The organism is Cellulomonas fimi, from assembly GCF_028527925.1.
Lineage (GTDB): Bacteria > Actinomycetota > Actinomycetes > Actinomycetales > Cellulomonadaceae > Cellulomonas > Cellulomonas fimi_C.
In genome coordinates, this window is record NZ_JAPESW010000003.1 from 113705 (window position 1) to 170489 (window position 56785).

Annotated in this window: 55 protein-coding genes and 1 pseudogene (2 of these 56 cut by a window edge); 34 read left to right on the forward strand and 22 right to left on the reverse strand. The window is 75.0% G+C overall.

Going from position 1 to position 56785, the window contains the following annotated elements; translation table 11 throughout:
- Window positions 1–894: the 5' portion of an alpha/beta fold hydrolase gene (locus tag OMK64_RS02520; RefSeq protein ID WP_272726397.1), read on the reverse strand. It extends 72 nt beyond the left edge of the window; the window shows 894 of its 966 coding nt (coding positions 1–894); it begins with the start codon at window positions 892–894; its stop codon lies beyond the left edge, outside the window.
- Window positions 895–957: 63 nt separating this feature from the next.
- Here OMK64_RS02520 and OMK64_RS02525 point away from each other — a divergent pair, with 63 nt between their 5' ends.
- Window positions 958–1905 (forward strand): helix-turn-helix transcriptional regulator, encoded by a 948-nt coding sequence (locus OMK64_RS02525; protein WP_272726398.1) that lies wholly within the window; start codon window positions 958–960, stop codon window positions 1903–1905.
- A gap of 9 nt (window positions 1906–1914) precedes the next feature.
- Here the strand turns inward: OMK64_RS02525 and OMK64_RS02530 are convergent, their stop codons facing one another.
- The 8 genes from OMK64_RS02530 to OMK64_RS02565 form a co-directional block, all read right to left on the reverse strand.
- Window positions 1915–2601, reverse strand: a complete 687-nt coding sequence (locus tag OMK64_RS02530) for a response regulator (RefSeq protein ID WP_272726399.1) — start codon at window positions 2599–2601, stop codon at window positions 1915–1917.
- On the reverse strand, window positions 2598–4109 hold the full coding sequence (locus tag OMK64_RS02535) for a sensor histidine kinase (protein WP_272726400.1): 1512 nt from the start codon (window positions 4107–4109) through the stop codon (window positions 2598–2600). The genes OMK64_RS02530 and OMK64_RS02535 overlap by 4 nt, the downstream gene beginning before the upstream one ends.
- Window positions 4096–4869: a hypothetical protein gene (locus tag OMK64_RS02540; protein ID WP_272726401.1), complete on the reverse strand. Its 774-nt coding sequence runs from the start codon at window positions 4867–4869 to the stop codon at window positions 4096–4098. The genes OMK64_RS02535 and OMK64_RS02540 overlap by 14 nt, the downstream gene beginning before the upstream one ends.
- A gap of 59 nt (window positions 4870–4928) precedes the next feature.
- Window positions 4929–5810, reverse strand: coding sequence for a hypothetical protein (locus OMK64_RS02545; RefSeq protein WP_272726402.1), 882 nt, complete (start codon window positions 5808–5810; stop codon window positions 4929–4931).
- Window positions 5807–6550 carry an ABC transporter ATP-binding protein gene (locus tag OMK64_RS02550; protein ID WP_272726403.1) on the reverse strand — a complete coding sequence of 248 codons (744 nt, stop codon included), beginning with the start codon at window positions 6548–6550 and terminating at the stop codon, window positions 5807–5809. The genes OMK64_RS02545 and OMK64_RS02550 overlap by 4 nt, the downstream gene beginning before the upstream one ends.
- 170 nt (window positions 6551–6720) lie before the next feature.
- Window positions 6721–7026, reverse strand: a complete 306-nt coding sequence (locus OMK64_RS02555) for a DUF427 domain-containing protein (RefSeq protein WP_272726404.1) — start codon at window positions 7024–7026, stop codon at window positions 6721–6723.
- A gap of 111 nt (window positions 7027–7137) precedes the next feature.
- Entirely contained in the window at window positions 7138–8061 is a 924-nt protein-coding gene (locus tag OMK64_RS02560; RefSeq protein WP_272726405.1) for an RNA polymerase sigma-70 factor, read from the reverse strand.
- Complete coding sequence (locus OMK64_RS02565) at window positions 8058–9245, reverse strand: NAD(P)/FAD-dependent oxidoreductase (protein ID WP_272726406.1); 1188 nt, start codon at window positions 9243–9245, stop codon at window positions 8058–8060. Before OMK64_RS02565 ends, OMK64_RS02560 begins: the two co-directional genes overlap by 4 nt.
- Window positions 9246–9390: 145 nt before the next feature.
- Here OMK64_RS02565 and OMK64_RS02570 point away from each other — a divergent pair, with 145 nt between their 5' ends.
- From OMK64_RS02570 to OMK64_RS02590, 5 genes and pseudogenes are all read left to right on the forward strand, one after another.
- Window positions 9391–10563 (forward strand): VOC family protein, encoded by a 1173-nt coding sequence (locus tag OMK64_RS02570; RefSeq protein WP_272726407.1) that lies wholly within the window; start codon window positions 9391–9393, stop codon window positions 10561–10563.
- Between the two features lie 221 nt (window positions 10564–10784).
- A complete protein-coding gene (locus tag OMK64_RS02575; RefSeq protein ID WP_272726408.1) occupies window positions 10785–12032 on the forward strand; it encodes a TerD family protein in 1248 nt (415 codons plus the stop codon).
- Window positions 12033–12133: 101 nt separating this feature from the next.
- Window positions 12134–12451 (forward strand): annotated as a pseudogene (locus OMK64_RS20985) (TerD family protein); the annotation flags it as partial.
- A 394-nt stretch (window positions 12452–12845) separates the two neighbouring features.
- Window positions 12846–13775 carry a hypothetical protein gene (locus OMK64_RS02585; RefSeq protein WP_272726489.1) on the forward strand — a complete coding sequence of 310 codons (930 nt, stop codon included), beginning with the start codon at window positions 12846–12848 and terminating at the stop codon, window positions 13773–13775.
- Between the two features lie 54 nt (window positions 13776–13829).
- The gene (locus OMK64_RS02590) at window positions 13830–14093 is read left to right on the forward strand and encodes a hypothetical protein (RefSeq protein WP_272726409.1); all 264 of its coding nucleotides are present in this window, start codon (window positions 13830–13832) and stop codon (window positions 14091–14093) included.
- Window positions 14094–14126: 33 nt separating this feature from the next.
- On the opposite strand, the gene OMK64_RS02595 is transcribed toward OMK64_RS02590, so the two are convergent.
- Window positions 14127–14936 (reverse strand): SGNH/GDSL hydrolase family protein, encoded by an 810-nt coding sequence (locus OMK64_RS02595; RefSeq protein WP_272726410.1) that lies wholly within the window; start codon window positions 14934–14936, stop codon window positions 14127–14129.
- Window positions 14937–14988: 52 nt separating this feature from the next.
- Window positions 14989–15555, reverse strand: coding sequence for a dihydrofolate reductase family protein (locus OMK64_RS02600; RefSeq protein WP_272726411.1), 567 nt, complete (start codon window positions 15553–15555; stop codon window positions 14989–14991).
- Between the two features lie 64 nt (window positions 15556–15619).
- Here OMK64_RS02600 and OMK64_RS02605 point away from each other — a divergent pair, with 64 nt between their 5' ends.
- Window positions 15620–16219 (forward strand): ArsR/SmtB family transcription factor, encoded by a 600-nt coding sequence (locus OMK64_RS02605; protein ID WP_272726412.1) that lies wholly within the window; start codon window positions 15620–15622, stop codon window positions 16217–16219.
- Window positions 16216–17010 (forward strand): SRPBCC family protein, encoded by a 795-nt coding sequence (locus tag OMK64_RS02610; protein WP_272726413.1) that lies wholly within the window; start codon window positions 16216–16218, stop codon window positions 17008–17010. Before OMK64_RS02605 ends, OMK64_RS02610 begins: the two co-directional genes overlap by 4 nt.
- A gap of 72 nt (window positions 17011–17082) precedes the next feature.
- Here OMK64_RS02610 and OMK64_RS02615 read toward each other — a convergent pair whose 3' ends face one another.
- Window positions 17083–18003, reverse strand: coding sequence for a S1C family serine protease (locus OMK64_RS02615; protein WP_272726414.1), 921 nt, complete (start codon window positions 18001–18003; stop codon window positions 17083–17085).
- A 233-nt stretch (window positions 18004–18236) separates the two neighbouring features.
- Between OMK64_RS02615 and OMK64_RS02620 the strand changes: the two genes are divergently transcribed.
- Window positions 18237–19547: a CE1 family esterase gene (locus tag OMK64_RS02620; protein WP_272726415.1), complete on the forward strand. Its 1311-nt coding sequence runs from the start codon at window positions 18237–18239 to the stop codon at window positions 19545–19547.
- A gap of 22 nt (window positions 19548–19569) precedes the next feature.
- Here OMK64_RS02620 and OMK64_RS02625 read toward each other — a convergent pair whose 3' ends face one another.
- The 3 genes from OMK64_RS02625 to OMK64_RS02635 all read right to left on the reverse strand — a co-directional run bounded on the left by OMK64_RS02625 (window position 19570) and on the right by OMK64_RS02635 (window position 21764).
- Window positions 19570–19977, reverse strand: coding sequence for a nitroreductase family deazaflavin-dependent oxidoreductase (locus OMK64_RS02625; protein WP_272726416.1), 408 nt, complete (start codon window positions 19975–19977; stop codon window positions 19570–19572).
- Window positions 19978–20065: 88 nt separating this feature from the next.
- A complete protein-coding gene (locus OMK64_RS02630; RefSeq protein ID WP_272726417.1) occupies window positions 20066–20935 on the reverse strand; it encodes an AraC family transcriptional regulator in 870 nt (289 codons plus the stop codon).
- Window positions 20936–20987: 52 nt separating this feature from the next.
- On the reverse strand, window positions 20988–21764 hold the full coding sequence (locus OMK64_RS02635; RefSeq protein WP_272726418.1) for a dienelactone hydrolase family protein: 777 nt from the start codon (window positions 21762–21764) through the stop codon (window positions 20988–20990).
- 243 nt (window positions 21765–22007) lie between these two features.
- On the opposite strand from OMK64_RS02635, the gene OMK64_RS02640 reads away from it, so the two are divergent.
- From OMK64_RS02640 to OMK64_RS02650, 3 genes are all read left to right on the forward strand, one after another.
- A complete protein-coding gene (locus OMK64_RS02640) occupies window positions 22008–22835 on the forward strand; it encodes a nucleotidyltransferase family protein (protein ID WP_272726419.1) in 828 nt (275 codons plus the stop codon).
- Entirely contained in the window at window positions 22832–23131 is a 300-nt protein-coding gene (locus tag OMK64_RS02645; protein WP_272726420.1) for a GNAT family N-acetyltransferase, read from the forward strand. The genes OMK64_RS02640 and OMK64_RS02645 overlap by 4 nt, the downstream gene beginning before the upstream one ends.
- 149 nt (window positions 23132–23280) lie before the next feature.
- The gene (locus OMK64_RS02650) at window positions 23281–26301 is read left to right on the forward strand and encodes a hypothetical protein (protein WP_272726421.1); all 3021 of its coding nucleotides are present in this window, start codon (window positions 23281–23283) and stop codon (window positions 26299–26301) included.
- Between the two features lie 31 nt (window positions 26302–26332).
- On the opposite strand, the gene OMK64_RS02655 is transcribed toward OMK64_RS02650, so the two are convergent.
- Window positions 26333–27640: an MFS transporter gene (locus tag OMK64_RS02655; RefSeq protein ID WP_272726422.1), complete on the reverse strand. Its 1308-nt coding sequence runs from the start codon at window positions 27638–27640 to the stop codon at window positions 26333–26335.
- A gap of 242 nt (window positions 27641–27882) precedes the next feature.
- Here OMK64_RS02655 and OMK64_RS02660 point away from each other — a divergent pair, with 242 nt between their 5' ends.
- The 4 genes from OMK64_RS02660 to OMK64_RS02675 all read left to right on the forward strand — a co-directional run bounded on the left by OMK64_RS02660 (window position 27883) and on the right by OMK64_RS02675 (window position 33450).
- Window positions 27883–29685, forward strand: coding sequence for a thiamine pyrophosphate-requiring protein (locus OMK64_RS02660; RefSeq protein ID WP_272726423.1), 1803 nt, complete (start codon window positions 27883–27885; stop codon window positions 29683–29685).
- Between the two features lie 347 nt (window positions 29686–30032).
- Entirely contained in the window at window positions 30033–32258 is a 2226-nt protein-coding gene (locus OMK64_RS02665; RefSeq protein ID WP_272726424.1) for a hypothetical protein, read from the forward strand.
- Between the two features lie 110 nt (window positions 32259–32368).
- Entirely contained in the window at window positions 32369–32803 is a 435-nt protein-coding gene (locus OMK64_RS02670) for a VOC family protein (RefSeq protein ID WP_272726425.1), read from the forward strand.
- 5 nt (window positions 32804–32808) lie between these two features.
- The gene (locus tag OMK64_RS02675) at window positions 32809–33450 is read left to right on the forward strand and encodes a winged helix-turn-helix transcriptional regulator (RefSeq protein WP_272726426.1); all 642 of its coding nucleotides are present in this window, start codon (window positions 32809–32811) and stop codon (window positions 33448–33450) included.
- Between the two features lie 79 nt (window positions 33451–33529).
- Here the strand turns inward: OMK64_RS02675 and OMK64_RS02680 are convergent, their stop codons facing one another.
- Both OMK64_RS02680 and OMK64_RS02685 read right to left on the reverse strand, forming a co-directional pair.
- On the reverse strand, window positions 33530–34096 hold the full coding sequence (locus OMK64_RS02680; RefSeq protein WP_272726427.1) for a TetR/AcrR family transcriptional regulator: 567 nt from the start codon (window positions 34094–34096) through the stop codon (window positions 33530–33532).
- Window positions 34093–34698, reverse strand: a complete 606-nt coding sequence (locus OMK64_RS02685; protein WP_272726428.1) for a sugar O-acetyltransferase — start codon at window positions 34696–34698, stop codon at window positions 34093–34095. Before OMK64_RS02685 ends, OMK64_RS02680 begins: the two co-directional genes overlap by 4 nt.
- A 111-nt stretch (window positions 34699–34809) precedes the next feature.
- Between OMK64_RS02685 and OMK64_RS02690 the strand changes: the two genes are divergently transcribed.
- The 3 genes from OMK64_RS02690 to OMK64_RS02700 all read left to right on the forward strand — a co-directional run bounded on the left by OMK64_RS02690 (window position 34810) and on the right by OMK64_RS02700 (window position 37798).
- Window positions 34810–35505, forward strand: a complete 696-nt coding sequence (locus OMK64_RS02690; protein ID WP_272726429.1) for an NAD(P)H-dependent oxidoreductase — start codon at window positions 34810–34812, stop codon at window positions 35503–35505.
- Window positions 35506–35593: 88 nt separating this feature from the next.
- Window positions 35594–36373, forward strand: a complete 780-nt coding sequence (locus OMK64_RS02695) for a methyltransferase domain-containing protein (protein WP_272726430.1) — start codon at window positions 35594–35596, stop codon at window positions 36371–36373.
- Window positions 36374–36556: 183 nt separating this feature from the next.
- The gene (locus tag OMK64_RS02700; protein ID WP_272726431.1) at window positions 36557–37798 is read left to right on the forward strand and encodes a cellulose binding domain-containing protein; all 1242 of its coding nucleotides are present in this window, start codon (window positions 36557–36559) and stop codon (window positions 37796–37798) included.
- A gap of 107 nt (window positions 37799–37905) precedes the next feature.
- On the opposite strand, the gene OMK64_RS02705 is transcribed toward OMK64_RS02700, so the two are convergent.
- Window positions 37906–38742: an alpha/beta fold hydrolase gene (locus OMK64_RS02705; RefSeq protein ID WP_272726432.1), complete on the reverse strand. Its 837-nt coding sequence runs from the start codon at window positions 38740–38742 to the stop codon at window positions 37906–37908.
- A 132-nt stretch (window positions 38743–38874) separates the two neighbouring features.
- Here OMK64_RS02705 and OMK64_RS02710 point away from each other — a divergent pair, with 132 nt between their 5' ends.
- From OMK64_RS02710 to OMK64_RS02720, 3 genes are read left to right on the forward strand one after another with little or no spacing between them, the layout of a single operon-like run.
- The gene (locus OMK64_RS02710; RefSeq protein WP_272726433.1) at window positions 38875–39459 is read left to right on the forward strand and encodes a TetR/AcrR family transcriptional regulator; all 585 of its coding nucleotides are present in this window, start codon (window positions 38875–38877) and stop codon (window positions 39457–39459) included.
- 13 nt (window positions 39460–39472) lie between these two features.
- Window positions 39473–40081 carry a GNAT family N-acetyltransferase gene (locus OMK64_RS02715; protein WP_272726434.1) on the forward strand — a complete coding sequence of 203 codons (609 nt, stop codon included), beginning with the start codon at window positions 39473–39475 and terminating at the stop codon, window positions 40079–40081.
- Entirely contained in the window at window positions 40078–40569 is a 492-nt protein-coding gene (locus OMK64_RS02720) for a DUF4334 domain-containing protein (protein ID WP_272726435.1), read from the forward strand. Before OMK64_RS02715 ends, OMK64_RS02720 begins: the two co-directional genes overlap by 4 nt.
- A 123-nt stretch (window positions 40570–40692) precedes the next feature.
- Here the strand turns inward: OMK64_RS02720 and OMK64_RS02725 are convergent, their stop codons facing one another.
- The gene (locus OMK64_RS02725) at window positions 40693–41094 is read right to left on the reverse strand and encodes a RidA family protein (RefSeq protein ID WP_272726436.1); all 402 of its coding nucleotides are present in this window, start codon (window positions 41092–41094) and stop codon (window positions 40693–40695) included.
- A gap of 93 nt (window positions 41095–41187) precedes the next feature.
- Here OMK64_RS02725 and OMK64_RS02730 point away from each other — a divergent pair, with 93 nt between their 5' ends.
- The 8 genes from OMK64_RS02730 to OMK64_RS02765 all read left to right on the forward strand — a co-directional run bounded on the left by OMK64_RS02730 (window position 41188) and on the right by OMK64_RS02765 (window position 52039).
- Complete coding sequence (locus OMK64_RS02730; RefSeq protein WP_272726437.1) at window positions 41188–42189, forward strand: helix-turn-helix transcriptional regulator; 1002 nt, start codon at window positions 41188–41190, stop codon at window positions 42187–42189.
- Window positions 42190–42385: 196 nt separating this feature from the next.
- Entirely contained in the window at window positions 42386–42847 is a 462-nt protein-coding gene (locus OMK64_RS02735) for an SRPBCC domain-containing protein (protein WP_272726438.1), read from the forward strand.
- Complete coding sequence (locus tag OMK64_RS02740; RefSeq protein ID WP_272726439.1) at window positions 42844–43182, forward strand: ArsR/SmtB family transcription factor; 339 nt, start codon at window positions 42844–42846, stop codon at window positions 43180–43182. The genes OMK64_RS02735 and OMK64_RS02740 overlap by 4 nt, the downstream gene beginning before the upstream one ends.
- Window positions 43179–43655, forward strand: a complete 477-nt coding sequence (locus OMK64_RS02745; RefSeq protein ID WP_272726440.1) for an SRPBCC family protein — start codon at window positions 43179–43181, stop codon at window positions 43653–43655. The genes OMK64_RS02740 and OMK64_RS02745 overlap by 4 nt, the downstream gene beginning before the upstream one ends.
- A 203-nt stretch (window positions 43656–43858) precedes the next feature.
- Window positions 43859–45325 (forward strand): calcium-binding protein, encoded by a 1467-nt coding sequence (locus OMK64_RS02750; RefSeq protein WP_272726441.1) that lies wholly within the window; start codon window positions 43859–43861, stop codon window positions 45323–45325.
- A gap of 134 nt (window positions 45326–45459) precedes the next feature.
- Window positions 45460–46890 carry a cellulase family glycosylhydrolase gene (locus OMK64_RS02755; protein WP_272726442.1) on the forward strand — a complete coding sequence of 477 codons (1431 nt, stop codon included), beginning with the start codon at window positions 45460–45462 and terminating at the stop codon, window positions 46888–46890.
- A gap of 128 nt (window positions 46891–47018) precedes the next feature.
- Window positions 47019–48239, forward strand: coding sequence for an MFS transporter (locus tag OMK64_RS02760; RefSeq protein ID WP_272726443.1), 1221 nt, complete (start codon window positions 47019–47021; stop codon window positions 48237–48239).
- A 446-nt stretch (window positions 48240–48685) separates the two neighbouring features.
- Window positions 48686–52039 carry a discoidin domain-containing protein gene (locus tag OMK64_RS02765; protein WP_272726444.1) on the forward strand — a complete coding sequence of 1118 codons (3354 nt, stop codon included), beginning with the start codon at window positions 48686–48688 and terminating at the stop codon, window positions 52037–52039.
- A 69-nt stretch (window positions 52040–52108) separates the two neighbouring features.
- On the opposite strand, the gene yidD is transcribed toward OMK64_RS02765, so the two are convergent.
- Together yidD and OMK64_RS02775 are read right to left on the reverse strand one after the other, a co-directional pair.
- Entirely contained in the window at window positions 52109–52396 is a 288-nt protein-coding gene (yidD, locus tag OMK64_RS02770; RefSeq protein WP_272726445.1) for a membrane protein insertion efficiency factor YidD, read from the reverse strand.
- 99 nt (window positions 52397–52495) lie between these two features.
- Window positions 52496–52924, reverse strand: a complete 429-nt coding sequence (locus OMK64_RS02775) for a DUF6314 family protein (protein WP_272726446.1) — start codon at window positions 52922–52924, stop codon at window positions 52496–52498.
- A gap of 126 nt (window positions 52925–53050) precedes the next feature.
- Here OMK64_RS02775 and OMK64_RS02780 point away from each other — a divergent pair, with 126 nt between their 5' ends.
- The 4 genes from OMK64_RS02780 to OMK64_RS02795 form a co-directional block, all read left to right on the forward strand.
- Window positions 53051–55303, forward strand: a complete 2253-nt coding sequence (locus OMK64_RS02780; RefSeq protein ID WP_272726447.1) for a carbon starvation CstA family protein — start codon at window positions 53051–53053, stop codon at window positions 55301–55303.
- Window positions 55300–55539 (forward strand): YbdD/YjiX family protein, encoded by a 240-nt coding sequence (locus tag OMK64_RS02785; protein WP_272726448.1) that lies wholly within the window; start codon window positions 55300–55302, stop codon window positions 55537–55539. Before OMK64_RS02780 ends, OMK64_RS02785 begins: the two co-directional genes overlap by 4 nt.
- Before the next feature lie 50 nt (window positions 55540–55589).
- Window positions 55590–56219, forward strand: coding sequence for a DinB family protein (locus OMK64_RS02790; protein WP_272726449.1), 630 nt, complete (start codon window positions 55590–55592; stop codon window positions 56217–56219).
- A gap of 203 nt (window positions 56220–56422) precedes the next feature.
- Window positions 56423–56785 carry the 5' portion of a hypothetical protein gene (locus OMK64_RS02795; RefSeq protein ID WP_272726450.1) on the forward strand. It continues 93 nt past the right edge of the window, so the window shows 363 of its 456 coding nt (coding positions 1–363); its start codon is at window positions 56423–56425; its stop codon lies off the right edge, out of view.

Here is a 56785-nt window from a genome sequence, read left to right on the forward strand (position 1 = left end):
GATCCAGTGGCCGGTGTCGAGCGTGAGGACCTCCACCCGCGGCACGAACGTCGTCAGGTGCGGTGCCGGCGCGATCGTGTCCCGGGCCCCGTAGACCATGAGCGCGGGCTGCCGGACGACGGGGTCGACGTCGGCGAGCAGGTGCCAGTTGCGGTCGAGGTTGCGGTACCAGTTGACGCTGCCGGTGAACCCCGTGCGCTCGAAGGACCGTACGAAGACGGCGAGGTCGTCGTCGCTCAGGAGCGGCGCGCCGGGCGGTGCGTCCGCGCGGGCGAGGTCGACGAGGGCCATGCCCGGCCCGGGCGGTGCCGGTGGCACGTCCGTCCGGAAGAGGTTGCCGAGGAAGCGCGCCGGGTCCTCGTCGAAGACCGCGTCGGCGACGCCCGGGCGACGGTTGAAGTGGACGAAGTAGAAGTCGTCGCCGAGCACCTCCGCCATGGCCTCGACCCACGGCCGCTCGCCGCGCTCCTGGTACGGCAGGCTCAGCGCGACGACGCCGTTCACGCGCTCGGGATGCAGCAGCGCCAGGCCCCACACCACGAACGCGCCCCAGTCGTGGCCCACGAACGTCGCGTCGTCGTGGCCGTAGTGGTCGAGGAGCGCGACGAGGTCGCCCGTGAGGTGCGCGAGGTCGTAGTCGGTGACCTCGGTGGGGCACGACGAGCGGCCGTAGCCGCGCTGGTTCGGGACGATCACGTGGTAGCCCGCCGCCGCGAGGGCCGGGACCTGGTGCCGCCACGACCAGGCGTGCTCGGGCCAGCCGTGGCAGAGGACGACCGCGCGCCCTCCGCGCGGGCCGGCCTCGAACACCTCCAGCTCGACGCCGTCGACGGCGACGAGCGTGGGCTCGGGGAAGTCGGTCGGGACGGTCGGTGCACCTGTCTGTGTGGTCATGGGCGTCATGCTGACCGGCAGAACCGGCCATCTCGTGACCGGTTTCCCTGGCAGTCTCGCGACGTGCGCGCCGACCGGCTGATGGCCCTCCTCCTGCTGCTGCAGCGCCGCGAGCACGTGACGGCGGCGGAGGTCGCGCGCGAGCTCGAGGTGTCCGAGCGCACCGCGCGCCGCGACCTCGACGCGCTCGGCACGGCCGGCGTCCCCGTCTACTCGGTGCAGGGGCGAGGCGGCGGCTGGCGGCTGGTCGGCGGGGCAAGGACCGACCTGACCGGGCTGACCGCGCCCGAGGTGCGGGCGCTGTTCCTCGTCGCCGGGCCGGCGTCGGCGGCGACGCCGGCCGTGCGGAGCGCGCTGCGCAAGCTCGTCCGCGCCCTGCCCGAGCCGTTCCGCGACCAGGCCGAGGCGGCGTCCTCGTCGGTCGTCGTCGACCCGCGCGGGTGGGGGTCGACGCACGTCGAGCACCGAGCACCGCGCCACCTCGACGCGGTGCAGGACGCGGTGGTCCGCGGCGTGCAGGTGCGGCTCGGCTACGTCGACGCCGCGGGCGCCGCGAGCACGCGGACCGTCCACCCGCTCGGCGTCGTCGCGCAGGGCGCGTCCTGGTACCTGGTCGGCGACACCGCCGCCGGGCGGCGCACGTTCCGGGTCGACCGGGTGTCGACGGTCGAGCCGACCGACGACCCCGTGCAGCGGCCCGCGGACTTCGACCTGGCCACCGCGTGGCGCGCGATCGCCGACGACGTGGACCGCCGGCGCACGCCGCTCGCGGTACGGGCGCTGTGCACGCCCGACGGTCTCGACGTGCTGCGGATCGGGTTCGGCGGACGCCTCGACGTGGGCCGTGCCGTGGCCGACGGGCGCGTCGAGGTCGTGGTCCGCGGTCGCGACGCGCGCACGGTCGCGGGCGAGCTCGCGGGGCTGGTCGGGTGGGTCGAGGTCGTCGACCCGCCGGAGGTGCGCGAGCACCTGGCCGCGACGGGCGCGGCGCTCGTCGCCCGCTACCGCTGACGCGACCGGTCAGCGACGCCCCGCGCCGCTCCCCGCGAGGCCGCACTCGTACGCGAGGATCACCGCCTGCACGCGGTCGCGCGCGCCGAGCTTGGCGAACACGTTCCCGACGTGCGTCTTGACGGTCGCCTCGGAGACGAACAGCTCGGCCGCGATCTCGGTGTTCGACGCGCCCTCCGCGATGAGCCGCAGCACGTCGAGCTCCCGCGGGGTCAGCGCGCGCAGGCGCGGGTCGACCACGTCACGGGTCGACGCCTGGTCAGGCGCGGCCGGCAGGTGCGGGGCGAACAGGTCGAGCATCCGGCGCAGCACGCGCGGCGCGACGACCGAGGTGCCGGCGGCGACCGTGCGGATCGCGTCGACGAGCTCGTCGGGGCGGGCCGTCTTGAGCAGGAACCCCGACGCCCCGGCGCGCAGCGCGGCGAACGCGAGGTCGTCGACGTCGAACGTCGTGAGGACGAGCACGCGCGACGCCGGGTGCTCGGCGACGACCCGTCGCGTCGCCTCGATGCCGTCCATGCCGGGCATCCGGATGTCCATGAGCACGACGTCGGGCGCCAGCGCGGCGACCTGGTCGAGCGCGACGTGCCCGTCGGCGGCCTCGCCGACGACCTCGAGGTCGGGCTCGGACTCGATGACCAGCCGGAAGCCGCTGCGCAGCAGGGCCTGGTCGTCGACGAGCAGGACCGTCGTCATCGGGCGTCTCCCTCGTCGTCGGACCACGGCAGCACCGCGTGGACGCGCCAGCCGCCGTCCGGCCGTGGACCGGCCTCGACGTGACCGCCGAGCAGGGCCGCGCGCTCGCGCATCCCGACGATGCCACGTCCCGTCCCGCCGCCGCTCCCGGCGCGCGTGCCGCCGCCGTCGAGCACGTCGACCTCGACGGTCGTCGGGGTGCGCCGGACCGCGACCTCGACGGACGTCGCGCCGGGTGCGTGCCGCAGGACGTTCGTGAGGGCCTCGCCCAGGATCCGCAGGACCGCGAGGCGCACCGCGGTGTCCTGCGGGAGCGTCGTGTCGAGGCCCGTCGCCGTGACGGGGACGCCGGTCACCGCGAAGCGCTCGACGACTGTCGACAGGTCCACCTCGGTCGGCTCGGTGCCGTCACCCGGCGCGGGCGACAGCGCGCCGAGGACCCGCTGCATGTCGGCCAGCGCGGACCGGCCCGTGCGCGCGACCTGACGCAGCGCCTCGCGCGACCGGTCGGGCGCGCGCTCGAACGCGGCGTCGGCGCCGTCGGCCAGCGCGACCATGACCGTGAGGTTGTGCGCGACGACGTCGTGCATCTCGCGCGCGATGTGCTGCCGCTCGGCGGCCCGCGCGAGGGCGGCGCTCTGGTCGCGCTCGCGGGCCAGCGCGCGGTACCGCTCGACGAGGTCCGCGGCGTGCAGGCGGCGGGCGCGGGCCGCGGAGCCCACCGCGACGCCGAGCACGAGCAGCGCGAGCAGCAGCAGCACCGAGCCCGCGCGGCGTCCCGGCGAGAACGACGGCTCCGACAGGTTCGGCGACCACTCCCCCGGCGCCATGACGGGCGTGCCGGACCACGCGAGGATCTCGACGATCCCGATGTCCTGCCACTGCCACAGGGCGACGGTCACGGTCGTGAGCACGACGCCGCACGCCGTCCAGGCGACCGTCGCGGACCGCTCGGCGGCGACGCTGTACAGCGCGCACGCCAGGCAGGCACCCAGCACGCCCAGCACGCCGTCGACCCGGAGCGACACGAGCGCGGCGACCGTCAGCAGCGCGGTCACGGTGAGCGGTCGCGCGCGCCGCATGAGCAGCAGCGCCGACCCGACGGCCGTCCCCACCAGCCAGGTGGTCACGACCGACTCCTCGACACCCGCGTCGAGCGGGTAGAGACCGAGCGCGACGGCACCGCCGACGGTCTCCCACGCGAACCCCGCACCGACCAGCCCGACGAGCACCATGACGCCCGCGACCGCGGCGTCCATGACCCACGGCCGGGCGGTGACGAGCCGCGCGACCGGGCTCGCGCCGCGCACCTGCTCCTCGGTGAGCGGCTCGTCGTCCTCGCGGACCGCACGGACCGCGAGCGCGCGTCGGATCACCACGGGCCCACTCTCCCACCGGTCGTCGTCGTGCCCGTGCTGGTGCGGGCTGGGCCGGTCCGCCGTCGGCTCCGGCCGGTCCTGCGGCGCACCGGACGGCGCGAGCGCGCCGGACCCGTCAGCGGACGTCATGCCGTCCGAGCCGGTACGCGGCCGCCGCGAGCACGACGACGACCCACACCGCGACGACGAGCCCGCCGCCCCCCGTGCCGAGCTGCGGGCCGCGGGTCGCGTCGTCGAGCGCCGCGAGCGCGGCGTCGTCCTGCAGCAGCCGGGCCCCCGCCGAGGGCAGGAGCGCACGGACGGTGTCGGTGACCGGGCCGGGGTTCGCGGCCAGGAGGTGGTCGCCGACGACCGCGAGGACGATCCCGCCGACGATCGCGTCGGCAGGGCGACGCAGCAGCGCGCCGAGGCCCAGACCGAGGAGCGCGACCGCGACGGACGCGAGGACGAACCCGGCGAGCGCCCGGGCCGTGCCCGGGACCGCGAGGTCGACGGCCGGCCCCCCACCCGCGCGCACGCCGGCCGTGGCGACCCACGACGCGCCGAGGCCGGCCGCAGCGGTCACGAGCGCCGCGGCCGCGACGACCACCGTCTGGGCGCCCAGGACGGGCAGGCGTCGCGGCACCGCGGTGAACGTCGCTCGCGCCGTGCCCGTCGTGTGCTCTCCCGACCCGACGACCGCCCCGAGCACGAGGAAGCCGACCTGCGCGAGCACGAAGCCCGACGTCACGACCCAGGACCCGGACCGGGCGTCGCCGGGCCGCACGAACAGGCCGAGCCCGTACGCGGTGACCGCGGCGACGACGACGGTGCCCAGCGCGAGCCAGACGTGCGCCGGGACGCTGACGAGCTTGGTCGACTCGGCGCTCAGCACGCGGCCGGCGGTCACGCCCCGACGCGCGGGAGCACCACGCACGGTCCGCTCCCGCGTCGTCGGCGCCGCGGGCGTCACCGCACGTCCCGGGTCCGCAGCCGCACGGCCGCGGCGGCCAGGAGCACGACGATCCAGGCCGCGAGCACGAGCCCGCCGCCCACCGGTCCGAGGTCGGGCGAGCCGTCCATCGGACCCGACGACGCGGACGTCGTCAGGAGACCGCCCGCGGTGCCGGGCAGGAGCACGTTCAGGGTCCCGACGACGGTCGGCGCAGCGGCCGGGTCGGGCGCCGCGAGCGACGCGGGGTCACCGCCGGCCACGAGCGGGTCGCTCGCCATCAGGAGCGCGATCGGCAGGATCATCACGAGGATCAGCGCCGTGACCAGCGCCGGGACGGTCCGACGGAGCAGCGCGCCGAGCGCGTGCCCGAGCAGCGCGAGCCCGACGAGGAACAGCACCATGCCGAGCACGAGCGCGGGGGCGTCGCCGGCGGTGAGGTCGACCGGGAGGTCGCGCGACGCGGCGGCCGGCAGGATCCCGACGACGCTCGCGACCGTCGTGAGCACCGCGGTGCCGAGCGCGAACCCGGCCACGGCGAGGCTCTGCGCGACGAGCACGGGCCACCGGCGCGGCACGGTCGTGTACGTCGAGCGGAACGCGCCCGTGCGGAACTCACCGGCGCCGACCAGGACGCCGAGCACGAGCGGTCCGAGCTGCGCGAGCATCAGGCCGGACGACAGCGAGTCGACCGGCTCGAAGCCGGGGTCGCCCGACGACGCCTGCGCGCTCAGGAAGGTGATGACGCCCCCGACGACGACGGTCACGGCCGCGGTCCACCACGGCGAGCGCAGCGACACGAGCTTCGTCCACTCCGACGCGAGGACGCGGGCGAACGCGGGGCGGCGCGTGGCCGACAGCCCTTCGACGGCACGCGGCGTCGCGGTCGTGGCGGTCATCGCGCACCGCCCGAGGCCGCGTCGGTGCGGTACTCGACGGCGTCCGTCGTGAGCTGGAGGTACGCCTCCTCGAGCGAGCCCGACCCGGTGCGGTCGACGATCTCCTGCACGGGCGCGTCGGCGAGCAGGCGGCCGCGGCCGATGATGACGACGCGGTCGGCGCACAGCGCGAGCTCGTGCATGAGGTGCGACGACAGCAGCACGGTGCGCCCCTCGGCGGCGAGCTCGCGCACCAGCCGACGCACCCAGAGCACGCCGTCGGGGTCGAGCCCGTTGACCGGCTCGTCGAGGATCAAGGTCGCCGGGTCGCCGAGCAGCGCCCCCGCGATGCCGAGCCGCTGCCCCATGCCGAGCGAGAACGTGCCCGCGCGGCGGCGCGCGGCCGACTCCAGGCCGGTCTGCGCGAGCACCTCGCGCACGCGGGCCTTGCCGATGCCGTGCGTGCGCGCCATCGCGAGCAGGTGCGCGTACGCGGTCCGGCCCGGGTGGACCGACCGCGCGTCGAGCATCACGCCGACCGCGTGCAGCGGCGCGGGCAGGTCGGCGAACCGCCGACCGTCGACCGTCGCGCGGCCCGACGTCGCGCGCTCGAGGCCGACCACGACGCGCATCGTCGTCGACTTGCCCGCGCCGTTCGGCCCGAGGAAGCCCGTGACCGTCCCGGGCCGGGCCGTGAACGTCAGGCCGTCCACCGCGGTCGTGCTGCCGTAGCGCTTGCTCAGCGCCTCCACCTCGATCATCGCGTCTCCTCGTCGTCGGGCCCTCGCGGGCGTCCGTCGACGACGCTACGAACGCGGTGCGGCGACCAGCACCGACCGGTGGAGGAGATCGGCGGGACGCGCGGCTCCGACCACGGGATGAGGGCGTCCCTCCGGGCGACCGGGCGCACGCCCGGCCCGGAGAGCGCGCGTCAGGCCACGTCGACCTCCTTCCAGAACGCGACGTAGCCGCTGAAGTCCGTCCCGACGCGGTCGACCGCGGACGCGTACGGCTCGGGGTAGCTCCACGCGCGGTCCTGGAGCGCCGCGCCGCCGCCGTCACGCACCGAGTAGTACTGGCACGCCCCCTTCCACGGGCACGTGTACGGGGTCGGCGACTCCTCCAGCAGCTCGTGGCGCACCGCGGACGGCGGGAAGTACACGTTGCCCTCGATGCGCACGACGTCGCTCTCGGGGGCCTCCGCGAGCACGGTGCCGTGCAGCGTGGCTGTGGGCATGGGTTCCTCCAGGCGGGGGGACGGGTGCGGCGGACGCACGCACGCGCTCGACGCTAGGCGGGCGACGCCCGGAGCGCGCGCGGACCCCGCGCCGGTCCCCAGGGGGCACGGTCAGCCGCGACGCCGCTCCCGCGTCGCACGGCGCAGCAGCGCGTGCCCGTCGGCGAGCGGACCCAGGTGCGCGAGCTTGTCGGGGTTGGTGACGCTCCGGATCGCCTGGACCCGGCCGTCGGCGATGTCGAGCGTCATCGCCACCACGACGTTCCCGTCGCCGTCGCGGACGACCACGCCCGGCTGCCCGTTGATCTCCCGCTCGTCGAGGACGACCCCGACGGCCGCGAGCGACGGCGCGGTCGCCGCGACGAGCCGCGCCACGTGGTCGACCCCGAAGAACATGCCCCGCCCCCACAGCGGTCCCTTGCCCCCGGCGTCGGCGACCATCCGGACGTCGGCCGCGAGCAGCTCGCGCAGCGCGTCGACGTCGCCCTCCCGCACCGCGTCGACGAACCGGCTCGCGAGCTCCTCGCGCTCGCGACGGTCGACCTCGAACCGCGGCCGTCCCGCGTCCATGTGCCGCCGGGCGCGCGAGGCGAGCTGGCGACAGGCCGCCTCGCTCCGACCGACCGCGCTCGCGACCTCCGCGACGTCGAACCCGAAGACGTCGCGCAGCACGAACACGGCGCGCTCGAGCGGGCTCAGCCGCTCCATGAGGACGAGCGCCGCGGTCGACAGGGAGTCGGCGAGCTCGGCCGCCCGCTCCGGCTCCTCGTAGGGGTCCTCGAGCAGCGGCTCGGGGAACCACGGGCCCGGGTACGCCTCACGACGGACCCGGGCGGACCGCAGCACGTCGATCGACACGCGCGTGACGATCGCCGACAGGTACGACTTGAGCGACGTCGGCTCGACGCCCGACGCGTCCCATCGCAGCCACGTCTCCTGCACGGCGTCCTCCGCCTCGCCGACGCTGCCGAGCAGGCGGTAGGCGATCGAGAACAGCAGGGGACGCAGCCGTTCGAACTCCTCGGCGTGGCTCACGCGCTCACCCTGGCCTGCGGGAGCGCCGACGTCACGCGGTCCGCCCGTGCGAGCGTGCGGGCGCGGGCCGACGCCGAGGACGGCAGACGCGTCGACCCCGGCCGGCGCGCCTCACGCGTGAGGCCCGCGACGATCTGGCGCGTCACGCCCTCCTTGAGCGCGGCGCCGGCTCGTCCGGACACGTGCAGCGCGACGGCCGTGTCGTCGGGGCGGGACGCCTGGAAGATCGCCGCCCGCCGGCCGAGCGCGATGCACTGGCCGAGGAACACGTTGTCGACCGGCTCGGGGACCCGCCCGTCGAGGTGTGCCAGCACCGTGTCGGCCGCCCGCGCCCCCAGGGGCACCGCCGCCTGGCAGCTTGCGCGCTGCGGGACGCCCGACGGGGCGACCGCGTCACCCGCGCCCACCACGCGGTCGTCGTCGATGCTGGCCAGCGTCTCGTCGGTGAGCAGCCGCCCGGCCGCGTCGGTCGTGAGGCCGCTGCGCCGGGCCAGGTCGGGCACCGCGAACCCGGTGGCCCACACCGTCAGCCCGTCGAGCACGCGACCGTCGTCCAGCAGCACCGACCGGCTGCGCACCTCCGCCGCGCGCGGCTGCTCGAGGACCGTCACCCCCAGGCGGGCGAGCCGGCGGGTGATCGCGCGCCGCGCGTGCGGTCGGACGTAGGGCGCGAGCACGCCGCCGCACACGAGTGTGACGGCCCGTCCGGTCTCGGCGAGCTCGGCGGCCGTCTCGATGCCCGTGGGTCCGCCGCCCACGACGACCACCGGGACGGCCGGCTCCGCGTCGAGCGCGGCCCGCAGCCGCGTCGCGGCCTCGAACGTGCTGACTGCGAGCGCGTGCTCGGCCGCGCCCGGCACCCCGCCGTCGGTCGCGTGGCTGCCGACCGCGTACACGAGGTGGTCGTAGGTCAGGGCCGTCCCGTCGGCCAGCCCGACCCGGCGGTGCGCGGTGTCGACGTGCGTCGCCTCGCCGACGACCACACGGACCCGCTCCCCCAGCACCTCCGCCCAGTCGTGCAGCCCGCCGTGGGTCCCGGCCGCCACCTGGTGGAGCCGGACCCGCTCGACGAACCGCGGGCGCGCGTCGACGAGCGTCACCGTGACGTCGTCGCGGCCGGCCAGCCGGTTCGCGGCCATCACACCGGCGTACCCGCCGCCGAGGACCAGGACGTGCGTGCTCATGAGGAGTCCTCCCGTCGTCGCGGAGCACCCGTGCGGCGCTCTCGTGCACGGGACGAGACAGCAGCCGCTGCTGTGACAAGTCCGCGCGCACCGCGATCCGGTCGACCCCTGTCCGCCGCGCGGTGTGCGCCCCTACCGTTCCCGTATGGCGGAGACGGCGGCGGACTGGCGGGTGGTCGACGGTGTCGCGACGGCGTGGTTCGACGCGCCCTCGCTGACCGCGGGCGCCGCGCTGGCGGGGCGGCTGGTCGACGAGGCGGGAGACGTCCTGGTCGACGCGCGCGCGACCGGTGTGCGCGTTCGCGTCCCGTCCGCCGGGCACGCGACCGCGGTGTCGGCCGCGGCGCGCGACCTCGGGCTGACCGCGGACCCGTCGGTCCTGCAGCGGCTGAGCGTCGTGGTGGAGTCGCCGGAGCCGGCCGCGGTCCGGCCGTTCTGGGAGGGCGTGCTCGGGTACGCCGCCGCCGACGACGGCGGGCTCGTCGACCCGCTGCAGCGCGATCCCGCGTTCCGGCTCCGGCGGTCCACCGACCCGCGACCGCTGCGCAACCGCCTGCACCTCGACGTGGTGCGCCCGGAGGCGGTGGCGGAGCAGGTGCGGCCCGGCGAGCCGTACGGCGTCTTCGGGGTCTGCCACGCCGACGCGGACGGCAACGAGGTCGACCTGGTGCCCGGTGGCGGGCTCGACGACGCCCCCGGGACCGCCGACTGGCACGCGGTGTTCGGCGCCGTCGCCTGCTACCGCGTCGCGTCCTCGGCGCAGCAGCGCGACCTGGTCGCCGCGGCCGCGAGCCTCGCGGACGAGGCCGCGTTCCCGCTGCTGGTGGACGTGCGGCCCGGGCTCGTGGTGCTCGACACCGGCAAGGACCGGTGGGACGCGGACGCGCACGGCCTCGACGTGGACTTCCCCGCGCTCGCGGCGCGCATCCAGACCGCGGCCCGCGACCTCGGGGCGACCGCCGACGCGTCGCTCCCGCGGTTCGTCCAGCTCTTCCTCGACGCCGCCGACGTCGGCAGCGTGCGCGCGTTCTGGCAGACGGTGCTCGGCTACGTGCCGGACGGGCGCGCTGCGCTCGACGACGTCGTCGACCCGCGCTGGCTGAACCCGGTGGTCGCGTTCCAGGAGATCGACACCGCCGACACCGAGCGGCGCCGGCAGCGCAACCGCGTGCACGTCGAGCTCGCGGTCCCGGCGGACGTCGTGCCGGAGCACGTGGCCACCGCGGTGGCGGCCGGCGGCCGGGTCCTCGGCGAGTCCCCGGGGCGCGTGCGGGTGGCCGACCCGGAGGGCAACGAGCTGGTCGTCGTCGGGGGCTGAGGGGGCGCGCCCGGTCGCGTCGACGTCCTCGAGCGCGTGCACGGGTTCCGCGTCGTGACGGTGTGCGGCCGGCTCCGCCCCCTGGTCGCGCCCGCCGGACGGGTGGCCCTGCGCCGCCGTACCGCACCCGTGCGCGAAGGCTCCCCGCCGGCCCGTCGGCGGCCGGTAGATTCCCGTGCGGCCGGTGCCGCCGCGCCGGTCGGCCCCACGGAAGGAACCCGGTGGACCAGCTCACCAAGGGCGCGAACGCGCCGCTCACGGCGTCGCGCGTCACGCTCACGGTCGACGTCCCCGCGCCCGCGGACCTCTCCGCGCTGCTCGTCACCGAGAGCGGCCGGGTCCGCTCCGACGCCGACTTCGTCTTCTACAACCAGCCGACCGGCCCCGGCGTGCGGTGCGTCCAGCCGTCGGCCGGGCAGCCCTGGCGCGTCGAGGTCGACCTCACCGCGGTGCCCGCCGACGTCCACGCGGTGCGGCTCGTGACGAGCCTCGACGACACCTCGTCGACGTTCGGACGCGTCGGGCAGCCGGTCGCGCGCGTGACCGACGACACCGGGACGCCGCTGGCCGCGTTCACGATGACCGACCTCGCGACCGAGAGCATCGTCGTCGCGCTCGAGCTGTACCGGCGGGCCGGCGCGTGGAAGGTGCGCGCCGTCGGTCAGGGGTACGCGGGCGGGCTCGCGGACCTCGTGACCGACCACGGCGTCTCCGTCGACGACACCCCTCCGCCCCCCGCCGCCGTGCCCGTCGCGACAGCGCCGGCCCCACCGGTCGCCGCCCCCGCCGTCGCGGCGCCGCCCGCGCCCGTGGCGCCGCCGCCCGCTCCCCCGGTGCCGCCGCAGCCGCCCCTCCCCGCGCCCGCCGCGGGCGAGGTGCAGCTGACCAAGGCGCGCCCGGTGAACCTGTCGAAGGGCCAGCGGGTCTCGCTCGTGAAGGACGGCGGCGTCGCGCTCACGATGATCCGCATGGGCCTGGGCTGGGACCCGGTCCGCAAGCGCGGCATGTTCGGCAGCCGCGAGGTCGAGATCGACCTCGACGCCTCCGCGATCCTGTTCGCCGGCAAGGACCCCGTCGACGTCGCCTTCTACAACAACCTGCGCACGCGCGACGGGTCCGTGCAGCACACGGGCGACAACCGCACGGGCGACGGCGAGGGCGACGACGAGACGATCCTCATCGACCTCACGCGCGTCCCGGTGCACGTCACCGACGTGATGCTCGTGGTCACCTCGTACGAGGGCCACACGTTCGAGCAGGTGCAGAACGCGTTCTGCCGGCTCGTCGACCACACGACCGGAGCCGAGCTCGCGCGCTACACGCTCGCCGGTGGCATGCCGTTCACGGCGATGCTCATGGCGCGCGTGTACCGGCAGGGGCCGACGTGGAAGCTGCAGGCCGTCGGCGAGGGCATGCAGGCCCGCACGCCGATGGAGACGGTGCCGACGCTCGCTCGGTACGTCGGGTGACCTCACCGCTGGTGCTCGGGCGGGGGCAGAACGCGCCCTGGGAAGACGCGGGCGTGCTCGTCGAGGTGACGGGTGCGGCGGCCGCCGAGTGCGACGTGTCGGTGCTCCTCGTCGACGCGCAGCAGCGCGCGGCGTCGTCCGACGACCTTGTCTTCTACAACCAGACGACCGGTGCGGGCGCGACGCTCGAGGCGGGCGCGCCCGCCCGCGTCCGCCTCGACCTGACCGCGCTGCCAGCGCGCGTGCACGCCGTGCTGTGCCTCGTCAGCGTCGACCCGCACCGGCCGGCCCTCGGCGCGCTGCCCCCGCTCACCGCGGTCCTGCGCGGCGGTGACGGGACCGAACGGGCGCGGTTCCCCCTCGTGGACCTCACGAGCGAGCGCGCGGTCGTGACCGTCGAGGTCTACCGCCGCGGTGACGCCTGGAAGGTGCGGGCCGTCGGGCAGGGGTACGACGGGGGTCTCGCGCAGGCCGTGACCGCGCACGGCATCGAGGTCGACGACGCCGACGACGCAGGTCCCGTGCCGACGGCGTCCGCACGCTCCACCGCCGCACCGTCGGCGGCACCCGCCTCCGCCACCCGCGCGCCCGCGATGCCCGGCGGCTCCCCGCACACGTCGGCGGCCGCGCCGCGCCCGGTGCGCCCCACCGCTGCGCCGGGCCGCCCCGGGTCCGCGGGTCGGCCACGAGGGCGGCGAGCGCGTCGTCGCGGCGACGGTCGGCGTACGCGACCGCGGACCGGAGCGCGGCCGTCGAGCGCGCGGCGTCCTCGAGGATCGCCGACAACTGCCGCAGGAGGCGCTCGCCGCCCTCGTGGCCGACCCGCGGACCCGGGGCGGCCCGGCGCAGCAGGGCGCCGCCGCGCAGGCCGAGCGGGAGCACGCCGACCTCGTCGCACGAGCACGCGAGCGCCACGACGCCGACCTGCGTCAGCTCGCCGCCGAGCTCGCGGACCACGAGCGACGCCTGCCCGCCGCGATGGCGCCCTGGACCGCCGCCGCATGGCGCGGCTGGCGACCGTCAGCGGTGCCGTCGCCCGCCGTGCGCGTCGGTGACCTGCACGTCGAGGAGGCACCGACGCTGCGCTTCCCGATGCTGCTCGGCCTGCCGCTGTCGCAGCCGCTCTGGGTCGACAGCGCGAGCGGCACCGACGCCGCGGCCGTCCGCGCGGTCCGCACGCTGGTCGCGCGGCTGCTGGCGGCCTACCCGACGGGCGGCCTCGACGTGCTCGTCGTCGACCTCACCGGCGGGCTCGCGCCGTCGCTCACCGCACTCACCCAGCCGGGCAGCCGCGTCATGACGACGCCGGCGGCGACGTCCGTCGCGGCCGCCGGCGCGGTCCTCGACACGCTGGTCCGCCGCGTCGACCTCGTGCAGATGGCGCGGTCGGCCAGCGCGATGGACGCGCTGGCCGGTGACGACGCGCACCGGCTCCTCGTCGTGCACGACTTCCCGACCGCGTTCGACGACGCGGCCGTCGGCCGCCTGCGCTACCTCGTCGACGAGGGCCCGTCGGCGGGCGTCCAGGTGCTGCTCACCGGCGCGCAGAGCCCGGTCCATGACGGGAGCCCGCTCGTCACGACGCTGTTCCGCGAGTCCCTCCGGCTGCCCGTCGAGCCCGACGACCACCTCGCCGACGCCTGGACGCACACCCAGTGGCGGTACACCCCGGACCTCGGCCCGGACGACGCAGCCGTCGTCGACGCCGTCCTCCGCTCCGCCGCCGGGCCGGACCGACGCTGACGGCCGGGGCGGCGCGCTCCTCGCCGACGACGACGCGGGCGTAGGTTCGCCCCCGTGGAGGCGCACCTGGTCGACGAGCGTGACGCGCAGTGGGAGGTCGACGACGCGGGGTACCGCGTCGTGCTGGTCTCCGAGGGCGGGACCACCCTCACGACATTCGACCTGTCGGGCTGCACCGCCGACGAGGCGCTGCGGTGGGCGGAGGACCGCCGCGACGCGGAGCGGTTCGCCGTCGCGGTCAGGCTCGTGGATGCGGGCGGTCGCCCCGGGCTCGTCTGGCTGACGCCGCCTCCCGCGCCCGTCGACGGATCCCGGTGACGGCGCTGAAGGACCACGGGCGCGTCGACCTGCTCAGCAGAGCCGGACGCGTCCCAGTGCCGAGGTGACGGCCGCGGTGTAGGCCTCGTACCCGTCGGCCGTCGGGTGGAACGCCGCGGGGTCGCTCGGTCCGAGGATCCACGGGTCCGGAGCGTTCGCGCCGTGGCCCGCGAACCGCTTGCGGACGTCGACGTACCGGAACCCTGCGCGGTCGGCGGCGGCCGCGATCACGCCCGCGAGGGTGTCCGCCGCGGCGTTGAGCGCCGTGAGCTCGTCCACCGACGCCCCGAGGTAGGGCCCGTGCTCGGGTGAGAAGAGCCGCGGGTACCCGGTGACGACGACACGCGCGTCCGGCGCCGCGGCGGCGACCTGCGCGTAGACGGTGTCGAGGAGGGCGGGGAGCTCGCCGCGGATGCGCGCGTCGACGAGCGCGGTCGCACCTGCGCACTGCGCGTCGGTGCCGCCGAGGCACGCGACGACCGCGGTCGACCAGCCGACGTCGTTGCCGCCGATGCTGAGGGTCACGAGGTCGGTGTCGGCCTCGAGCGCGGTCAGCTGACCGCCCCTGACGAGCGAGACGGTCGTCGCGCCCGCGCACGCGACGAAGTCGTCGAGCCGCACGCGCTTCCGACCGTCGAGCTGGACCGGGTACGCCGCCTGTGACCGGCCGCACGCGGCGTAGGGCGGCACGCCGTAGCCGGACGCGTACGAGTCGCCGAGCGCGTCGTAGACGACGCGATGGCGTGGACCCGCGGACGCGGTCGTCGCGACCGAGCCGACGAGGACGAGCGCGGTGAGGACCGCGAGGAGCGCGGACGTCGTCGTCCGCCGAGGACGCGCCATGAGTGTGACGGTAGTCACATCAGGCCCGTCCTGCGCGCCCCGGTGCCGACCGTCAGCCGCGACGCACGGCGTAGCGGGACCAGACGGTGCCGTTGCCGAACGCGCGCTGCTCGACGAGGTCGAGGTCGAGGCGCACGTCGTCGGGCCAGAAGCGCAGGCCGCCGCCGACCGACACGGGCGCGACGTACGGCTGGACCTCGTCGACGATCCCCGCGCGCAGCGCGTGGGCGGCGAGCGTCGGGCCGTCGATCGTCACGTCGTGGTCGAGCGTGTCGACCCACGCGCGCACGGCGGCCGGGTCGAAGGTCCGCTCCACCGTGGTCCGTCGGGTCGTGGGGGCGTCGAGCGTCGTGGAGTAGACGACCTTGTCGGCGGCCTGCCAGACCTCGGCGTAGTGGCGCACGAAGTCCGGCGGGTCGGGGGTGTCGAGCGCGGTCTCCCAGAACGACATCGTCTCGTACATGCGCCGGCCGTAGAGGTAGGTGCCGACGGACCGCGACTGGTCGGACACGAAGTCGTGCAGCACGGGGTCGAGCGCGCCGCCCCAGTCGCTGCTGCCGTCGGCGTCGGCGGCGTACCCGTCGAGCGAGCTGAACATCGAGTAGATGAGCTTTCCCATACGTCGAACGTAGGGCGGTTCGGACCTCTTGACACGATTTGTTGTCAAGCGCCACGGTGGTGCCATGCAGGACGTCGAGGTCATCGAGGACGCGGAGGCTGCGGCCGCCGCGCTGGACCCGGTCCGGGCACGCCTGCTCCGCGAGCTGGCCGTCCCGGCCTCCGCCGCTGGGCTCGCCGCCCGCGTCGGCATCGCGCGCCAGAAGGTCAACTACCACCTCAAGGCGCTCGAGGCGCACGGGCTCGTGGAGCTCGCCGAGGAGCGGCGGCACGGCGGCATCACCGAGCGCGTGCTCCGCGCGTCGGCCGCGGCCTACGTCGTGTCCCCCGCGGTCGTCACCGCGTCCGCCGCGGACCCGGACGACAAGGCGGACCACCTCTCGGCCGCCTACCTCGTCGCGCTGGCCGGGCGCCTGGTCCGCGAGGTCGGCACGCTCGCACGCCGGGCCGGCGCGTCCGGCAGGCGGCTGCCGACGCTCACCATCGACACGCAGATCGGCTTCCGGTCGGCAGCCGACCGCGCGGCCTTCGCCGACGACCTCACCGCCGCGGTGCTCGAGCTGGCCGCGCGCTACCACCACGACGACGGGCGACCGCACCGGCTCGTCGTCGCCGCCCACCCCCTGCCCGACGCCCAGCCCCTGACCGAGGAGACGAGCTCATGACCACCACCACGCCGGACGTCCCGTACCGCCTGGAGTTCAGCGTCGAGGTTCCCGGCACGCCCGAGCAGGTCTGGCAGGCGATCGCGACCGCGACGGGCATGAGCGGGTGGTTCACCCAGACCGAGCTCGAGGAGCGCGAGGGCGGTGCGCTGCGCTTCGTCATGGGCCCCGAGATGGACTCGGTCGGCCGCGTCGTGCGCTGGGACCCGCCGCACCGCCTCGTCTACGAGGAGGACTGGGCCCGGCTCATGGGCAAGGACCCGGACGCGCTCAGCCCGCTCACCTCCGAGTTCGTCGTCGAGGCCCGGTCCGGCGGGACGTGCGTCGTCCGCGTCACCAGCAGCGGGTTCGGCATCGGCGACGACTGGGAGTCGGAGTGGTGGGACGACCTCGCCCCCGAGTGGCGGCCGTTCTTCGACAACCTGCGCGTGTACCTCGCGCACTTCCCGGGCCAGCAGGCGTCCCACCTCGACGTCACCGCGACGCACCCGGGCGACGTCCCGACGGTCTGGACGGCGCTGCGTGACGGGCTCGGCCTCCGCGCCGAGGGCGAGACGATCGACGTGCACGGCTCCACCGGCGTCGTCGAGCGGGTGGGTGAGAAGCAGGCGGTGGTCCGGCTCACCGCCCCCGTCCCCGGGGTGCTCAACGTCTACGCGTACGGCGAGGGCGACGGGAAGGCGATCGCGGGCGTGCGCGCCTACCTGTTCTCGCCCGACGCGCCCGACTACCTCCGCCGCGAGGAGCCGCGCTGGCAGGCCTGGCTCCAGGAGCTCACGGTCCCGGCCTGATCGGCGCCGACGGGCGGTGGCCGCCTCCGCGGGGCCGCGACGGGCGCCCCCTGACCGGCGACGCCACCGCGGTCACGGGACGGTGAGCTCGCGCGGGTAGGCCAGGACGTCGACGAGGGCGCCGTTGCGCCACACCGTGACCTCGATGCGCCGGTCGATCGCGTCCTCGACCATGAGCCGCTGCACGGCCGTCGCGGTGACGACGCGGTTGCCGTCGAGCTCGACGACGACGTCGCCGCGCCGCAGACCGGCCTCGGCGGCCGGGCTGCCCGGCGAGACCTCGGCGACCTGCAGCCCGGTGCGCGACCCCATCCGTGCGGCGAGCTCGGGCGACAGCGCGACCTGGATCCCGGCGATGCCGAGCCACGCACGGCGCACGCGCCCGCGCGTCATGAGCGCGTCGACGATCTGCCGGGTCGTCGCGTTGACCGGCACGGCGAGCCCGACGCCGATGCCCGCGAGCGCGGTGTTGACGCCGACCATCCGCCCGGACCCGTCGGCGAGGACGCCGCCGCTGTTGCCCGGGTTGAGCGCGGCGTCGGTCTGCACGACCTCGTCGACGACGCGGCCCGACGCGGTCGGCAGCGACCGCCCGAGCGCCGACACGATGCCCGCCGTGACGCTGCCGGCCAGGCCGAGGGGGTTGCCGAGCGCGATGACGAGCTGCCCGACGCGCAGCCGGGCGGCGTCGCCGAGCTCGACCGGGTCGGGCAGGTCGTCGCGCGCCCGCAGCACCGCGAGGTCCGACAGCGGGTCGCTGCCGACCACGTCGGCGTCGACCGTCGTGCCGTCGAGGAACGCCGCCTCGACCTGCCGCGCACCCGCGACGACGTGCGCGCTGGTGAGGAGGTGGCGGTCGCGCGCGATGACGCTCGCCGAGCCCGCGCCCCGGCCGCGCGCCGTCACGACCGTGAGGCTCGCGACGCTCGGGAGCACGCGCTCGGCGACCCCGGAGACCGTCCGCGAGTAGGCGTCCAGCACGTCGTCGTCCATGCCGTAGTCCAGCGCGCCCGCCGCCCCCGGCGATACCCGCGTTCGCCGAGGGCGAGCGGACCTGAGCACGCAGGCGTTACCCCCCGGACGGGGCGTGAACCGTTTCGGAGCCCTGCGCTCGACCGACGACGTCCCTATCTTCACCGGTGTAGATCGCCACCCGTGCGTGTCGTCGGCCGCCTGCACGCGGCAGGGAACGCACGAGCGGATCGGACGAGCCGGAGGAGCCCACCGTGCGACACCCCACCCCGCCCCGCCTGCGCGGGACCCTGCTGACGGCCGCCGTCGCCGTCCTCGCGCTGTTCGGGCTCACCGCGCCCGCCGTCGCGGCCCTGCCGGACACCGTCCGCGCAGCCGGTGCCGTCCGCGCGGCGGCCACCGCCGGCTGCGGCCGGCCCGCCGGGCTCGCGACCGGCACGCACACGATCACGAGCGGCGGGCAGCAGCGCACGTTCCGCCTCGACGTGCCGTCCGGCTACGACCCGAACCGCCCGTACCGGCTCGTCGTCGGGCTGCACTGGTGGCACGGCACCGCGTCCGACGTCGTGAACCAGAACTTCTACGGGCTCAAGCCGCTCGCCGGCACGAGCACCGTCTTCGTCGCGCCGCAGGGCATCGACAACGCGTGGCCCAACAGCGGCGGGCGCGACGTCCAGTTCATCGACGACGTGCTGCGCACCCTCGAGTCCGCGCTGTGCATCGACACCACCCAGCGGTTCGCGACCGGCTTCAGCTACGGCGGCGGCATGAGCAACGCGCTCGCGTGCGCCCGCGCGAACGTGTTCCGGGCCGTCGCGGTGCTCAACGGCGCCCAGCTGTCGGGCTGCGACGGCGGCACGCAGCCGATCGCGTACCTCGGTTCGCACGGCGTCGTCGACGACGTCCTCAACATCTCCCAGGGCCGCGCGCTGCGGGACCGCGCGCTGCGGAACAACGGCTGCCAGGCGCAGCAGGCGCCCGAGCCCGCCGCGGGCAGCGGCACCCACACGCGCACCGCGTACACGTGCCGCGACGGCTACCCCGTCGTGTGGCTCGCGTCGGACAGCGGGCACCAGTGGGACGCGCGCGACCGCGGGCAGCAGCAGTCGTGGGTGCCCGGCGAGATCTGGCGGTTCTTCACGTCGCTGCCGTCGACGACACCGAACCCGACGCCGACGCCCACCCCCACCGTGACGCCGACCCCCACGCCCACGCCGACCGCCACCACGACGCCGACGCCGACCCCGACCGTCACCACGCCGCCGCCCGCGGGCGCGTGCACGGCGACGTTCAAGGTCGTGAACTCGTGGCCCGGCGGCTTCCAGGCGGAGGTGACCGTCCGGGCGGGCTCGCCCACGTCGTCGTGGAGCGTCGCGTGGCGCACGTCGGGCGAGCGGGTCGACCAGGTGTGGAACGGCTCGCTCACGGCGCAGGGTGACCAGCTCACCGTGCGCAACGTGTCGTGGAACGGCACGCTGCCCGCCGGCGGAACCGCGACCTTCGGGCTGCTGGGCAGCGGCAGCGGCACGCCCCCGACGCCGACGCTGACCTGCACGAGCGCCTGACCGGGCCGGGAGCGGGCGTCCGCTAGCGCGGCTCGAGCACGACGACCGGGATCTCGCGGTCCGTCTTCTGCTCGTACTCGGCGAACCGCGGGTACGCCTGCTTCTGGCGCTCCCAGATCGCACGACGCTCCTCGGGGTCGGCGACGCGCGCGGTGAACGTGAGCGTCGCCGACCCGATCTCCGCGCTCACCTCCGGGTGCGCGACGAGGTTGTGGAACCACGCCGGGTGGACGTCGCGCCCGGCGTACGACGCGAACACCGCGACCCGGCCGTCGCCGAGGTCCTGGTACATCATCGGGCTGACCCTCCCCTGACCGGAGCGCGCCCCCGTCGTGTGCAGGAGCAGCAACGGCTCGCCCGCGAAGTGCCCGCCGACCTGCCCGGCGTTGGTGCGGAACTCCTCGATGACCTGCGTGTTCCAGTCGTTCATGCGGTGCTGCTCCCGTGGACGGTCGGCGGTCGGTGCGGTCGCCCCAGTGAACGACGCCGGCAGCGCCTCGGCGACCGCACCACGCCGGTCAGCCGCCCTCGACCGGCAGCCACAGCTCCACGGTCGCGGTGGAGAAGTCGTCGGCACGGTCGAGGACCGCCACGACCTCGGGCCCGGGGCGCAGCCGCCACCGGTTCGACGGGAACCACTCGGTCGCGGTGGCCGCCCAGACGGTCTGCAGCGTCTGCGGGTACGGACCCGACGCCCGGAACACGGCCCACGTCCCGGCGTCGACGGCGATCACGTCGAGGTCGTCCGGGACGTCGACGTCGTCCGAGACGGCGACGCCGTGCAGGTAGGTGAGCTCCGACCCCTCGCGGCGGTCCGGGTCGAGGTCGGAGCTCACCGCCAGCAGACCCGACGGCTCGGTGTCGGCGAGCGCCTTGAGCCGCTGGTGCTCGGCCGGGGCGATCGACCCGACGTGCTGCTGGATCGCGGGGTTGACCCCCTCGTGCACGAGCGGGACGCGCGCGGCGTGCCCGACGAGCCGGAACGCGGGGCGGGTGACGAGTCGGACGTCCATGGGACTGGCTCCTTCAACGGTCAGGCGGAATCTGAGGCGGGGTTGCGAACGGAAGGGACCGCCGTCCCGCCGGGCCTGGCCCGGGCCGACGCCGTGCACCGCCTGGAACGCCCGGCCGAACGCCTCGGCCGACCCGTACCCGTACCGCACGGCGACGGCCAGCAGGTCGTCGGTGCCGCCGACGAGGTCCGCCGCGGCGAGCGTCATCCGCCGGCGCCGCACGTACTCCGACAACGGCATCCCGGCCAGCGACGAGAACATGCGCCGCAGGTGGTACTCGCTCGTGCCGAGCGTGGTGGCGAGGCGGGCGACGTCGAGGTCCTCGGTGAGGCTGTCCTCGACGGCGTCGACGAGCCGGTTGAGCCAGGCGATCACGGTGCTCCCTTCCGTCGACGAGCCTCGCGCAGCCGTACGGGCCCCGACCCGATCATCGGTGCCCGGTGCGATCAGGACCGGACGACGGGCGGACGTCGCGGTCGGGACGGCGCAGGTGGCGGTCGAAGAACCGCGCCCCGTCCTCGAGCTCGAACCGCGGGGTGCCGAGGTGGCCGCCCGGGTTGGCGTGCAGCGTCTTCTCGGTGCTCCCGAACGCGTCGAACAGGTCGAGCGCCCGCTGCCGCGGGTTCCCCTCGTCGTCCCACTGCAGCAGGACGAGCACCGGGATGGTGACGCGGGGTGCGTCCTCCCGCACGGCCCGCGGCACGAACCCGCCGGCGAAGAACCCGGCCGCCGCGATCCGTGGCTCGGTCGCCGCGAGCCGGATCCCGAGCGCCATCCAGCCGGAGTAGCCGACCGGCCCGGCGACGGCGGGCAGGTCGAGCAGGGCGTCGAGCGTCGTGCGCCACTCCGGCGCGGCGGCGTCGACCATCGGGCCGACCATGGCCTCGAGGACCTCGTCCACCGGCTCGCCCGCCTGCATCGCCCGACGCAGGTCGGCGCGCACCTGCTCGGCGGCGGGAGTGCGAGGCCGGTCACCGCACCCTGCGGCGTCGATCGTCGCGACCGCGTAGCCGTGGGCTGCGGCGTGGAACCGGGCGCGCGCGACGAGCCGCGCGTCGCGTCGGGGAAGGCCGTTGTTGTGGGCCATGAGAACCAGCGGGGCCGGTGCGGAGCCGGTGGTCCAGAGCGTGCCGGGGATGTCGCCGAGCGCGAAGTCGCGCTCGAGGACGCCGTCGTCGTGGCGGTGCTCGGAGGTGAAGTCCATGGTCGTGCCTCTCGGGAGTGCGCGTGGGCGGCGCTCCCGGACGACCTATCGCCCGACCGTGACCCCGAGGGGGAGCACCCTGGTCGTTCCAGCGTTCACGGGTACCACCTCCTCGTCCTGTCGCACGGCTCTCGCAGGATAGGTCGCGCGCCGTCGGAGGTCCCCGGCATTTCCGTCCAGCCCTCTCCACCGCCCGCGACGGACCGCCGACCGCGTCACACCTCGGACCGGCATGCTGGGGCCGTGCTGAGCGACGCGCGACTTCTCGAGGTGGCGGGACGACTCGTCGAGGTGCCCGGGGTGCGGGCCGTCGTGCTCGGCGGCAGCCGGGCACGGGGTGACCACACCGCCGAGTCCGACGTGGACCTGGGCCTCTACTACCGGCCGCCGCTCGACGTGGACGCGCTCGGGGCGGCGGTCCGGGATCTCGCCGGACCGGAGGCGCGGGTGAGCGCCCCCGGCGAGTGGGGGCCGTGGGTGGACGGTGGCGGGTGGCTGCGGGTCGACGGCACCGCCGTCGACGTGATCTACCGCGACCTGGAGCGCGTGCGACGCAGCTGGCAGGACGCGCAGGAGGGCCGGTTCGCGTGGCACGCGCAGGCCGGTCATCCGCTCGGTGTGCCGTCGTTCGCGTACGCCGGGGAGATCGCCCTCGCGGTCGTGCTCGCCGACCCGTCGGGTGAGGTCACGGCGTTGCACGAGGAGGCGGCGGCCTACCCGCCGGCACTGCGCGACGCGGTCGTCGGGGGCCTGTGGGAGGCGGCGTTCAGCCTGGACGTCGCGGCCAAGGCCGTGGGGCGGGGCGACGCCGCCTACGTCGCCGGGTGCCTGTTCCGCGCGGTGCTGCTGTGCGCGCACGCGCTGCACGCGCACGCGGGACGCTGGGTCACGAACGAGAAGGGGGCGGTCGCCGCGGCCGGGCGCCTGCCCGGGGCGCCGCGCGACCTCGGCGAGCGCGCGCAGGCGCTGTGCGCGGCCGTGGGCGTGAAGCCCGACGCACTGCGTGCGACGCTCGCGGCGGCGCACGTCCTCGTCGACGAGACGGTCGCGGCCTGTGGGGAGGCATCGTGACGGCGTCGCTGGTGCTGCGGCCGCTCACGGCGGCCGACGAGGCGGAGGCGTGGGTGGCGCACGACGAGCTCGCGCGCGAGGGGTTCGACTTCCTGCTCGACGGGTACGCGACCGAGATGCTCCGGCAGTCGCTCGTCGTCGCGACGTCCGCCGGGATCGAGCGCGCGCTGGTGACCTGCGACGACGACAACGTCGCGTCGGCGCGGACGATCGAACGGTGCGGGGGCGTGGTGCAGGACCGTGTCCCCGTCGACGGAGGACCGCCCGAGCGCCGGTACTGGGTGCCGACGGGCTGAACGCCGCGCGCCCGTCGACGTCGGCGGACGGGACGGTGGACGGCCCGGTCGCGGGACCGCGCCGGGACACCGCGCACCCGTACGGCCGGCCGGGTGGCAGGCGTCGAGGGGCCCCGGCGTCGACAGGTGCCGCTGCTACATTCCGCCGCGTGACGAGGCGAGGGAGCCGGCTGCTGGTCGTCGTGGCGACCCTGCTGCTGCTCGGGCTCGTCGGGGCGGGAGTCGCGGGTGCGGTGAGCGACCAGCTCGGGATCACGAGCGCCCCGTCGGACGTCCCCGCGGAGACGCCCCGCACCGCGCCGGCCACGCCGTGGACCGCGCCGCCGCGCATCACCGTGGTGACGGCACCGTCGTCGGCGCGCCTCGACCTGGCGGTGGCCGAGCTGCGCGACGCGGTCGGGACTTCCCGCACGACCGACGGGACCGCGACGGTCGAGGTCGTCGTCAGCGACGGGCCGGAAGACGACGAGTCGTACCGCCTCGACGGGACGCGCGAGGCGCTGCGCGTCGTCGCCCCGTCGCAGGCGGGCGCGGCGCTGGCCCTGTACGACCTCGCGTCGGCGGCGCGCACCGGACGCCCGCTCGACGCGCACCTGGGCGAGACCGTCGACCCGCGCCTGCCGTTCCGCATGGTCGACCTGGGGGCGGTCGGCGTGACCGTCGACGAGGCCGCGTGGGCGGCGGGCGACGACTACTCGCACGCGTCGCAGGCGTTCGCCGACGTGATGCTGCCCGACGCGCCGTACGTCGACGCCGCGGCCCTGGACGTCGCGCGTGCGGAGTTCGAGGAGTACGTGCACCACCAGCTGACGAACGGGAGCAACGCGATCGCGATCCCCGGGTTCGTCGAGTACGTGACCTTCTCGGGCGTCGGCGACGGCGACGACGTCTACGCCGAGGGTGACGAGCACGTCGCCCGGGCCCTCGCGCTGCGCGACGCGTTCGGGCCGATGTGGCAGTACGCGCACGACCTCGGCATGCAGGTCTTCCTCCGCACCGACATGCTCGCGCTCACGACCCCGCTGGAGGACTACCTCGTCGACCGGTTCGGCGGGCTCACCACCGCCGACCCGGCGTTCTGGGAGGTCTACGCCGCCGGGCTCGACGAGCTCTACGCGGCGATTCCGTACGTCGACGGCGTGCTCGTCCGCATCGGCGAGGCGGGCGAGGTCTACGACATGCCCGGCTGGGACTACTACTCGGCGCTCGCGGTCACGGGGGTCGCGGACGTGCGCGCGATGCTGACGGCGTTCACCGCGCAGGCCGAACGGGCCGACCGCGAGGTGATCTTCCGGACGTGGAGCGTCGGCGTCGGCGCGGTGGGCGACATGCACACGAACGCCGACTCGTACGACGCGGTGCTCGACGGGATCACGTCGGACCGGCTGATCGTGTCGACCAAGTACACGCTCGGCGACTTCTACAGCCACCTGCCGCTCAACGACACGCTCGAGACGGGCGACCACCGGCGCATCGTCGAGCTGCAGAGCCGCCGCGAGTTCGAGAACTTCGGCGCGTTCCCGAACGACCTCGGCGACCTGTACCGGACCGCCCTCCAGCGGTTCCTCGCGGCGAACCCGCGCGTCGAGGGCGTGTGGACGTGGACGCAGGACGGCGGCCCGTGGCGCGCCGGACCGCTGTCGCTCACGCTCAAGGCCGGGTTCTGGCAGCTCTACGAGCTCAACACCGAGCTCGCGTCGCGGCTCGCCCGGGACCCGGACGCCGACCCCGCGGCGCTCACGCTCGACTGGGCGCGGCGCTGGTTCTCGGACGACCCCGAGACGGCGGCGACGATCGCCGCCGCGATGGCGGACAGCCGCACCGCGATCACCGACGGCCTCTACATCGGGCCGTTCGCCGACCGCCGCGTCACGGCGCTGGGCCTCGAGCCGCCGCCGATGATGTGGATCTTCGAGTGGGACATCCTCACGGGCGACAGCGCGGTGCTCGACGTCATCTACGACGTCAGCCGCGACGACCTGGACGAGGCGATCGACGGCGGGGACCGGGCCGTCGCGGCCGTCGGGCGGATGCGCGACGCGATCGCCGGCACGGACCCGGCGACCTGGCGCGAGGCCGATCTGCGCGACGCCTTCCTCGACACGCTCGACTACGAGGCGAGCACCCTGACGATGCTCGGCGACTACCGCGAGATGGTGCTCCGGCAGGCGCAGTGGCACGACACGCGGGACGCGGCGGTGCACGCGCGGTGGGACGCCGCGCGGCAGGCGTTCGAGCGGTCGGCGGCGGCGCACGAGGAGGCGTACGCGGGTGACCCGGCGTACCCGGCGTACAACCTGACGGCCGCACGGCTCGGCGTCGAGCGGGCGGAGCGCGACCTGCCGATGGCGTGGGCGGCGCGCGTGCTGCTGCTCCTGGTGGTCGGCTGGCTGGTCTACGGGCTCGTGCCGGGCGCCAGCCACCGTCACCTGCCCGGCGCGCAGGCGGCACGCGCGACCTGGGTCGCGGGGACGCGGCCGTGGCGTGCCGCCGAGGTCACCGCGGGGCTGACGCGGACCGACCGCGTGCTCGTCGTCACCGTCCCGGCGCTCGCCGTCGTCGCGAGCCGCGCGGTCCAGACGTGGCTGCTCGCACCCGCGCACCTGCTGGTCGCGCTCGCGGGCTGGCTGCTGTTCACGGCGGTCGTGCTGGCGGTCCGGCCGCGTGCCGCGTGGGCCGTGCTCGCGGCGGTCGGCGGTGCCGCGCTGCTGCGGGTCGTGCTGCTGCTCGTCGCGCTCGTGCCCACGGGACCGGGCGGGTACTGGTTCGGCTTCTGGACGGACGCCGTCGCGCGCAGCGCGTACGTGACGCTCGCGGTCGCCGGGTTCCTGTGGGTGCTCGTCGCGGTCGGCTGGGCGACGGTGTCGGCGGGTGCGCGTCGGGTCGTCGCGCTCGGCGCCGTCGTCGCGGGCGCCGGGACGGTCCTCGCGCTGGTCGGCGCGTTCGTGGGGCTGGTCGGGGTCGAGGCGTCGCTCACGACGTGGAACGACCAGCTCGCGCTGCTGCCGTGGGGTCTGTCGCGGATCCTCGGCATCGCCGTCTACCTGGGCGTGCCGGCCTCGACCGGCTGGTACGCGGCCGTGGTGGGCGGGGTGCTCGTCGTCGTGGGTGCGTTGCTGGTCGTCCTCGGTCGTCCGCGCCGCCACGTCGGAGGCCCGCTCATCGCCTGAGCCGACGTCCGCACCTGCGACGCCAGGCGCGTCAGGCGGCGACCGGAGCGGGCGCGGGCGACGGGACGACGACGCGTCGGCCCACGACCTCGGTCCGGACCGACCGCGCCACGGCGGCCGGGCCGCCGGCGAGGACGCACGCCGCGACGAGGACCGCGAGGAGCGAGAGCCCGCCGCCGATGCCGAGCGCCGCTCGGGGGCCGAGCACGTCGGTGAGCAGCCCCACGAGCGGTGCGCCGGCGATCGACGCGAGCGACGACACGAGCCCCTGGACCGCGAGCACCCGCCCGCGCAGGTGCCCGGGCGCGAGCAGCTGCACGGTCGTCGAGACCGCGGTGTCGTAGACGATCGAGCAGGCGGCGACCGCGACCATCGCGCCCGCGAAGACCCACACGGCCGGCGCCGCCCCGGCGGTCGCCTGCACGACGGCCGCGGCCCCGGCCGATCCGAGCAGCACCGGCAGCCGCATCGCGCGCAGCCGGGCCGCGACCGCCGCGCCGAGCAGCGCGCCGACCGAGAAGCACGTGAACAGCCGCCCGTACAGGCCGGGCCCACCGTCGAACACGCCGTCGGCCATCGCCGCCATCGTCACCTGGAAGTGCCGCCCGACGGCGCCGGTCACGACGCCCGCGCCGAGGACGACGACGAGCTGCCGGCTGCCCAGCACGTACCGCACGCCGTCCCGGACCCGGTCGGCACCGCGCACCGCCCGGTCGAGCGGGTGCAGCAGGTCGGGCCGCAGCCGCACGACGGTGAGCGCGACGAACGCGAACGACACCGCGTCGATCGCGAACACCGCCGACGCGCCCGGCCCGGCCAGCACGACCGACCCCGCGGCCAGACCCAGCACCCAGCCCGTCGAGTGCGTGATCGAGCCGAGCGCGATGCCGTTCGACAGGTGCTCACGCCCGAGGACCTGCCCGAGCAGCCGCCCGAACGACGGTCCGTCGAGCACGCCGATCGTGCCGGTCAGCGCGGCGAACGCGTAGAGGTGCCACAGGTGCGCGTCGCCGCCGTGCACGAGCACCGCGAGCAGCGCGGCCAGCACCGCGTGCGTCCCCTGCGTCCAGGGCAGGACGCGGCGCGCGTCGAGCCGGTCCGCGAGCGCCCCGCCGAGCAGACCGAAGGCGATGGACGGCACCTGCTTGACCGCGACGACGGCGCCGAGCGCGGCGGCCGAGCCGGTCACGTCGAAGACGAGCCAGCCGAGCGCGGCGGTCGACATCCACGAGCCGGTGTTGGAGACGAGGTCGGCGAGCGCCCAGCGCCGGTAGTTGGGCAGCGCGAGGGCGCGCAGGGCGACGGGCAGGCGGAGACGGGGGACAGCAGGGCGACGCACGAGTGGTCCCATCGGCGCCCGCTCGCACCCGCATGAACCCGCGGCACTGCCGCGTCGGTCACACCGCGAGGGTCGCCGCCGTGGCCTCACGCGCGAGGGCGTGAGGCGTGCGTCACCGTCGCGCGGCGACCCGTCCGACCGGGTGACGACGTGCGCCCGGATGCGCCACGCGACGCGGGCGCGGAGCATGGCGGGGACGGTCCGGGGGCGGCGCCGCGCGCGACGACGGACGGGGCGGGGCGATGGCGACGGTGGCGGACGGGATCGTGCGCAGGCTCGCCGACTGGGGCGTGTCGCGCGTCTTCGGCTACGCGGGCGACGGGATCGACCCGCTGCTCGCCGCGCTGCACCGCGCGCAGGACGACGTCGAGCTGGTCACCGCGCGGCACGAGGAGATGGCCGCGTTCATGGCGACGGGCCACGCGAAGTACTCGGGCGGTGTCGGGGTGTGCCTCGCGACACAGGGGCCGGGGGCGATCCACCTGCTCAACGGGCTCTACGACGCCAAGCTCGACCGCAAGCCGGTCGTCGCGATCGTCGGGCAGGTCGTCACCACGGCGCTCGGCAGCGGCTACCTGCAGGAGGTCGACCTGCCGGTGCTGCTCAAGGACGTGTGCGGTCAGTACGTGCAGACGCTCGCGACACCGCAGCAGCTGCCGCTGGTCCTCGACGACGCGATCCGCACGGCGCTGGCGACGTCGAGCCCGACGGCGGTGATCGTCCCCCACGACGTGCAGCAGGCGGACCTGCCGGACCTGGAGCAGACGCACGGCGTGGTCGTCACGTCCCCGGCGGCGGCGCGCGGGATCGCCGTGCCGCCCGAGGAGGACCTGCGCCGGGCTGCGCGCCTGCTCGCGACCGGCGAGCGCGTCGCGGTGCTGGCCGGCCAGGGCGCCGCGGGTGCGGTCGACGAGGTCCTTGCCGTCGTCGACCGGCTGGGGGCGGGCCTCACGACGTCGCTGCTCGGCAAGCCGCTCTTCGACGAGGGACTGCCCGCGCACACGGGCGTGATGGGGCACCTCGGCACGACCGCGTCCGCGGACCTCATGGCGCGTTGCGACACGCTGCTCATCGTCGGGTCCAACGACCCGTGGACGGAATTCTACCCGCCGCACGGCCAGGCACGAGCGGTGCAGGTCGACGTCGCGCCACGGAACCTCGGCGCGAAGTACCCGGTCGAGGTGCCGCTCGCGGGGGACGCCGCCGCGACGCTGCGCGCACTGCTCCCCCACCTCCCGGAGCGCCGCGTGCCGTGGCGCGCGCAGGTCGAGGAGTCCGTCGCGGCGTGGCTCCGCATCGCGGCCGAGCGCGTCGCCGCCCCGGCCGACCCGCTCAACCCCCAGCGCGTCGTGCACGCGCTGAGCGCGCACCTGCCGGCCGACGCGCAGGTCTCCGTCGACGTCGGGTCGGTCGTCTACTGGTACGCGCGGTTCCTGCGGCTGCCGCCGGGCGTGCCCGCGCACCTGTCGAGCACGCTCGCGTCGATGGGGTCCGCACTCCCCTACGGGATCGCCGCGAAGCTGCTGCACCCCGACCGGCCCGTCGTCGCGCTCGCCGGAGACGGCGCGATGCAGATGAACGGCATCAACGAGCTCGTCACCGTCGCCGCGCGCTGGCGGGACTGGGCGGACCCGCGGTTCGTCGTGCTCGTGCTGCACAACGGCGACCTGGCCGAGGTGTCGTGGGAGCAGCGCGAGATGGAGGGCGACCCGCGGTTCCCGACGTCGCAGACGGTCCCCGCCTTCCCGTACGCGGGGTACGCGGAGCTGCTCGGCCTGCGCGGCATGCGGGTCGACGACCCGGACGACCTCGACGACGTCTGGCGTGCCGCCCTGTCCGCCGACCGGCCGTGCGTCGTCGAGGCAATCGTCGACCGGGACACCCCGCTCCTGCCGCCGCGCGTGCCCGCGGAGAAGGTCGCGCAGATGCACCGCGGCCTCGCGCAGGAGCCCGACGCCGGTGCGGCCAGGGCGGCCCTCGACGCGCAGCGGGCGGACGAGGCCGGCGACGACCCGGCGGGCCTGTCCGCGGAGCACGCGGACTAGCGGCGCGGATCCGAGCGGCGTCCGGAGGGCGCGCGGACCCGGTCGAGGAGAGGCGGCCGGGCGGGCGCCCGGCCTCCGTCAGAGCTGCCGACGCACGCCCGCCTCGTGCGCCACCTCGCCGACCTCCTCGTCGACCGGCGCCGTCATGACGGAGCTGTCCGTGCTCATGGGAACCTCCCCGGGCGGTCGTCGCCCGCACGCCGGAGCAGCCTCAGTGAACGACCGTGCGGCCAGGGTCGCAATCGGACCGGGGCACCGGGCGCGTCCCTTTCGGGCGGTTGACCCCATCGGGTGGGCGTCGCGCGAACCGCTGCCGCGGGCCGCACCGGACCCCTATCGTCCGCAGCATGCTCCCCCGCCCGCGCGTCGCCGTCCTCGTCGCCACCGCCCTTGCGCTCGTCGTGGTCCCCGCGGTCCCGTCGGCCGCGGCCGGCCCGGTGACGGCGATCACGATGCAGGCGGACCCCGGCACGTGGACGTACGAGCGGATGAACGCCGTCTTCGACTCGGGCCTGACCGTGGAGGTCCGCGAGGCCGCGACCCGCGACAACGTGACCGTCCGCACCGACCCTGCGCGGACGCCCGACGGGCTGGTCCAGATCCAGGCGAGCCCGGGTGCGCCGCGCCTCGCGGTCGGTTCCTACGCCATCGGTGGGCCGTTCGACGCGACCCTGCCGTACGTCATGACGTGGTTCGGGCCCGACACCTGCATGGGCGGCACCGGCACCCTCGACGTGCTCGCCCTCACGCGCGACGCGTCGGTGGCGCTGACGAGCCTCGCGGCCGACGTCACGCGCAGCGCGTGCCCGGCCCCCGCGTCGAGCGGCCACTGGTCGCTCCGCTGGAACTCGACCGTGCCGTACCAGCACACCGCCACGACCAGCCTCGACGTGGGCGAGCTCGTCGGTGGTCGCAGCGTCGACGGGACGGTCACGGTCACCAACGCCGGCACCGGGTCGCAGACCTACGGCGCGTCGGAGATCCCCGTGGGCAACCCGGAGTACGCGGGCATCGCGACGGTCGTCTCCGACGGCTGCGCGGGCCGCACGCTGGCGCCGCGCCAGAACTGCACGCTGACCGTGCGCTTCGTCTCCGACGGGGAGCACCACTTCCGGGGGTACGTCCGGACGCCCGACCAGACGGCGCGGGGCGTCACGCTCACGCGGGTGCAGATGGAGGCGCTGCCCGTGCCGCCGGTCCCGGTCGTCGTGCCGCGGGCGCTGCGCGGCGAGATCCAGCTCACCTCCTCCACGCAGGCGCAGAAGTTCCGGGTGCTGCGCGCGTCCGCGGGGGAGCCGGAGCACGAGGTGGCGCACGACGTCGCGATGCCGTGGACCGACACGGCCGTCACCGGGGGCGTCCGCTACACGTACCGGGTCCGCGCGGTGAACGGTGACGTCGCGAGCGAGCCGAGCCCGCCGCTGACCGTGATGGCGCTGCTGCCCGCGGAGGGCAACGACGGCGAGCTCGTCCCGATCGACCCGGTGCGGGTGCTCGACACCCGGTCCGGTCTGGGCGCACCCGCCGGGAAGCTCGGTGCGGGCAAGGTCCTGACGTTCGACCCGGCGCTCGGCGACGCGATCCCGCGGACCGGGGTGTCGGCGGTGCTGCTCAACGTCACCGGGACCGAGCCGACGCAGGCGACGCACGTGCGCGTCTGGCCCGCGGGCGACCCGCTGCCGGACACGTCGTCGCTCAACCTGGTCCCGGGTCAGAGCCGACCCAACCAGGTCGTCGTGCCGCTCGGCGACGACGGGCGCGTCGCGCTGCACAACAACGCGGGCGCGACGCACCTGCTCGTGGACGTCCAGGGCTTCTACTCGACGGCCGACGGCGAGGACGGCGGCGGGTACCACCCGGTGGCGACGACCCGCATCCTCGACACCCGCGAGCCGGACTGGGACGGCGGCGTCTACCCGCTGGGTCCCGGCGAGGAGATCTGGGTGCCGGTCGACGACCTGCTGGGCCGCTCGCCGACGGCGGTCGACGTGAACCTGACGGTCACGCAGCCGACGCAGGCAGGGCACGTCGTCGCGTGGGCGGGCGACACCGACGCCCCGGGCGTGTCGAACGTCAACTACGCGCCCGGCCAGACGGTCCCGAACCACGCGGTCGTCCCGGTCTCCTTCGACGGGGCGTGGCCGGGCTTCGCGCTGCGGAACAACACGACCGGGACGGCGCACGTGCTCGTCGACCTGCAGGGCTGGTACGACGACGGGACCGCGACCGACGGCCTGCGGTTCCGGCCGTCGACGACCACGCGCGTGGCGGACACGCGGGCGGGCGGACGTGCCGTCGCCGCCGGTCAGACGCTCGTGGTGCCGTCGTCGGCCCTCCCGGCGGCCGTCGCGCACGTCGTCAACGCGACGGCGACGCAGTCGAGCGGGCCCGGCCACCTCGTGGCGTGGAGCGGCGACGGCTCCGTGCCGGGGACGTCCGTCGTGAACTTCGCGCGCGGCGAGGACTCCCCGAACCTGGCGACCGTCGCGACGGGTGCCGACGGTCGGATCGCGGTCACGGCGGGCTCGTCGTCCGTGCACGTCATCGTCGACCACCTCGGCGTCTTCTACTGACGTCGCCCCACCGCGCGCCCGACGACCGGTCAGCACCCTTGACCCGGCACTTGTTTTTTGCAAGTGTAGCTGTCGTCCGCACCGCACCGCGCCGCACGAGGGGAAGCACCATGACCGCGATGTTCGTCAACCTGCCGGTGACCGACCTGGAGCGTGCGAAGGGCTTCTACACGGCGCTCGGCTTCACCATCAACCCGATGTTCACCGACCACAACGCCGCCTGCGTCGTCGTCGAGGAGGACCACAGCGCGTTCATGCTCCTCACGCGCGAGTACTTCCAGACGTTCACGGACCTGCCGCTCGGCGACCCGGCGGTGAGCCCGTCGGTGTCGACCGCGATCTTCCTCGACAGCCGCCAGGCGGTCGACGCGACCGCCGCCGCCGGACTGGCCGCGGGAGGCACCGAGCCGCGCCCCGCGTCCGACTACGGCTTCATGTACCAGCGCGGGCTCACCGACCCCGACGGCAACGTCCTCGAGTTCGGCTGGATGGACCCGGCGGCCGCCGCTCAGGGCCCCGACGCGGTCGCGAGCCAGCAGGCCTGAGGCCGATGGCCGCACGCGACTACGGGCAGTACTGCGGGATCACGCGCGCCCTCGAGCTGGTCGGTGAACGGTGGGCGCTGCTCCTCGTCCGCGACCTGCTCGTCGGGCCACGCCGCTACGGCGAGCTCGCCGCGGGGCTCCCCCGCATCCCGAGCAACGTCCTCGCGGCCCGGCTCAAGGAGCTGCAGGCGGCCGGCATCATCCGTCGCGCACCCCGGTCGCGCGTCATCGTCTACGAGCTCACGCCGTACGGCCGCGAGCTCGAACCCGTCGTCCTCGCGCTCGGGGCGTGGGGCTTCAAGGCGATGGGCGATCCCCGCGAGGAGCAGGTCGTCACGCCCGACGCCCTGACGATGACGCTGCGCACCGCCTTCCGCCCGGAGGTCGCCGCGACGCTGCCGGCGACGGCCTACGCCGCCCACCTGGACGACGCCGGCCTGCTGATCCGGGTGGCCGGCCCGTCGCTCGACGTGACGCGCGGTGACGGGCCCGTCGACCTGGCGTTCACCGCCGGCCCCGACCTGCACCGGCTCATCTCCGGCGACCTCTCCCCCGACCGCGCCCTCACCACGGGCGCGGTCGAGGTGCTGCGCGGCCCCGGCGACCTGCTCGCCCGCTTCGCCACGACGTTCCACCTCGCCGCCTGACCGTCACGACGACGGGCGCCGTCCGGTGCGCAGCGGCGACGGCGCGTGCGGGCGCCCGCCCTTCCCGGCCGGCGCACGGTCACGAGTCGCCCGGTGACGTGCGCGTGAGTCGGTCGACGGCCAGCTCGACCTCGTCGCGGTCGCGCGGCTCGGTGTCGAGGGCGCGGTGGATCGTCAGGCCCTCGATCATCGCGTCGAGCAGCCGGGCCGTCGGCGGGTCGAAGTGCCGTTCGAGCGCGTGCCGGCTGCGGGCCATCCACGCGTGCGTCAGACGGCGGTAGCGCGGGTCGCGGGCGGCGAGCGTGTAGAGCTCGTGGGTCAGGACGAGCTCGTGCGGGTCGGTGAGGACGTCGACGGCGATCAGGTCGACGACGGCCCGTCGCGCCTCGTCGATCCCGTGGACCGTGGCCATCGCCGCCTCGAAGCGGTCGCTCATGCGCCGGGCGAAGCGCTCGAACGCCTCGACGAGCAGCGCGTCGACGCTGTCGAAGTGGTACGTGATCGACCCGAGCGGCACGTCGGCCGCGGCGGCGACGCGACGCGTCGACGCCCCCGCGACCCCGACCTCCCCGACGACCTCGAGGCACGCCTCGACGATGCGGTCGCGCCGCTCGGGGTCGTGGCGGCGCGGCCGCCGCTCGGTCACCGCGCCTCGTCCTGCGGGCCGATCTGCCGCACGACGCGTGCGGGGTTGCCGACCGCGACCACGTTCGCGGGCAGGTCGCGCACGACGACGGACCCCGCGCCGACGACGGTGTTGTCGCCGATCGTCACACCCGGGCAGACGATGACCCCGCCGCCGAGCCAGACGTTGTCGCCGAGGGTGATGGGCTTCGCCGCCTCGAGCTTGTCGCGGCGCGGCTGCGGGTCGACCGGGTGGGTCGGGGTGAGCAGCTGGACGTTCGGGCCGATCTGGCAGTCCTCGCCGATCGTGATGGTCGCGACGTCGAGCGCGGTGAGGTTGTAGTTGACGAACGTGCGCGCGCCGATGTGGATGTTCTCGCCGTAGTCGACGAACAGCGGCGGCTTGACGTACGCGCCCTCGCCGAGGGAGCCGAGCAGCGCGACCAGGTGCTCGCGCGCGCCGGGCTCCCCCGCGGACTCGGCGCGGTAGTAGGCGTCGGTCAGCCGGAACGCCTCGCGCGCGATGCGACCACTGTCGGGGTCGTCGGCGATGTAGAGATCGCCCGCGAGCATGCGCTCGCGGTTGGTGCGGGGGTCGCCGGCGAAGTAGTCAGGGGTCGTCATGCGGACGATCGTACACAGATGTGTACGACTGAACACATCGTGTGCCCGGGCCGCTCGGCGCTCCGGTAGCGTCGCAGCGGACACGGCCCGGATGACGGCGGGGAGGACCGGATGGCGGCAGGAGCGGCACCCGTCGGGGACACGCAGGCACACGCCAGCGGCGACACGTCCGCACACGGTCCCGTCGTCGTGCTCGTGGTCGCGCACCCGCGACCCGACAGCCTCAACCACGCGCTCGCCCGCCGTCTCGGCGACGCCGTGGCCCGTGCGGGCGGGCGGCTCGTCGCCCACGACCTGCACGCCGAGGGCTTCGACCCGGTGCTGCGCGCCGAGGAGTCGTACGTCGTCGGGCGCGACCTGCACCTCGGCGGCCCGTCCGGCGACCCGCTGCTCGACCGGCACCGGGCGGACCTCGCGGTCGCCGACGCGCTCGTCGTCGTGCACCCGGTCTGGTGGGGCATGCCGCCCGCGATCCTCGCCGGCTGGCTCGACCGGGTCCTCGTGCCCGGCGTCGCGTACCGCCTGCCCGACGCGGGCGGGCTGCCGGAGCGGCTGCTCGCGATCCGGCGCCTGGTCGTCGTCAACACCACCGACACCCCGGCCGAGCGGGAGGCGACCGTGTTCGGCGACCCGCTCGCCGCGATCTGGGAGCGGTGCGTCGGCACCTACCTCGGCTCCGCCACGTCGCCGACGCTCGTCGAGCGGACGGTCCTCGCGTCGGTCAACGAGGTCGACGACGCGCAGCGCGCGCGCTGGCTCGACGAGATGGACGGCCTGGGCTCCCGGCTGGTCCGCGCCCTGGTCTGACCCGGGACCCCGGGTGCGGGCCGGAACCGTGTCGCACCGAGGAGAAATGACGCCGACGGCCCGGACGCCGCCGTGCTGTCCTGGCCTCATGGCGAACCGCGAGCGACCGGCCGGCGACGTCGACTACGAGCAGCACGGCGCGGGCTACGCACGCGTCCGCCGGCCGGACCCCCGCATCGCCGCCCGCGTGCACGCGGCGCTCGGCGACGCCCGGACGGTGGTCAACGTCGGGGCGGGAGCCGGGTCGTACGAGCCGGCCGACCGGTACGTCCTCGCGGTCGAGCCGTCGGCGGCGATGCGCGCCCAGCGACCGGCCGGCGCCGCACCGGCGCTCGACGCGACAGCCGAGCACCTGCCGTTCGACGACGCCGCCTTCGACGCCGCGATGGCGACGGTCACCGTGCACCAGTGGCGCGACGTCGAGCAGGGCCTGCGGGAGCTGCGCCGGGTGAGCCGCGGACCGGTCGTGCTGCTCACGTTCGACGCGGTCGCGCTGCAGGACTTCTGGCTCGCGGAGTACCTGCCCCACGTCTTCGCCGCCGAGCTGACGCGGTTCCCGTCGATCGACCGGCTCGTCGCCTGCCTCGGGGAAGGCAGCGCCCACGTCCGCGTCGACCCCGTCGCCGTGCCGTGGGACTGCGTCGACGGGTTCGGGGAGGCGTTCTACGGGCGACCCGAGGAGCTCCTGCGGCCCGAGGTCCGCCGGGCGACGTCGGGGATCGCGCTCGCCGACGCCGACGCGGCCCGTCGCGGCCTCGACCGGCTCGCACGCGACCTCGCGAGCGGCGCGTGGGACGAGCGGCACGGGCACCTGCGCGGGTTGCCCGAGCGGGTGGGGGCGCTCCGCCTCGTCGTGGCCGACGCCTGACGGGCAGGGCCCTCGCGGCTTGTCTCTACACCGGTGAAAAACGATTCGGACGCGCGATCGTCCGCACTCCGGGTCGACAGCGCACCGAGCGGGTCGCGATGGTGGATCAGCACGTCATCGCCCCGTCGCGCACGCTCCCCGCACCGGCCTCGCGCGCGCCCGGGGCCTGAGAAGGGATGTGGGATGGCACAACGACGACACAGGTGGGCGACCCTCGCCGTCACGCTGGCGACCGGCGCGCTGCTCGGCAGCACCGTCCTGCCACCGGCCTCCGCCGCCGCGGGCGGGTCCGGTCCGTACCCGGCCGACTACGAGACCTCGTCGAGCCTGCCCAACCACACGATCTACCGGCCCGTGAACCTGCCGTCCGGGAAGATGCCGGTGTTCGTCTGGAGCAACGGCGCCTGCTCGGCCAACGGCACGTCGGCGCTGCCCTTCCTGCGCGAGATCGCGTCGCACGGGTTCCTCGTCATCTCCAACGGCAGCCCGAACGGCGGCGGCTCGTCGACGTCGTCGTGGCTCACGCAGTCGATCGACTGGGCCGTCGCGGAGTCGACGCGCTCCGGCAGCCCGCTGCGCGACCGGGTCGACACGTCGAAGATCGCGGTGGCCGGCTTCTCGTGCGGCGGCCTCGAGGCGTACGCGGTCTCCGGGGACCCCCGTGTCACCACGACGATGATCTTCAGCAGCGGCCTGCTGAACGACGCCGACGACTACCAGCTCCGCCGGCTCGACCACCCGATCGCCTACATCATCGGCGGGCCCGGCGACATCGCCTACCCGAACGCGATGGACGACTGGGGCAAGCTCCCGGCCGGGCTGCCGGCGTTCATGGGCAACCTGCCCGTGGGCCACGGCGGGACGTACGACCAGCCGAACGGCGGCGAGTTCGGGCGCGCCGCGGTGCTGTGGGCGAAGTGGCAGCTCAAGGGTGACACGCAGGCCGGGCGGACGTTCGTCACGTCGGGCTGCGGGCTGTGCAGCGGCGGGCAGTGGACGGTGCAGCAGAAGAACCTCGTCCTCGCGCCGGACCCGACGCCGACGCCCACCCCGACGCCGACACCCACGCCCACACCCACGCCGACCCCCACGCCGACCCCGACACCGACGCCCACGACGACACCGGACCCGACGGCCGCGTGCTCCGCGACCTACACGGTCGTCAACCAGTGGCCGGGCGGGTTCGTCGCGAACGTCGACGTCACGGCGGCGCGCGCGCTCAGCGGCTGGCGCGTCCAGGTGACGCTCCCGTCGGGCGCGTCGGCGACGCAGGTGTGGAACGGCGTGCGCACCGGCACCGGTCAGCCGATGACCGTCACGAACGCGGCGTGGAACGGCACCCTCCGAGCCGGCCAGGGCACCGGATTCGGGTTCCAGGGCACGGGGACGGGCGCGGGTGCCACCGTCTCCTGCCAGGCTGCCTGACCACGTCGGACGGCGAGGTGCCCGCCCCGGGGAGGGGCGGGCACCTCGTCATGTGCGGGCCGGCGCCCGCGGGCCGGTCGGCGCTCCGGCGCCGGCGCGGACCGGCTTCAGCGCGCGAGGAACGCGAGCAGCGCCTCGTTGACCTCGGCGGTGTGCGTGGTGAGCAGCCCGTGCGGGGCACCCTCGATCTCGACGTACTCGGCCGACGGCAGCGCCTTGACGAAGCGACGCGCGGTCACGTCCACGTTCAGGATGCGGTCGCCCGTGCCGTGCAGGATCAGCGCGGGCACGTCGATCTTCGGGATGTCGTCGCGGAAGTCCGTGCCCCACGTGAGCGGCGCGGCGGCCGACGCGACCGAGCCGGACCCCGCGGCGACGTCCCACGCGTGGCGCACCTGCTCCTCGGAGATGCGCGTGCCCAGGTTCTCGTCGAGGTTGAAGAAGTCCTGGTAGAACGCGGTGAAGTAGGCGTACCGGTCCTTGCGGACGGTCGCCGCGATGTCCTCGAAGAACGACGCCGGGGCGCCCCCCTCGGGGTTGTCCTCGGTCTTGGTGAGGAACGGCTCGAGCGACGCGAGGAACGCGGCCTTCGCGACGCGCGTCGAGCCGTAGGTGCCGAGGTAGCGCGCGACCTCACCCGTGCCCATCGAGAAGCCGACGAGGACGACGTCGCGCAGGTCGAGGGTCTCCAGCACGACGTTGAGGTCGGCGGCGAACGTGTCGTAGTCGTACCCGACGGACGGCTGGCTGGACTGGCCGAAGCCGCGGCGGTCGTACGTGATGACGCGGTAGCCGGCGTCGAGGAGCGCGGCCGTCTGGCCCTCCCACGAGTTGCCGTCGAGCGGGAAGCCGTGGATGAGGACGACCGGCTGGCCGGTGCCCTTGTCCTCGTAGTGCAGCTCGATGTCGACCGAGTTCTCCGTGCCGACGGTGATACGTCCCATGGCCTGGCTCCTTCTCGTCCGTGGGAGAACGATCGTTCTCCGCCGATGTCGCCTACACTAGAGAACGAGCGTTCTCGGCGCAAGGCCGAGGAGCAGAACGCCGGGCGACGGCCCGGTGAAGGGCGGTGGACCGTGGCGCGGGCGACCGAGCAGACCGCGACGACCGACGTGCGCGACCGCGTCGTCGCCACCGCCGACGCGCTGTTCTACGCGCGGGGCATCCAGGCCGTCGGGATGGACGAGGTCCGCACCGCGGCCGGCGTCTCCCTCAAGCGCCTCTACGCCGAGTTCCCCGGCAAGGAGGCCCTCGTGCTCGCGGTGCTCGACGCACGGCACGGGATCTGGGAGGCGGGCCTGAGCGGCGCGCTGAGCGGCGTCGACGACCCGCGCGAGCGCCTGCTCGCGATCTTCGACTTCCTCGCGCAGTGGTTCACCGACGACACCTTCCGCGGGTGCGGGTTCATCAACGCGTTCGGCGAGCTCGGCGCGACGTCGCCCGCTGTCGCCGACGCCGTCCGCGTGCACAAGCAGTCGTTCCAGGACCACGTCGCGCGGCTCACCGCGGACGCCGGCGGCGACCAGGCGCTCGCCGCGCAGCTCGCCCTGCTCGCGGAGGGCGCCCAGACGACCGCCGCGATCGCCGGTCGCGCCGACGCCGCGCGCCAGGCGCGCGCTGCGGCGGAGGTGCTGATCGACGCGGCGCTCGGCACGCGCTGAGGTCGCGACGCGCATGACCGGCCTGCACGGCCCCGGCGGCACCCCACGCGACCCGACGACAGCGCGTGACGCGATCGAGCGCGACGCGCCCGGACTGCGCGTGCGCGCCGGCCGGCCCGGCGACCTCCCTGCTCTCGCCGGGTTCGCCGGCTCGCACGACCGCGCCGTGTGGCGCGTCGAGGAGGCGCGCGACGGCCGCGGGCTGCTGCTCGTCGCCGAGGACGACGCCGGACCCGTCGGCGCCGTGAGCGTCCGCTGGGACAACGACTGCGACCCGCCGCACCCGTGGCTCTACGGGCTGCACGTCGACGCCGACCACCGCGGCCGTGGCGCGGGCGAGCGGCTCGTCCGCGCCGCCGAGGACGCCGCGCGCGACCGCGGTGCGGCGGCGTTGAGCCTCGACGCCGACCGCGACGACCCGGTCGTCGGCTGGTACGAGCGCCGCGGGTACCGGCGCGTCCGCGAGCACGAGCACCGCTGGACCGCCGTCGACCCGCGGACCCGGCAGGTGACCGAGACGGGCACCGCGGCGACGTGGATCCTGCGCCGGCCGCTCGACGCGCACCACACCGGGACGGCAACCGGCAGCGGCACCGGCACCGGCACCGAGGACGCGACGTGACGACCGCGCTGGAGCGGTACGACGCCCTTCCGCCCGTCGCCACCACCGAGCTGCGCGGCACGTGGCGCGGCGCGGGGATCGCCACCGGCCACCCGCTCGACGGCGTGCTCGAGAACCTCGGCTGGTTCGGCAAGAGGTTCGACGACGACGACACCGCGCACCCGCTGCTGTTCCGGTCCGGCCATGGCGTGGTGCGCGTCCACCCGGGCCTCGTCCCGCTCGGGCTCGTGCTGCGCGTCGCCCCGCTGCTGCGGACACCGCCCGCCGCCGGGGCGTTCGCGCTCGTGCGGCCGTTCGTCACGACCCGCCGCCCCCGAGCCCGGCTCCGTGAGGTCCGCTTCCGCGGGGTCGTCTCCGCCGCGATGGTCTACGACGACCTGCCGATCGTCGACGCGTTCCGGGCCGACGACGACGGCTCGGTGGTCGGCGCGATGGACGCGCGCGGCATGGCGGAGCCCTACCTCTTCCGGCTGCGCCGGGTCCCCTGATGCGCGACGACGAGCGGCGACGGGTGCCGGCGCACGTCGTCGCGGTCAGACGGCCGGTGCTGCGTCCGAGGCAGCAACCGCACCCAGGAGGCCACCACCTCGCCCGGCCGGCGGCCGCCGGCGTCACGCCACCGCGGTGCCCTCCAACTCGACGAGCAGGCCGGGGATCGCCAGCCGCGCCACGCCGAGCATCGTCGTGGGCGGCGCGCCGCCGGCGGCACCGAGACGGCCGGCGAGCACGTCGTAGTGCTGGAGCAGCAGGTCGACGTCCGTCGTGAAGACGCCGAGCCGCACGAGGTTCGCGAGCGACATCCCGGCCTCCACGAGCACGGCCTCCAGGTTGTCGAGGCTGGCCGCGACCTGCGCCGCCATGTCTCCGGGGTGCAGCGGTGCGCCGTCGGGGCCGGTCGCGGTCTGGCCCGAGCAGTACAGGGTGCGGGTCTGGCCGGTCACGACCTCCCCCTGGTGGAAGCCCAGGTCCAGCGACCAGGTCACCGGGTCCACCGCGGTGCGTGCGAGCGTCACGTCGTCTCCGTTCGTTCGGGGTGCGGGCGGCCCGCCGCTGTGCGCGGCGGTGCCGTGCCACGACGCTCGCAGGGCATCACGACACCTCCTGTCATGTATTCGTCTAGCGTGTGGCGCGTGCGCGCGGACCGGCTCGTCTCCCTGGTGCTGCTGCTGCGCCGGCACGGGCGGCTGTCCGCGTCGGCGCTCGCGCACGAGCTCGAGGTCTCGACGCGCACGGTCCTGCGCGACGTCGAGGCGCTGTCCGCGGCCGGCGTGCCCGTCTACGCCGAGCGCGGCCGGCACGGCGGGTTCGCCCTGCTGCCCGGGTTCCGCACCGAGCTCACGGGGCTGACGCACGACGAGGCGCTCGCGCTGGTCGTCGCCGGGTCGCGCGAGGGTGCCGAGGCGTTCGGGCTCGGGCCGTCGCTCGCGTCGGCGCTGCTCAAGATCGTCGACGCACTGCCCGAGGACAACCGGCTCACCGCGGCACGCGCCGCCGAGCGCCTGCTCCTCGAGCCCGCGGCCGACCTGCTCTCGCGGCGTCGTGAGGTCGACGACGTCCCGGGCGACGTGGCGACCGCGGCCCGCCGGGCCGTCGTGACCGGTCGTCGGCTCCGGATCCTCTACGCCGCCGCGGGCCAGGACGCGCGGTGGCGCACGGTCGACCCGGTCGGCCTCGTCACCGTCCGCGGGCAGACGTACCTGCTGGCGACGCGGTCCGGTGCCGACCGCACCTACCGGCTGTCCCGAGTGACCGAGGCAGAGGTCCTGCCCGGCGCCGCCGAGCGGCCCGACCACGTCGACCTGGCGCAGGCGTGGCACGAGCGCACGACACGGTTCCGGGCCGGCGGTGAGCAGGTCACCGTCGTCGTCCTCCTTCCTCCCGAGCACCGCGGGGACGCCGTCGGGACCGCGCTGACCGCGCGGGAGACGGCCGAGCCGGACGGGCGGCTGCGCCTCGAGGCCACCTTCCAGGACCGACGGCACGCCGAGTGGGCGGTGTGGCAGGTCGCGACGGACGCCGAGGTCGTCGAGCCGGCCTGGCTGCGGGACGCGGTCCGGGACCGTGCGGTCGCGGTCGCCGACCGCCACGCGCGACCGGCGGACACCTGACCCGGCGCGTCGGTCACGCGTCCTCGGACGGGGCCGACGGCGGGGCACGGCCGGACGGACGCGGCCCCGGGGTCGGTCTGCCGGCCCGTGCGGCCACGCTCGTCGACGTCGACGTTTCCGCAACCAAGGGTTGCACTGTCCGGATCATGGGTCTACCGTGATGCGCAACCAATCGTTGCGAACAACGGGAGACGCCATGGAGTTCGGGAGCATCGAGCGCGAGATCCACGTCGACGCGGCGCCGGAGGTCGTCTTCGAGGTCCTCAGCAGCCCGGAGCACATCCGGGACTGGTGGAACGGCGCGGAGACCGACCTGTCCGCCGAGCCCGGCAGCGGGACCGAGGTCGCGTGGGGACGCGGCACGCCCGACGAGCACGTCGAGCCGCTCACGGTCGTCGCGGCCGACCCACCGCGGCTCTTCTCCTTCCGCTGGGTCCCCGACGACGCCGACGACCCGGTCGCCGCCGCGCTGCTCGTGACCTTCGAGCTCGTGCCCGCCGGGTCCGGGACGCTGCTGCGGCTCACCGAGACCGGCTTCCGCGAGAAGGGCTGGGAGGCCGCCGTCATGGAGGCCGCCTACGCGGACCACGTCAACGGGTGGGACGTGTTCGTGCCGGCGATCGCCGCGCACGCCGAACGGCTGGTCGCGACGCGATGAGCACGTCCGTCGACGACGACCTGTGGTCAGCGGTCGGGGACCCGACGCGCCGACGGATGATCGACCTCCTGCTCACCGACGGCCCGGGCACCGCGACGTCGCTGAGCGAGCGCCTGCCCGTGACACGGCAGGCCGTCGCCAAGCACCTCGTCGTGCTCGACCGCGTCGGCCTCGTGCACGTCACGCCCGCCGGGCGCGAGCGGCGCTACGAGGTCGACGAGGCCCAGCTCGCCCGCGCGGTCGCCCAGCTCGCCGACGTCGGCCAGGCCTGGGACGCCCGCCTGCAGCGCATCAAGCGGATCGCCGAGGCGATCGCGCGCAGCCAGAAGAAGTGACCGGCACCGAGGGGAAGGAAGGGTTCGAGATGGTGGACATCATCCACAGGGTCGGCATGCGGTCGGCCGCCCTGGACGACGTGTACGCGGCGCTCACCACGGTCGAAGGGCTGGCGGGCTGGTGGACGACCGACACGACCGGCGACCCGGACGTCGGCGGGCTGCTGGCGTTCCGGTTCCCGCAGGGCGGCTTCGACATGGTCGTGCTCGAGCAGGAGCCTGGCCGGAAGGTCGTCTGGGAGGTCGTCGACGGTCCCGAGGAGTGGATCGGGACGACCGTGCGCTGGGAGCTCCGGCAGGACGGCGAGTACGTCATCGTCCTGTTCGCGCACGAGGGCTGGCGCGAGCCCGTCGAGTTCATGTCGCACTGCAGCACCAAGTGGGCCACGTTCCTCGTGAGCCTCAAGCAGCTCGTCGAGACCGGTACGGGCGCGCCGGCACCCGACGACCTGGCCATCTCCGACTGGCACTGACGCCCGCACGCGGCGAGGCCCCGCACGCCCCACCCGGCGGCGGGGCCTCGTCGCGACGCGGTCGACCACGCCGCTCGCGCCCTCGCGCCCTGCCCGATCGGGCAGACGTGCGACGCCGAACCCTTTCGCGTGCTCGGCGACGAGCGTCGACCCGCCACGCCGCCCCTAGTGTGCGCACCACGCCGACACCCTGGGAGGGCGCGATGACGAGGCGGACACGGCTCGGTGCGACGGTCGCGGCGGTCGCCGCCCTGGCCGCGCTCGTCCCGGCGCCGGCGTGGGCCGGCGACGTGCAGCGCGAGGAGTTCTCCCGCCCGCCCACCGACCCGTGGCAGGTGATCGGCTTCGGCGGGGACCCGGTCGCGAGCACGCGCGGCGGCGCGATCACGATCGGCCGCGAGACGCTCGTCATGCTGCTCGAGACCGCGGGCACGTCCGAGTGGACCGGAGCCTCCGGCCGGCTGACCGGCTGGGACGTCGACGTCCGCATGCGGCTCGGCCGTGACGCGACGGGCACGTGCCTCGACGAGGAGACGGGCACACCGCCGCCGACGCTGCTGTGGGTCGGCGACACCATGGACCTGCTCCAGGTCGGCTTCGCACCCGGCGAGCTGTGCGTGCTGTACCCGTACGAGGACCGGCAGGTCATCCCGCTCGACACGCACCGCTGGCACCGGTACCACCTCGAGGCGCGCGGCCAGCAGGTCTGGCTGACGGTCGACGGCCGCACGGTCCTCGACCGCACGTTCGCGGGTCGCGGTGCGGGGACGGTCGGCCTCGGCTTCGAGACGTACACGGGCTCGTCGACGTGGGACTACGTCCGGTACGACACCGCGCCGGGACACCCGTGCACGATCCGCGGCACCGCCGGACCGGACGTCCTGACGGGCACGCCGGGCGCGGACGTCATCTGCGCCGGCGCGGGCGACGACCGCGTCTCCGGGCTCGGCGGTGACGACGTGCTGATCGGTGGCGACGGCGACGACACGCTGCTCGGGGCCGACGGCCACGACTCGCTGCAGGGCGGGTGGGGCGCCGACGTGCTCGACGCGGGCGCGGACAACGGCCGGTCCGAGGGGGGCCAGGGCGACGACCGGTTCGTCATGGGCGCGGCCCCCGACGGCGCGCACCAGGTCGTCGGAGGTCCGGGCCACGACGTCGCGGACTACGGCGCGCGGACCGCGCCGGTCACCGTGACGCTCGACGGCCTCGGCGGCGACGGGTCGGCCGGCGAGGGCGACGCGATCGGCGCGCCGCCGCCGTGGAGCACGTCGCCCGACGTCGAGGAGGTGCGCGGTGGGCAGGGCGACGACGTCCTGACGGGTTCGCCGTGGCGGGACACGCTCGTGGGCGGCCTCGGCGCCGACCTGCTGCGCGGGCTCGGCGACTCCGACACGCTGCGCGGCGCCGACGGGGTCGCGGGGAACGACCGTCTCGACGGGGGTGACGGCGCCGACACCTGCACCGCGGACCCGCTCGACGCGCTGACGTCGTGCAACGACCCGTACCCGCCCTACCCGACACCGATGCCCACGCCGTCCGGCACGCCGACCCCGGCACCGACCGCGACGCCGTCCGGCGGCACGACCGCGCCGGCCGGCGCCGCGTCACGCGTCGCACCCTCGCGCGCCTTGCCGACCGTCGCGCCGCTGTCACCCGACCGTGGCTGAAACGTTTACCTCGGCGTCGGACGGGCCCTGGCTGTAGCGGTCAAGCGCTGACGGGCGCACCCTCCTCACGAGCGGTCGCGCACCTCGCCGGTGGACGACGCGCCGCCCAGCACCCACGACGCACGAGGAGCTCCATGTCCCAGCGCACGAGAGTCGCCGCGCTGCTGTCCGCGGCCGTGCTCGCCATGTCGGGGATCAGCGCGATCACCGCCATGTCGGCACAGGCCGCCGCCGGCTGCAAGGTCGACTACCAGATCACGAACCAGTGGAACCCCGGCTTCGGGGCGAACGTCACCGTCACCAACCTGGGCGACCCGGTGTCGTCGTGGACCGTCGGCTGGACGTTCCCGTCGGGTCAGAAGGTCACGCAGGCCTGGAACGCCGACGTCACGCAGTCCGGCAGCGCCGTCACGGCACGCAACGTCGCGTGGAACGGCGCGGTCCGCACGGGCGGCACGGCGAGCTTCGGCTTCAACGGCACCTGGAGCGGCGCGAACGCCGTCCCGACGCAGTTCACGCTCAACGGCGTGGCCTGCACCGGCTCGACCACGGGCACCCCGACGCCGACGACGTCGCCCACCCCGAGCCCGACGCCCACGCAGACCACCACTCCCCCGCCGCCGACGGGCAGCACGCCCGTGGCGATCAACGGCCAGCTGCGCGTCTGCGGCGTCAACCTCTGCAACCAGTACGGCAAGCCGATCCAGCTGCGCGGCGTGAGCACGCACGGGCTGCAGTGGTTCGCGAAGTGCTACAACACCGCGTCGCTCGACACGCTCGCGAACGACTGGAAGGCCGACGTCCTGCGCATCGCGATGTACGTCAACGAGGACGGCTACGTCACCGATCCGGCCGGCTTCACGTCGCGCGTCAACGGCCTCGTCGACCAGGCCGAGCAGCGCGGGATGTACGCGATCGTCGACTTCCACACGCTCACGCCGGGCGACCCGAACGTGAACCTGGAGAACGCCAAGACGTTCTTCCGCAACGTGGCGACCCGCAACGCGGCCAAGACGAACGTCATCTACGAGATCGCGAACGAGCCCAACGGCGTGTCGTGGGAGCAGATCCGCACCTACGCCAACCAGGTCATCCCGATCATCCGCGCCGCCGACCCCGACGCCGTGATCCTCGTCGGGACGCGCGGCTGGTCGTCGCTGGGCGTCTCCAACGGCTCGACGTCGGCGGAGATCGTCGCGAACCCGCTGTCGTTCTCGAACATCATGTACACCTTCCACTTCTACGCGGCGTCCCACCTGGACAACTACCGCAACGAGGTGCGCAGCGCGGCGACGAGGCTGCCGCTGTTCGTGTCCGAGTGGGGCACCACGAGCGCGACGGGCGGCGGCACGGTCGACATCCAGTCGTCCACCGCGTGGCTCGACCTGCTCGACTCGCTCAAGATCAGCCACGTCAACTGGACGTACTCCGACGCGAACGAGAGCAGCGCGGCCTTCCGGTCGGGCACCTGCTCGGGCTCGAGCTACGGCACGTCGCAGCTGTCGCAGTCCGGCCAGTTCGTCCGCAGCCGCATCGTCACGGCGGACAGCTTCCCGACCCGCTGACGCCGCACCGCCCGCACGCCGCCGCCCTCGGAGGTCCGCCTCCGGGGGCGGCGGTGCGTCGTCGCCGGCCGTGCGACCTCGACCGGAACCGGTTGTCGGGATCGTGCACCCTCGCCCGTCACCCGGGCATGACCCTCACCGTCTCCCGCACCGCGCACCGCGCGACGACCGCGCTGTTCCTCGTCAGCGGCCTGTCCTTCGGCGGGTTCGTCGTCCGCTCCGCCGCGCTCAAGGTCGAGCACGGGCTCGACGACCGCGCCTACGGGCTGACGAGCGTCCTGTTCGGCGCCGTCGCCATCGCCACGATGCAGGCGCTCGGACCCCTGCTCCGCCGCGTCGGGCCGGAGGCCGTCGCCCGCGTCGCGGTCGTCACGCTGCCGCTGGCCGTGGCGCTGCTGGGCGCCGTCCCCGGCACGGCCTCCTACGTCGCCGCGATCGCCGTGGTCGCCGCGGCGAACGGAGCGCTCGACGTCTCCATGAACGCCACGGCGGTCCGGGCCGAGCAGCGGATCGGACGCCCGATCCTCAGCGGCTGCCACGCCGCGTGGAGCATCGGCATCACCGTCGCCACCCTCGCCGGGACCGCGAGCCTCGCCGCCGGAGTCCCGACCGCCGCCCACCTCGCCGTCGCCGCGTGCCTGGCGGTGCCCGTCGCGCTCGCCGCCGGGTCCCGCCTCCCCGTCGTCGCACCCACCGGCGCACCGGGGGCCGGCGGTGCACCGGCATCGGCGAGGCCGGCCGAGGCGGCGGACGCGACCCGCTCGTGGTCGCCCGCGTTCGCGCGCGTCGCGGTGGTCGGCGTCGTCCTCATGGTCGCCGAGGGCGCCGCGCTCGCGTGGGGCGCCGTCCTGCTGCACGAGCAGCGCGACGCGTCGCTCGCGGTCGCGGCCGCCGCCACCACCGCGTTCACCGCCGCACAGACCCTCGGACGCGTCGTCGGCGACCGGCTGCGCGCCGCGTGGGGCGACGCGCGGCTGTTCCGGCGCGGGGCCGTCGTCGGCGCGTGCGGGCTGGCGCTCGGGGCGCTCGCACCGGACCCCGTGGTCGCCGTCGGCGGCTTCGCGCTGCTCGGCCTCGGCGGCGCGACGCTCGTGCCGATCGCGTACGCGGAGACCGGCCGCCTGGACCCGAGCGGCCGCTCGGCCGCACGCCTGTCGGTCTTCGTCTACGCCGGCGTGCTGGCGGGCCCGGCGGCCATCGGCCTCCTCGCCGCCGGCGCGGGCCTCACGGCGGCCGTCGCCCTCGTCGCACCGCTCCTCGCAGCCTCGGCGCTGATCCTCCCGAGGGCGGGCCACGACCGGACGCGGACCAGCACCGACCTCCCGCAGCGGGCCCGTCAGGCCGGTTGAGCCGCAGGCGGCGCCGTCCGGTCCGCCGGGCGCCCTGTCCACGCTCACGTCGCCGCGTGGCCGTGTCCCGTCGCGGGCCGCTGACCGCCCGAACCGACGTCCGCGCCGCGCGAGTCATGGGCGGTTGTGGTGTTGCGCCCGGATCCCTTGACCGGACCGCCGCGCGTTCGTATCGTCTGGTCGCGACGCCGCAAATTCTCGACAACACGGACGCACAAAGTTGTGCGGACGTGGGCAACACTCGCACGACGGCGTCGGCCGCTGCCTGCGCACCAGCGGTCGTTCCTGGTCCACCACTGAACGCCGTGCACGTGCCGGCGGGGGCACCGACGTCCCCGTGACGCGTCCGGGGAGCCCGCCTGCGGCCGACGCCGGCCGCCCGCGCCCGGCCGTGCCCACGTGCCCGGCCCGGACCCGCCTCCGAGGCGGGAGAACGAGGACGACCCATGAGAAGGAACGTCAGGCACGCGGTCGTGGCGGTCGCCGCGGCAGCGCTCGTCGCACCGCTCGGCCTCGCGCTCGTCGCGCAGGGTGCCGCCGCGGCACCCGTCAACCTCGCCGCGGGGAAGCCCGCGACGGCCAGCAGCTCGACCGACGTCTACGGCGCCGGCAACGTCACCGACGGGAACCAGGCGACGTACTGGGAGTCGACGAACAACCAGCTTCCGCAGTGGGTGCAGGTCGACCTCGGCACGGCCGCCACGGTCACGGACCTGACCCTCAAGCTGCCGACCGCCGGGTGGGGCGCGAGGACTCAGACGATCACCGTGCAGGGCTCGACGAACGGCTCGACGTTCACGACGCTCAAGGCCCAGGCCGCGTACGCGTTCGCGCCCGCCTCCGCCAACACCGTCACGGTCGACGTCACGGACACCGCTGTGCGGTTCGTGCGGCTCAGCATCTCCGCGAACACCGGCTGGCCCGCGGGGCAGCTCTCGGAGCTCGAGGTCTACGGCACGGCCGGCCCGACGCCCACCCCGACCACCCCGACGCCCACGACGACCCCGCCGACCGGGCAGAACCTCGCCGCGAACCGGCCGATCGTCGCGTCGTCGACCGAGTGGACCTACGTCGCGGGCAACGCCGTCGACGGGCAGCTCGGCACGTACTGGGAGGGCGCGGGCGGTCAGTACCCGTCGACCCTCACGGTGAGCCTCGCCTCGGCGAGCCAGGTCACCGGCGTGGTCGTGAAGCTCAACCCCGACGCCGCGTGGGCCAACCGCACGCAGACGTTCGAGGTGCAGGGACGGACCGGGACGGGCGCGTTCACGACGCTGGCACCGTCGGCCGCCCGCGCGTTCAGCCCGTCGACGGGCAACACCGTCACCGTCCCGGTCACCGGCACGGCGTCCGACGTGCGCCTGGTCTTCACGGGCAACACCGGGGCCGGCAACGGGCAGGTCGCCGAGCTGCAGGTGCTCGGCACACCCGCGCCGAACCCGGACCTCACGGTCACGGGCGTGACGTCGTCGCCCACCAACCCGACCGAGTCGACGGCCGTCACCCTGAGCGCGACGGTCCGCAACGCGGGGACCGCGGCGTCGGCCGCGACGTCGGTCGCGTTCCAGGTCGACGGGCAGACCGCCGCCACCGCCTCGGTGGGGGCGATCGCTGCGGGCGCGACGGCGACGGTCACCGCGTCGATCGGCGCACGCGCCGCCGGCTCCTACACGGTCGGCGCGACGGCCGACCCGGCGAACACGGTCGTCGAGCAGGACGAGTCCAACAACGCCTACAGCAACCCGACGAAGCTCGTCGTCGCCCCCGTCCCGACGTCCGACCTCGTGCCTGTCGTCAGCTGGAGCCCGGGCAACCCGGCGGCCGGCGCGGTCGTCACGTTCACCGGCGCGGTCGCGAACAACGGCAACGTCGCGACGTCGTCGGGCGCGCACGCGCTCACGGTGACGATCAAGGACTCGACCACCGGCGCGGTCGTCAGGACGCTCACCGGCTCCGTCAGCGGTGCGATCGCCGCCGGCGCCACGAGCGCCACGATGAACCTCGGCACGTGGACCGCGACGAACGGCACCTACACCGTGTCGAGCGCGGTGGCCGCCGACAGCACCGAGGTGCCCGGCAAGCAGACGAACAACGTCGTCACCGGCGGGATCTACGTCGGCCGCGGCGCCCACCTGCCGTTCGACATGTACGAGGCGGAGGACGGCCGCGCGGGCGGCGGCGCGGTGCTCGTCGGCCCCAACCGGACGGTCGGCGACCTCGCCGGCGAGGCGTCGGGCCGGCGCGCGGCGACGCTGTCCGCCACGGGCGCCTATGTCGAGTGGACGCTCAAGAACCCGACGAACACCCTGGTCACGCGCTTCTCCGTCCCGGACAACGCGGCCGGGACCGGCCAGAGCGGCAGCATCGACGTCCTGGTGAACGGCACGTTCCTCAAGCGCCTCGACCTGACGTCCCGGTTCGCGTGGCTGTACGGCAACGAGACCAACCCGAACAACCAGCCGGGCTCGGGCGGTCCGCGGCACATCTACGACGAGGCGAGCACGCTGCTCGGCACGACCGTCCCGGCCGGGGCGACGATCCGGCTCCAGCGCACGGCGAGCAATCCGCAGCCCGTCACGGTCGACTTCATCAACACCGAGCTCGCGACGCCCGACGCCAACCCGAACCCGTCCCAGTACGTGCAGCCCACCGGCTTCACGCACCAGGCGGTGCAGGACGCGCTCGACAAGGTCCGCATGGACACGACGGGCGCGCTCAAGGGCGTCTACCTGCCGGCCGGCGACTACAGCACGAGCTCCAAGTTCCAGGTGTACGGCAAGGCCGTCGACATCGTCGGCGCCGGGCCGTGGTTCACGCGGTTCTTCGCGCCGAGCGGGCAGGAGAACACCGACGTCGGCTTCCGCGCCGAGGCGTCGGCGAACGGCTCGAAGTGGCGGGGCTTCGCGTACTTCGGCAACTACACGTCGCGGATCGACGGGCCGGGCAAGGTCCTCGACTTCACGAACGTCGCGAACATGACGGTCGACGACCTGTGGGTCGAGCACATGATCTGCATGTTCTGGGCGTCGAACATGGACTCCTCGACGATCACCAACTCGCGCATCCGGAACACGTTCGCCGACGGCATCAACATGACCAACGGGTCGGCGAACAACCGCGTCGCGAACATCGAGGCGCGCGGCACGGGCGACGACTCGTTCGCGCTGTTCGCGGCGACCGACGCGGGGGGCACGGGCCAGACCGGCAACGTCTACGAGAACCTGACGTCGCTGGTCACGTGGCGGGCCGCGGGCCTGGCCGTCTACGGCGGGTACGGCAACACGTTCCGCAACATCTACATCGCGGACACGCTCGTGTACTCCGGCATCACGATCAGCTCGCTCGACTTCGGCTACCCGATGGACGAGTTCGGGTCCGCCGCGCCGACGAGCTTCCAGAACATCTCGATCGTGCGCGCCGGCGGCCACTTCTGGGGCAACCAGACGTTCCCCGCGATCTGGGTGTTCTCCGCGTCGAAGAAGTTCCAGGGGATCCGGGTGAGCGACGTCGACATCGTCGACCCGACCTACTCCGGGATCATGTTCCAGACGAACTACGTCGGCGGTCAGCCGCAGAACCCGATCACCGACACGACGTTCACGAACGTGTCGATCACCGGGGCGCGCAAGAGCGGTGACGCGTGGGACGCGAAGTCCGGGTTCGGCATCTGGGTCAACGAGATGCCCGAGGCGGGTCAGGGTCCGGCCGTCGGGTCGGCGACGTTCACCAACCTGAGGATGAGCGGCAACGCGCAGGACATCCGGAACACGACGTCGACGTTCACCATCAACCGCAACTGACGCCGACGCGCTGACCGCCCGGGCCGGGTCCTCCCGGCCCGGGCGGCTGCGTCCGCCCGTCCGCTCGGCCTAGCGGAGCGGGAAGCGGAACGGGATCGGGATGCCGCCGCAGCAGCAGACGCCGCTGACGTCGGACTGCGCGAGCATCGCGGCGGCCCGGTAGCAGGCCAGGAACTGCAGGGCGGTGGGGACGACCGACCGCACGACGCCGCGCCGCGCGACGAACCCCCGGACCGCCACCGAGCAGGAGTCGCCGCCGTGGGCGACCCGGTGCGCACAGCTCCAGCCCTTCCGGGGCGAGAGGCGGCGCTGGTACGCGGCGATGAGGCGGTCGGCGGCCGTGGCGAGAGGGCTCATCGGGTCACGCTAGGTGGCGCTCCGGGACCGCGCGCGGCGAGCGGACGGCGCGGGCCGCGCGGAGCCGCGACGGGCGGTCCGGGTCGCGGTGCGCCACGGTCAGGTGTCGTCGGGCAACCGTCGGTACGTCGTCGTCAGCCGGTAGTCCTTGCGCGGACCGACGGCGTGCCAGACCTCCTCGTAGGCGTCGTCGCCGACGAACCGGCCGCGCACCGTGTACGTGTCGTCGCCGCAGCCGTGCACGCCGGACCACCGCTCGTCGCGCAGGTCGAACCCGTAGAAGGGCCGCCCGTCGCCGAACAGCACCTCGACGGCGCCGTCGCCGGCCGCGCGCAGCAGGAGCCGCCGCGCCGCGGGTCGCTCGTCGCCGCCGAACGCCAGCACGCCGTCCTCGACGCACGCGAGCCCGCCGTCGCCCGTCGGCGCGAACGTCGCCGTGCCGCGGAACGTCCCGTCGACCCCGGCGCGCGCGTCGGCCACCGCGCGGTCGACCGACCACGCTCCGGCGAACCTCGCGAGCACGTCCACGCTCGTGACCGTCTCACGGCACCGCCGCATGCGGGAAGTCCGGGACGAGCTCCGCCCGGTTGCGACCGACCGGGCCGCGCGTAGCGTGCGTGCTGGTCGACGACGACGACGCCTGAGGGGGCCAGCATGGTCGCGCGCACCGAGGTCGAGCACGTCCGGACGGACCCCGACCTCCCACCTGTCGCCGTGGTCGAGCGGGGCCCGGTCCCACCGGCCCGGCGCGCCGTCCTGGCCGCCGTCGCGGTCCTCGGCGCGGTCGCCTGGTCCGTCCTCGCACTCGCCCGCGGCGAGCAGGTCAACGCCGTGTGGTTCGTGTTCGCCGCCGTGTGCACCTACGTCATCGGCTACCGCTTCTACGCGCGGCTCGTCGAGTCGAAGATCGTGCGCCCGCGGGACGACCGTGCGACCCCGGCCGAGCGGTACGACAACGCCAAGGACTTCATGCCGACGGACCGGCGCGTGCTGTTCGGCCACCACTTCGCCGCCATCGCGGGCGCGGGACCGCTGGTCGGACCGGTGCTCGCGGCGCAGATGGGCTACCTGCCGGGCACCGTGTGGATCATCGTCGGCTGCGTGCTCGGCGGTGCCGTCCAGGACTACCTGGTGCTCACGCTGTCGGTCCGGCGCCGCGGCCGCAGCCTCGGACAGATGGCGCGCGACGAGCTCGGCCGGTTCGGCGGCGTCGCGGCGATGGTCGCCGTGTTCGTCATCATGATCATCCTCATCGCCGTCCTCGCCCTCGTGGTCGTGAACGCGCTGGCCGCGAGCCCGTGGGGCGTCTTCTCGATCGCGATGACGATCCCCATCGCGCTGTTCATGGGCGCGTACCTGCGGTTCCTCCGGCCGGGCCGCGTGTCCGAGGTGACGATCATCGGCGTCGCGCTGCTGCTCCTCGCGATCGTCGCGGGCGGCTGGGTCGCCGAGACGGACTGGGGTCAGGACTGGTTCACGCTGAGCCCGGTCGCGCTCGCGTGGTGGCTCGCCGCCTACGGGTTCGCCGCGTCGGTCCTGCCCGTGTGGCTGCTGCTCGCCCCGCGCGACTACCTCTCGACGTTCATGAAGGTCGGCACGATCGTCCTGCTCGCCGTCGGCATCCTCGTCGCGCGGCCCGAGGTGCAGGCACCGGCCGTGTCCTCGTTCGCGCTTCGCGGCGACGGCCCCGTCTTCGCCGGTGCGCTGTTCCCGTTCCTGTTCATCACCATCGCGTGCGGCGCGCTCTCCGGGTTCCACTCGCTCATCGCGTCGGGCACGACGCCGAAGCTGCTCGAGAAGGAGAGCCAGGCGAAGCCCATCGGCTACGGCGGGATGCTCACGGAGTCGTTCGTGGCCGTGATGGCCCTGGTCACGGCCGTCGTCATCGACCAGCACCTCTACTTCGCGATGAACGCGCCCGCGGGTGCGACCGGTGGGACGCCCGAGACCGCCGCGGCGTACGTCAACGGGCTCGGCCTCGGCGGCACGCCCATCACGCCCGGGGAGATCGAGGGTGCCGCGCAGTCCGTCGGGGAGGAGTCGGTGGTCTCGCGGACGGGCGGAGCACCGACGCTCGCGTTCGGCATGTCGCAGGTGCTCAGCAGCGTCGTCGGCGGGTCGGGCCTCGCGGCCTTCTGGTACCACTTCGCGATCATGTTCGAGGCGCTTTTCATCCTCACGACCGTCGACGCGGGCACGCGCGTCGCGCGCTTCATGCTGTCCGACAGCCTCGGCAACGTCGGCGGGCCGCTGCGCCGCTTCCGGGACCCGTCGTGGCGCGTCGGCGCGTGGGTCTGCTCGGTCGTCGTCGTCGGCGCATGGGGGGCGATCCTCCTGATGGGGGTCACGGACCCCCTCGGCGGGATCAACACGCTGTTCCCGCTGTTCGGCATCGCCAACCAGCTGCTCGCCGCGATCGCGCTCACGGTGGTGACGGTCGTGGTCGTGAAGAAGCGGCTGTACCGGTGGGTGTGGATCCCCGCCGTCCCGCTGGTGTGGGACCTCGCGGTGACGATGACCGCGTCGTACCAGAAGGTGTTCTCCGCCGAGCCGCGGATCGGCTACTGGGCCCAGCACCGGGCCTTCCAGGACGCGCGCGCCGCGGGCGAGACCTCGTTCGGGGTGGCCACGTCGACCGGCGAGATGGACGCCGTCATCCGCAACACCGCCGTCCAGGGCACGCTTTCGATCGTCTTCGCGGTGCTCGTGCTCGTCGTGGTGGCGGTCGGCGCCGTCGTCGTCGTGCGTTCCGTCCGTGCGGGCGGCCTGCCCACGACCGAGGAGCCCGACGAGCCCTCCCGCATCTTCGCGCCCCGCGGGATGGTGCCCACCGCGGCCGAGCGCGAGGTCCAGGAGCTGTGGGACGCGCGCGCCCGCGCACGCACCGGGGTGGAGGCGCGGTCATGACCGGGCCCCGCGCCACGGCGCCGGGCGGACCGGTCGGCTCGGTCGCCCGCGCGGTCGCGCGCGCCGCCCGGGCCGTGCACTGGTACACGACGTCGCTCCTCGGGGACCGCGACTACGACCGCTACGTCGCGCAACTCGCGCGCGTGCACCCCGACGTCGACCCGCCGTCCGCGGCGCAGTACTGGCGCACGCGTCACGCCGACGCGGACGCCCACCCCGGCGCGCGCTGCTGCTGACGGCACGCGTGCCGGCGACGGCTGTCGCACGCCTGCCCTAGCCTCGGGCCATGGCCGACACCGGTGTCCCCGGCCGCCTCGCGCCGCTCCTGTCGCAGTACGACTGGGCGTGCGAGCGGCTCCTCGCGCGCCTGACCGGACCCGACATGGACAGCGGCGACGGCGAGCGCGTCGCGGTCCCGCCGCTCACCGACGCCGAGTACCTGTGGGAGCCGGCACCGGGAGCCTGGTCGATCCGGCGCAAGTCCGACGGTCCCGGTCCGGGCGCGACCGTGCTGGTCGGTGCGGGCGAGTGGGGCCGCGACGGCGGGAGGCCACACCCCTGGCCCCCGCCCCTGACGACGATCGCCTGGCGCATGGCGCACGTCGCCGAGATGCTCCTGCTCCGCGCCGAGTACACCGTCGGCAGCCGGCAGGGCTCCGAGTCGGACCTCGCGTACCCCGGCACCGCCGACGCGGCCGTCGCGCTGCTGGCGCGCGGGATCGGCGCCTGGCGGGAGGCGCTGGTCACGGCCGACGACGCCGCCCTCGACCAGGTCGGCCGCTGCACGTACCCCGACGGCGACGACGCCGAGCAGCCCTTCCTCGAGATCGTCTGGTGGGTCAACCAGGAGGTGCTGCACCACGGCGCCGAGATCGCGCTGCTCCGCGACCTGCACCGGGCGCTGCACGCCGGCTGACCGCCGCCTGCCCGGACCGGCGGCGCCGTCGACCGGTGGGACGACGCCGCGTCGGCCCGTTCACCCGCACGACGCACCGCACCCGCCGCCACGGTCGACCGATCAGGGGAAAAGTGCGAAACGGACATCCCGCCGCGTGGGAGCGCGTGCACACTCGGTGGGACGACGCGGGACGGCGTCGGTCATCGACGCCAGGAGGACACGTGCTCGGCACCCGCAGGACCCACGACGACCAGCCGCTCCCCGCGCACGGCGACGACTGGTCCGCGGACCGCCTGAGCACCTTCCACCGCCGGCTGTCGGTCGCCGCGTCCGGTGCCCCGGCGCCCGGTCAGGTCGACACGCTGCTCGACGAGGTCCCCACGACCCCGCGCAACGTGGCCGCGCTGCTCGAGCACCTCGTCGACGAGCACGCACGCCGTGCGCGCGAGGCCGGTCGGTCGCGCGCCGTCGTGTCGTCGCCGCTGCCGGAGGGTGCCGTCGCACGCGTCGGGCACCTGCTCGTCGTGCGCTGGCTGACCCGACGCCACGCGATGGGCCGCCGCGTCATCCGCCGCGTCGCGCAC

Coding starts and splice junctions, on each gene's coding strand:
- OMK64_RS02530 (WP_272726399.1), bottom strand. CDS start 2,601: ATGACGACGGTCCTGCTCGTCGACGACCAGGCCCTGCTGCGCAGCGGC.
- OMK64_RS02535 (WP_272726400.1), bottom strand. CDS start 4,109: ATGACGTCCGCTGACGGGTCCGGCGCGCTCGCGCCGTCCGGTGCGCCG.
- OMK64_RS02545 (WP_272726402.1), bottom strand. CDS start 5,810: ATGACCGCCACGACCGCGACGCCGCGTGCCGTCGAAGGGCTGTCGGCC.
- OMK64_RS02550 (WP_272726403.1), bottom strand. CDS start 6,550: ATGATCGAGGTGGAGGCGCTGAGCAAGCGCTACGGCAGCACGACCGCG.
- OMK64_RS02555 (WP_272726404.1), bottom strand. CDS start 7,026: ATGCCCACAGCCACGCTGCACGGCACCGTGCTCGCGGAGGCCCCCGAG.
- OMK64_RS02565 (WP_272726406.1), bottom strand. CDS start 9,245: ATGAGCACGCACGTCCTGGTCCTCGGCGGCGGGTACGCCGGTGTGATG.
- OMK64_RS02570 (WP_272726407.1), top strand. CDS start 9,391: ATGGCGGAGACGGCGGCGGACTGGCGGGTGGTCGACGGTGTCGCGACG.
- OMK64_RS02595 (WP_272726410.1), bottom strand. CDS start 14,936: ATGGCGCGTCCTCGGCGGACGACGACGTCCGCGCTCCTCGCGGTCCTC.
- OMK64_RS02600 (WP_272726411.1), bottom strand. CDS start 15,555: ATGGGAAAGCTCATCTACTCGATGTTCAGCTCGCTCGACGGGTACGCC.
- OMK64_RS02605 (WP_272726412.1), top strand. CDS start 15,620: ATGCAGGACGTCGAGGTCATCGAGGACGCGGAGGCTGCGGCCGCCGCG.
- OMK64_RS02610 (WP_272726413.1), top strand. CDS start 16,216: ATGACCACCACCACGCCGGACGTCCCGTACCGCCTGGAGTTCAGCGTC.
- OMK64_RS02615 (WP_272726414.1), bottom strand. CDS start 18,003: ATGGACGACGACGTGCTGGACGCCTACTCGCGGACGGTCTCCGGGGTC.
- OMK64_RS02625 (WP_272726416.1), bottom strand. CDS start 19,977: ATGAACGACTGGAACACGCAGGTCATCGAGGAGTTCCGCACCAACGCC.
- OMK64_RS02635 (WP_272726418.1), bottom strand. CDS start 21,764: ATGGACTTCACCTCCGAGCACCGCCACGACGACGGCGTCCTCGAGCGC.
- OMK64_RS02660 (WP_272726423.1), top strand. CDS start 27,883: ATGGCGACGGTGGCGGACGGGATCGTGCGCAGGCTCGCCGACTGGGGC.
- OMK64_RS02665 (WP_272726424.1), top strand. CDS start 30,033: ATGCTCCCCCGCCCGCGCGTCGCCGTCCTCGTCGCCACCGCCCTTGCG.
- OMK64_RS02670 (WP_272726425.1), top strand. CDS start 32,369: ATGACCGCGATGTTCGTCAACCTGCCGGTGACCGACCTGGAGCGTGCG.
- OMK64_RS02675 (WP_272726426.1), top strand. CDS start 32,809: ATGGCCGCACGCGACTACGGGCAGTACTGCGGGATCACGCGCGCCCTC.
- OMK64_RS02685 (WP_272726428.1), bottom strand. CDS start 34,698: ATGACGACCCCTGACTACTTCGCCGGCGACCCCCGCACCAACCGCGAG.
- OMK64_RS02690 (WP_272726429.1), top strand. CDS start 34,810: ATGGCGGCAGGAGCGGCACCCGTCGGGGACACGCAGGCACACGCCAGC.
- OMK64_RS02695 (WP_272726430.1), top strand. CDS start 35,594: ATGGCGAACCGCGAGCGACCGGCCGGCGACGTCGACTACGAGCAGCAC.
- OMK64_RS02700 (WP_272726431.1), top strand. CDS start 36,557: ATGGCACAACGACGACACAGGTGGGCGACCCTCGCCGTCACGCTGGCG.
- OMK64_RS02705 (WP_272726432.1), bottom strand. CDS start 38,742: ATGGGACGTATCACCGTCGGCACGGAGAACTCGGTCGACATCGAGCTG.
- OMK64_RS02715 (WP_272726434.1), top strand. CDS start 39,473: ATGACCGGCCTGCACGGCCCCGGCGGCACCCCACGCGACCCGACGACA.
- OMK64_RS02730 (WP_272726437.1), top strand. CDS start 41,188: ATGTATTCGTCTAGCGTGTGGCGCGTGCGCGCGGACCGGCTCGTCTCC.
- OMK64_RS02735 (WP_272726438.1), top strand. CDS start 42,386: ATGGAGTTCGGGAGCATCGAGCGCGAGATCCACGTCGACGCGGCGCCG.
- OMK64_RS02740 (WP_272726439.1), top strand. CDS start 42,844: ATGAGCACGTCCGTCGACGACGACCTGTGGTCAGCGGTCGGGGACCCG.
- OMK64_RS02750 (WP_272726441.1), top strand. CDS start 43,859: ATGACGAGGCGGACACGGCTCGGTGCGACGGTCGCGGCGGTCGCCGCC.
- OMK64_RS02755 (WP_272726442.1), top strand. CDS start 45,460: ATGTCCCAGCGCACGAGAGTCGCCGCGCTGCTGTCCGCGGCCGTGCTC.
- OMK64_RS02760 (WP_272726443.1), top strand. CDS start 47,019: ATGACCCTCACCGTCTCCCGCACCGCGCACCGCGCGACGACCGCGCTG.
- OMK64_RS02765 (WP_272726444.1), top strand. CDS start 48,686: ATGAGAAGGAACGTCAGGCACGCGGTCGTGGCGGTCGCCGCGGCAGCG.
- yidD (WP_272726445.1), bottom strand. CDS start 52,396: ATGAGCCCTCTCGCCACGGCCGCCGACCGCCTCATCGCCGCGTACCAG.
- OMK64_RS02780 (WP_272726447.1), top strand. CDS start 53,051: ATGGTCGCGCGCACCGAGGTCGAGCACGTCCGGACGGACCCCGACCTC.
- OMK64_RS02785 (WP_272726448.1), top strand. CDS start 55,300: ATGACCGGGCCCCGCGCCACGGCGCCGGGCGGACCGGTCGGCTCGGTC.
- OMK64_RS02790 (WP_272726449.1), top strand. CDS start 55,590: ATGGCCGACACCGGTGTCCCCGGCCGCCTCGCGCCGCTCCTGTCGCAG.